The sequence below is a fragment of the Streptomyces sp. A0592 genome (assembly GCF_004795115.1).
GTDB classification, from domain to species: Bacteria; Actinomycetota; Actinomycetes; order Streptomycetales; family Streptomycetaceae; genus Streptomyces; species Streptomyces erythrochromogenes.
In genome coordinates, this window is record NZ_SSBM01000036.1 from 1 (window position 1) to 54,315 (window position 54,315).

General features: G+C 73.0%; 56 protein-coding genes. 22 read left to right on the plus strand and 34 right to left on the minus strand.

The window, feature by feature from the left end; translation table 11 throughout:
• Positions 1-213: 213 nt before the first annotated feature.
• Positions 214-729 (minus strand): rhodanese-like domain-containing protein, encoded by a 516-nt coding sequence (locus tag E6U81_RS32500; protein WP_136233613.1) that lies wholly within the window; start codon positions 727-729, stop codon positions 214-216.
• 94 nt (positions 730-823) lie between these two features.
• On the opposite strand from E6U81_RS32500, the gene E6U81_RS32505 reads away from it, so the two are divergent.
• Positions 824-1,270 carry an Lrp/AsnC family transcriptional regulator gene (locus tag E6U81_RS32505; protein ID WP_136233614.1) on the plus strand — a complete coding sequence of 149 codons (447 nt, stop codon included), beginning with the start codon at positions 824-826 and terminating at the stop codon, positions 1,268-1,270.
• Here the strand turns inward: E6U81_RS32505 and E6U81_RS32510 are convergent.
• From E6U81_RS32510 to E6U81_RS32520, 3 genes are all read right to left on the minus strand, one after another.
• Positions 1,260-4,271, minus strand: coding sequence for an SMC family ATPase (locus tag E6U81_RS32510; protein ID WP_136233615.1), 3,012 nt, complete (start codon positions 4,269-4,271; stop codon positions 1,260-1,262). The two genes, E6U81_RS32505 and E6U81_RS32510, sit on opposite strands and share 11 nt — an antisense overlap.
• Positions 4,268-5,437, minus strand: a complete 1,170-nt coding sequence (locus E6U81_RS32515) for an exonuclease SbcCD subunit D (protein ID WP_136233616.1) — start codon at positions 5,435-5,437, stop codon at positions 4,268-4,270. Before E6U81_RS32515 ends, E6U81_RS32510 begins: the two co-directional genes overlap by 4 nt.
• An 85-nt stretch (positions 5,438-5,522) precedes the next feature.
• Positions 5,523-6,149, minus strand: a complete 627-nt coding sequence (locus E6U81_RS32520) for a YigZ family protein (RefSeq protein WP_136233617.1) — start codon at positions 6,147-6,149, stop codon at positions 5,523-5,525.
• A 191-nt stretch (positions 6,150-6,340) separates the two neighbouring features.
• On the opposite strand from E6U81_RS32520, the gene E6U81_RS32525 reads away from it, so the two are divergent.
• Positions 6,341-6,745, plus strand: a complete 405-nt coding sequence (locus E6U81_RS32525) for a CoA-binding protein (RefSeq protein ID WP_136233618.1) — start codon at positions 6,341-6,343, stop codon at positions 6,743-6,745.
• A 178-nt stretch (positions 6,746-6,923) separates the two neighbouring features.
• Here the strand turns inward: E6U81_RS32525 and E6U81_RS32530 are convergent, their stop codons facing one another.
• Positions 6,924-7,559, minus strand: a complete 636-nt coding sequence (locus tag E6U81_RS32530) for an XRE family transcriptional regulator (RefSeq protein WP_136233662.1) — start codon at positions 7,557-7,559, stop codon at positions 6,924-6,926.
• Positions 7,560-7,665: 106 nt separating this feature from the next.
• On the opposite strand from E6U81_RS32530, the gene E6U81_RS32535 reads away from it, so the two are divergent.
• Positions 7,666-8,532, plus strand: a complete 867-nt coding sequence (locus E6U81_RS32535; protein ID WP_136233619.1) for a DMT family transporter — start codon at positions 7,666-7,668, stop codon at positions 8,530-8,532.
• Between the two features lie 20 nt (positions 8,533-8,552).
• Here E6U81_RS32535 and E6U81_RS32540 read toward each other — a convergent pair whose 3' ends face one another.
• Positions 8,553-9,371, minus strand: a complete 819-nt coding sequence (locus tag E6U81_RS32540; protein ID WP_136233620.1) for an acyltransferase — start codon at positions 9,369-9,371, stop codon at positions 8,553-8,555.
• 153 nt (positions 9,372-9,524) lie between these two features.
• On the opposite strand from E6U81_RS32540, the gene E6U81_RS32545 reads away from it, so the two are divergent.
• Complete coding sequence (locus E6U81_RS32545) at positions 9,525-10,070, plus strand: gamma carbonic anhydrase family protein (protein WP_136233621.1); 546 nt, start codon at positions 9,525-9,527, stop codon at positions 10,068-10,070.
• Positions 10,071-10,166: 96 nt separating this feature from the next.
• On the opposite strand, the gene E6U81_RS32550 is transcribed toward E6U81_RS32545, so the two are convergent.
• The 4 genes from E6U81_RS32550 to E6U81_RS32565 all read right to left on the minus strand — a co-directional run bounded on the left by E6U81_RS32550 (position 10,167) and on the right by E6U81_RS32565 (position 14,322).
• Positions 10,167-10,847, minus strand: coding sequence for a DedA family protein (locus E6U81_RS32550; protein ID WP_136233622.1), 681 nt, complete (start codon positions 10,845-10,847; stop codon positions 10,167-10,169).
• Positions 10,848-10,905: 58 nt separating this feature from the next.
• Positions 10,906-13,443: a glycoside hydrolase family 3 C-terminal domain-containing protein gene (locus E6U81_RS32555; protein ID WP_136233623.1), complete on the minus strand. Its 2,538-nt coding sequence runs from the start codon at positions 13,441-13,443 to the stop codon at positions 10,906-10,908.
• Between the two features lie 116 nt (positions 13,444-13,559).
• Positions 13,560-13,760, minus strand: coding sequence for a type II toxin-antitoxin system VapB family antitoxin (locus E6U81_RS32560; RefSeq protein WP_031149951.1), 201 nt, complete (start codon positions 13,758-13,760; stop codon positions 13,560-13,562).
• 109 nt (positions 13,761-13,869) lie between these two features.
• Positions 13,870-14,322: a DUF4442 domain-containing protein gene (locus E6U81_RS32565; protein WP_173429180.1), complete on the minus strand. Its 453-nt coding sequence runs from the start codon at positions 14,320-14,322 to the stop codon at positions 13,870-13,872.
• Positions 14,323-14,418: 96 nt separating this feature from the next.
• On the opposite strand from E6U81_RS32565, the gene E6U81_RS32570 reads away from it, so the two are divergent.
• Together E6U81_RS32570 and E6U81_RS32575 are read left to right on the plus strand one after the other, a co-directional pair.
• Complete coding sequence (locus E6U81_RS32570) at positions 14,419-15,456, plus strand: hypothetical protein (RefSeq protein WP_136233624.1); 1,038 nt, start codon at positions 14,419-14,421, stop codon at positions 15,454-15,456.
• Positions 15,457-15,536: 80 nt separating this feature from the next.
• Complete coding sequence (locus E6U81_RS32575) at positions 15,537-16,892, plus strand: MFS transporter (protein WP_136233625.1); 1,356 nt, start codon at positions 15,537-15,539, stop codon at positions 16,890-16,892.
• Here the strand turns inward: E6U81_RS32575 and E6U81_RS32580 are convergent.
• The 4 genes from E6U81_RS32580 to E6U81_RS32595 all read right to left on the minus strand — a co-directional run bounded on the left by E6U81_RS32580 (position 16,879) and on the right by E6U81_RS32595 (position 20,905).
• On the minus strand, positions 16,879-17,670 hold the full coding sequence (locus E6U81_RS32580) for a fused MFS/spermidine synthase (protein ID WP_206310076.1): 792 nt from the start codon (positions 17,668-17,670) through the stop codon (positions 16,879-16,881). The two genes, E6U81_RS32575 and E6U81_RS32580, sit on opposite strands and share 14 nt — an antisense overlap.
• 122 nt (positions 17,671-17,792) lie before the next feature.
• Positions 17,793-18,650 (minus strand): patatin-like phospholipase family protein, encoded by an 858-nt coding sequence (locus E6U81_RS32585; RefSeq protein ID WP_136233627.1) that lies wholly within the window; start codon positions 18,648-18,650, stop codon positions 17,793-17,795.
• Between the two features lie 92 nt (positions 18,651-18,742).
• Complete coding sequence (gene tuf, locus E6U81_RS32590; protein WP_136233628.1) at positions 18,743-19,924, minus strand: elongation factor Tu; 1,182 nt, start codon at positions 19,922-19,924, stop codon at positions 18,743-18,745.
• 264 nt (positions 19,925-20,188) lie between these two features.
• Entirely contained in the window at positions 20,189-20,905 is a 717-nt protein-coding gene (locus E6U81_RS32595) for a DNA alkylation repair protein (protein WP_136233629.1), read from the minus strand.
• Positions 20,906-20,954: 49 nt separating this feature from the next.
• Here E6U81_RS32595 and E6U81_RS32600 point away from each other — a divergent pair, with 49 nt between their 5' ends.
• From E6U81_RS32600 to lnt, 5 genes are all read left to right on the plus strand, one after another.
• On the plus strand, positions 20,955-21,683 hold the full coding sequence (locus tag E6U81_RS32600; protein WP_136233630.1) for a VTT domain-containing protein: 729 nt from the start codon (positions 20,955-20,957) through the stop codon (positions 21,681-21,683).
• A 48-nt stretch (positions 21,684-21,731) separates the two neighbouring features.
• Positions 21,732-22,610, plus strand: a complete 879-nt coding sequence (locus E6U81_RS32605; protein ID WP_136233631.1) for an undecaprenyl-diphosphate phosphatase — start codon at positions 21,732-21,734, stop codon at positions 22,608-22,610.
• Between the two features lie 115 nt (positions 22,611-22,725).
• Positions 22,726-22,902, plus strand: coding sequence for a hypothetical protein (locus tag E6U81_RS32610; RefSeq protein WP_106967693.1), 177 nt, complete (start codon positions 22,726-22,728; stop codon positions 22,900-22,902).
• 69 nt (positions 22,903-22,971) lie between these two features.
• Positions 22,972-23,439: a nuclear transport factor 2 family protein gene (locus tag E6U81_RS32615; protein WP_136233632.1), complete on the plus strand. Its 468-nt coding sequence runs from the start codon at positions 22,972-22,974 to the stop codon at positions 23,437-23,439.
• A gap of 79 nt (positions 23,440-23,518) precedes the next feature.
• Positions 23,519-25,093 (plus strand): apolipoprotein N-acyltransferase, encoded by a 1,575-nt coding sequence (gene lnt / locus E6U81_RS32620; RefSeq protein WP_136233633.1) that lies wholly within the window; start codon positions 23,519-23,521, stop codon positions 25,091-25,093.
• On the opposite strand, the gene E6U81_RS32625 is transcribed toward lnt, so the two are convergent.
• Entirely contained in the window at positions 25,029-25,943 is a 915-nt protein-coding gene (locus E6U81_RS32625; protein ID WP_136233663.1) for a Gfo/Idh/MocA family oxidoreductase, read from the minus strand. The genes lnt and E6U81_RS32625 overlap by 65 nt on opposite strands.
• A gap of 84 nt (positions 25,944-26,027) precedes the next feature.
• On the opposite strand from E6U81_RS32625, the gene E6U81_RS32630 reads away from it, so the two are divergent.
• Together E6U81_RS32630 and E6U81_RS41365 are read left to right on the plus strand one after the other, a co-directional pair.
• Positions 26,028-26,552, plus strand: coding sequence for a DinB family protein (locus E6U81_RS32630; RefSeq protein WP_136233634.1), 525 nt, complete (start codon positions 26,028-26,030; stop codon positions 26,550-26,552).
• Between the two features lie 288 nt (positions 26,553-26,840).
• On the plus strand, positions 26,841-27,212 hold the full coding sequence (locus E6U81_RS41365) for a hypothetical protein (RefSeq protein WP_240804144.1): 372 nt from the start codon (positions 26,841-26,843) through the stop codon (positions 27,210-27,212).
• 18 nt (positions 27,213-27,230) lie between these two features.
• Here the strand turns inward: E6U81_RS41365 and E6U81_RS32640 are convergent, their stop codons facing one another.
• From E6U81_RS32640 to E6U81_RS32680, 9 genes are all read right to left on the minus strand, one after another.
• On the minus strand, positions 27,231-27,767 hold the full coding sequence (locus E6U81_RS32640; protein WP_136233664.1) for a hypothetical protein: 537 nt from the start codon (positions 27,765-27,767) through the stop codon (positions 27,231-27,233).
• Between the two features lie 95 nt (positions 27,768-27,862).
• Entirely contained in the window at positions 27,863-28,531 is a 669-nt protein-coding gene (locus E6U81_RS32645; protein WP_031149919.1) for a uracil-DNA glycosylase, read from the minus strand.
• A gap of 111 nt (positions 28,532-28,642) precedes the next feature.
• Positions 28,643-30,226 carry an ABC transporter substrate-binding protein gene (locus tag E6U81_RS32650; protein WP_136233636.1) on the minus strand — a complete coding sequence of 528 codons (1,584 nt, stop codon included), beginning with the start codon at positions 30,224-30,226 and terminating at the stop codon, positions 28,643-28,645.
• 152 nt (positions 30,227-30,378) lie between these two features.
• Positions 30,379-31,140 (minus strand): SDR family oxidoreductase, encoded by a 762-nt coding sequence (locus E6U81_RS32655; RefSeq protein WP_136233637.1) that lies wholly within the window; start codon positions 31,138-31,140, stop codon positions 30,379-30,381.
• A 28-nt stretch (positions 31,141-31,168) separates the two neighbouring features.
• On the minus strand, positions 31,169-31,930 hold the full coding sequence (gene fabG / locus E6U81_RS32660) for a 3-oxoacyl-ACP reductase FabG (RefSeq protein WP_030820472.1): 762 nt from the start codon (positions 31,928-31,930) through the stop codon (positions 31,169-31,171).
• Positions 31,931-32,063: 133 nt separating this feature from the next.
• Positions 32,064-32,447 carry a DUF3037 domain-containing protein gene (locus tag E6U81_RS32665; RefSeq protein ID WP_030658325.1) on the minus strand — a complete coding sequence of 128 codons (384 nt, stop codon included), beginning with the start codon at positions 32,445-32,447 and terminating at the stop codon, positions 32,064-32,066.
• Complete coding sequence (locus E6U81_RS32670; protein WP_206310074.1) at positions 32,444-33,292, minus strand: HipA family kinase; 849 nt, start codon at positions 33,290-33,292, stop codon at positions 32,444-32,446. Before E6U81_RS32670 ends, E6U81_RS32665 begins: the two co-directional genes overlap by 4 nt.
• An 87-nt stretch (positions 33,293-33,379) precedes the next feature.
• A complete protein-coding gene (locus tag E6U81_RS32675) occupies positions 33,380-35,014 on the minus strand; it encodes an MFS transporter (protein ID WP_136233638.1) in 1,635 nt (544 codons plus the stop codon).
• A gap of 52 nt (positions 35,015-35,066) precedes the next feature.
• Positions 35,067-36,050, minus strand: coding sequence for a hypothetical protein (locus E6U81_RS32680; RefSeq protein ID WP_136233639.1), 984 nt, complete (start codon positions 36,048-36,050; stop codon positions 35,067-35,069).
• Positions 36,051-36,307: 257 nt separating this feature from the next.
• Between E6U81_RS32680 and E6U81_RS32685 the strand changes: the two genes are divergently transcribed.
• Positions 36,308-36,646, plus strand: coding sequence for a carboxymuconolactone decarboxylase family protein (locus tag E6U81_RS32685; protein WP_136233640.1), 339 nt, complete (start codon positions 36,308-36,310; stop codon positions 36,644-36,646).
• A gap of 167 nt (positions 36,647-36,813) precedes the next feature.
• Complete coding sequence (locus E6U81_RS32690) at positions 36,814-38,244, plus strand: DUF2252 domain-containing protein (protein WP_136233641.1); 1,431 nt, start codon at positions 36,814-36,816, stop codon at positions 38,242-38,244.
• A 77-nt stretch (positions 38,245-38,321) separates the two neighbouring features.
• On the opposite strand, the gene E6U81_RS32695 is transcribed toward E6U81_RS32690, so the two are convergent.
• Both E6U81_RS32695 and E6U81_RS32700 read right to left on the minus strand, forming a co-directional pair.
• Positions 38,322-38,750, minus strand: coding sequence for a subtilase-type protease inhibitor (locus E6U81_RS32695; RefSeq protein ID WP_240804145.1), 429 nt, complete (start codon positions 38,748-38,750; stop codon positions 38,322-38,324).
• 324 nt (positions 38,751-39,074) lie between these two features.
• Positions 39,075-39,689 carry a cysteine hydrolase gene (locus tag E6U81_RS32700; protein WP_136233642.1) on the minus strand — a complete coding sequence of 205 codons (615 nt, stop codon included), beginning with the start codon at positions 39,687-39,689 and terminating at the stop codon, positions 39,075-39,077.
• 76 nt (positions 39,690-39,765) lie between these two features.
• On the opposite strand from E6U81_RS32700, the gene E6U81_RS32705 reads away from it, so the two are divergent.
• Positions 39,766-40,224 (plus strand): pyridoxamine 5'-phosphate oxidase family protein, encoded by a 459-nt coding sequence (locus tag E6U81_RS32705; protein WP_031149895.1) that lies wholly within the window; start codon positions 39,766-39,768, stop codon positions 40,222-40,224.
• A 345-nt stretch (positions 40,225-40,569) separates the two neighbouring features.
• Here the strand turns inward: E6U81_RS32705 and E6U81_RS32710 are convergent, their stop codons facing one another.
• Positions 40,570-41,478 carry a LysR family transcriptional regulator gene (locus E6U81_RS32710; protein ID WP_136233643.1) on the minus strand — a complete coding sequence of 303 codons (909 nt, stop codon included), beginning with the start codon at positions 41,476-41,478 and terminating at the stop codon, positions 40,570-40,572.
• Positions 41,479-41,552: 74 nt separating this feature from the next.
• Here E6U81_RS32710 and E6U81_RS32715 point away from each other — a divergent pair, with 74 nt between their 5' ends.
• On the plus strand, positions 41,553-42,536 hold the full coding sequence (locus E6U81_RS32715; RefSeq protein WP_206310075.1) for a DMT family transporter: 984 nt from the start codon (positions 41,553-41,555) through the stop codon (positions 42,534-42,536).
• Positions 42,537-42,851: 315 nt separating this feature from the next.
• On the opposite strand, the gene E6U81_RS32720 is transcribed toward E6U81_RS32715, so the two are convergent.
• A complete protein-coding gene (locus E6U81_RS32720) occupies positions 42,852-44,186 on the minus strand; it encodes an aminotransferase class I/II-fold pyridoxal phosphate-dependent enzyme (RefSeq protein WP_136233645.1) in 1,335 nt (444 codons plus the stop codon).
• A 37-nt stretch (positions 44,187-44,223) separates the two neighbouring features.
• Between E6U81_RS32720 and E6U81_RS32725 the strand changes: the two genes are divergently transcribed.
• Entirely contained in the window at positions 44,224-44,922 is a 699-nt protein-coding gene (locus E6U81_RS32725; RefSeq protein ID WP_136233646.1) for a pyridoxamine 5'-phosphate oxidase family protein, read from the plus strand.
• Here E6U81_RS32725 and E6U81_RS32730 read toward each other — a convergent pair.
• Positions 44,904-45,929: an EamA family transporter gene (locus E6U81_RS32730; RefSeq protein ID WP_136233647.1), complete on the minus strand. Its 1,026-nt coding sequence runs from the start codon at positions 45,927-45,929 to the stop codon at positions 44,904-44,906. The two genes, E6U81_RS32725 and E6U81_RS32730, sit on opposite strands and share 19 nt — an antisense overlap.
• A gap of 160 nt (positions 45,930-46,089) precedes the next feature.
• A complete protein-coding gene (locus E6U81_RS32735; protein WP_136233648.1) occupies positions 46,090-47,052 on the minus strand; it encodes an EamA family transporter in 963 nt (320 codons plus the stop codon).
• A 170-nt stretch (positions 47,053-47,222) separates the two neighbouring features.
• Here E6U81_RS32735 and E6U81_RS32740 point away from each other — a divergent pair, with 170 nt between their 5' ends.
• Positions 47,223-47,651 carry an SRPBCC family protein gene (locus tag E6U81_RS32740; protein WP_031149881.1) on the plus strand — a complete coding sequence of 143 codons (429 nt, stop codon included), beginning with the start codon at positions 47,223-47,225 and terminating at the stop codon, positions 47,649-47,651.
• A gap of 92 nt (positions 47,652-47,743) precedes the next feature.
• Here the strand turns inward: E6U81_RS32740 and E6U81_RS32745 are convergent, their stop codons facing one another.
• Positions 47,744-48,367, minus strand: coding sequence for a PadR family transcriptional regulator (locus E6U81_RS32745; protein ID WP_136233649.1), 624 nt, complete (start codon positions 48,365-48,367; stop codon positions 47,744-47,746).
• Positions 48,368-48,548: 181 nt separating this feature from the next.
• On the opposite strand from E6U81_RS32745, the gene E6U81_RS32750 reads away from it, so the two are divergent.
• On the plus strand, positions 48,549-49,370 hold the full coding sequence (locus E6U81_RS32750; RefSeq protein WP_136233650.1) for a PhzF family phenazine biosynthesis isomerase: 822 nt from the start codon (positions 48,549-48,551) through the stop codon (positions 49,368-49,370).
• 57 nt (positions 49,371-49,427) lie between these two features.
• Here the strand turns inward: E6U81_RS32750 and E6U81_RS32755 are convergent, their stop codons facing one another.
• From E6U81_RS32755 to E6U81_RS32765, 3 genes are all read right to left on the minus strand, one after another.
• On the minus strand, positions 49,428-50,144 hold the full coding sequence (locus tag E6U81_RS32755) for a hypothetical protein (RefSeq protein ID WP_136233651.1): 717 nt from the start codon (positions 50,142-50,144) through the stop codon (positions 49,428-49,430).
• 84 nt (positions 50,145-50,228) lie between these two features.
• Entirely contained in the window at positions 50,229-51,029 is an 801-nt protein-coding gene (locus E6U81_RS32760; RefSeq protein ID WP_136233652.1) for a type II CAAX endopeptidase family protein, read from the minus strand.
• 111 nt (positions 51,030-51,140) lie between these two features.
• Positions 51,141-52,673 (minus strand): glutamate-cysteine ligase family protein, encoded by a 1,533-nt coding sequence (locus tag E6U81_RS32765; protein ID WP_136233653.1) that lies wholly within the window; start codon positions 52,671-52,673, stop codon positions 51,141-51,143.
• A gap of 496 nt (positions 52,674-53,169) precedes the next feature.
• Here E6U81_RS32765 and E6U81_RS32770 point away from each other — a divergent pair, with 496 nt between their 5' ends.
• Both E6U81_RS32770 and E6U81_RS32775 read left to right on the plus strand, forming a co-directional pair.
• Positions 53,170-53,790: a hypothetical protein gene (locus E6U81_RS32770; protein ID WP_030842417.1), complete on the plus strand. Its 621-nt coding sequence runs from the start codon at positions 53,170-53,172 to the stop codon at positions 53,788-53,790.
• Between the two features lie 261 nt (positions 53,791-54,051).
• Positions 54,052-54,240, plus strand: coding sequence for a DUF5999 family protein (locus tag E6U81_RS32775; RefSeq protein WP_030009772.1), 189 nt, complete (start codon positions 54,052-54,054; stop codon positions 54,238-54,240).
• The last annotated feature ends 75 nt before the right edge of the window (positions 54,241-54,315 follow it).

Genomic DNA, 54,315 nt, shown 5'->3' on the forward strand with positions numbered 1-54,315 from the left:
GCGATTCCTTCGACCTGAAGGCCTGGCACATGGCGGCGCTGTCGCAGGGTTCGCTGGGGCTGGACGACCTGCTGGACGAGCTCTCGAAGCTCTGACGGCACCGCAGCCGGTCGCCGGACGCCGTACGGGCCGCTCGTCTCCCCCGGGAGCGAGCGGCCCGTACGCGTGGTCCGTACGTCCGTACGCGTGGTCCGGGCGCGTGGTCCGGGCGCGTCAGCAGCCGCAGTCGTCCGAGTCGGTCGGCGCGGTCAGCGGGTCGGCCTCGCCGCGCTGCTGCGTGCCCTGCCAGGTCTCGACCTCGAAGCCCTCGCGGATCCAGTACTCGATGCCGCCGAGCATCTCCTTGACCTGGAAGCCCAGTTCGGCGAGGGCGAGGGCGGAGCGGGTGCCGCCGTTGCAGCCGGGGCCCCAGCAGTACGTCACCACCGGGAGGTCCTTGTCCAGGAGCCGCTCGGCCTGCTCGGGGATCAGGGCGGTGGGCAGGTGGACCGCACCGGGCACGTGCGCCTGGTCCCAGGAGGGCGTGGAGCGGGAGTCGACGAGCTGGAATCCCAGCTCGGCATCCGTCTCGCGGTGGGCCTTGAAGGCCGCAGCGACGTCCGAGACGTCCGCGTGGAAGGCCAGGCTCGCGGCGAAGTATGCGGCGGCCGCGGCCGGGGAGGCCGGGGGCACGCGGAGCACGGGGTTGGTGGCGGCGGGAGCGGAGGAGGTCTTCTGCGTCGTCGTCATGGCCAGAAATCTACGATCTGTCGATCACCCCCGGAAGTCGGTTTCCCCGGCCTTTTCCTTGTCTCACCGGGGAATCCCCTGCTAGACCTGCCTCATGACCGACTATTCCCCTGACGCCACCGACTGGCGGATCCTCGAAGCGCTCCAGCGGGACGGCCGCGCCAGTTTCACCGAGCTCGCCCGCTCCGTGTCCATGTCCGCGAGCGCCGTCACCGAGCGGGTGCGCCGGCTGGAGGAGGCCGGAGTGATCACCGGCTACACGGCCGTGGTGGACCCGGAGAAGCTCGGCAAGTCGATCCTGGCCCTGGTGCGGCTGCGCTATCCGCACGGCAACTACAAGCCGTTCCACGACTTCCTGGAGGCCACACCGGAGATCCTGGAGGCCCATCACGTCACGGGCGACGACTGCTTCGTCCTCAAGGTCGCGACCCGCTCGATGGGGCACCTGGAGGAGGTCACCGGCCGGATCTCGGGACTCGGATCCGTGACGACGAGCGTCGTCTACTCCTCGCCGCTGCCCCGCCGGCCGCTCAGTCCGTGAGGGCCGCCGTGCGGTGGCGCACCACCGAGCCGCCCCGCTGCTTGACGATCTCCAGCTGGGCCTGGACCCGCGTCCGCAGGTCGGCGACGTGGCTGACGATGCCGACGCTGCGGTCCCGCTCGCGCAGCGAGTCCAGCACGTCGAGCACCTCGTCCAGCGCCTGGTCGTCGAGGCTGCCGAAGCCCTCGTCGATGAAGAGGGTGTCGAGGCGCGTACCGCCCGCCTCGTCGGTGACCACGTCGGCGAGGCCCAGCGCGAGGGCGAGCGAGGCGAAGAAGGTCTCGCCGCCGGACAGGGTGGCGGTGTCCCGCTCGCTGCCGGTCCACGCGTCGACCACGTGCAGCCCGAGGCCGGAACGCCCCCGTCCGCCCGCCCGTGCGTCGGAGTGGACCAGGGTGTAGCGGCCGCCGGACATGCGCAGCAGCCGTACCGTCGCGGCGGCGGCCACCTGCTCCAGGCGGGCGGCCAGTACGTAGGCCTCCAGGCGCATCCTGCGCTCGTTGTCGGCGGAGGTACCCGCGGTCAGTCCGGCCAGCCGGGCCACCCGGTCGTAGGCCTCCCGCAGCGGGCCGAGCGCGCGCAGTTCCTGCTCCATCTGCCGGGAGAGCCGGTCCAGCTCGGCGCAGCGGACCCGGGCCGCGTCACAGGCGGAGCCTGCCGTACGAAGCTTCGCCGCGGCCCGGACCGCGTAGGCCTCGGCCGCGTCCGGTGCGGCCGGGGGCAGCGCCGCCGCTTCGGCGGTGCCGCTCTCGCCGAGTCGGTCCGCCAGGAGGGCCTGCTCCGCCTGCCAGACGTCCGACCGGTGCTGGAGCGCGGTGCGTTCGTACTCGGGGAGGACGGCGTCGGCGGCGGCCTCGATCGTGTCGAAGCCGGCCTTGAAGGCGGCGTCGGCGAGCTGGTCGTCGGCCTCCTTCAGCCGGGCGGCGGCCGTCTCGGCCCGGCGCAGGCAGGCCGCGGCCCCGGCGACCATGCGGACCCGGTCCTCCAGGGTCCGGGCACGGGCCGCGACGGTGGGCGCGTCGCGGCGTACGAGGGCGAGTTCGGCCTCCAGCGAGGCCTGCTCCCGGTCCAGGGCCTCGCGGCGGGAGGCTCGGGCGGCGGCCCGGGTCTCGGCGTCGAGCCGGTCGGCACTGCGCGCGGAGTGCTCCCGTTCGGCGCGGGCGAGCTGCTCGCGGGCGGCGTGCAGGCCGGCGGCCGCCGCGTGGGCGGCGGCGTGGCGGGCACTCAGGTCCGCGGTCAGGGCCAGGAGTTCGGCGGTGGTGGCGTCCCCGGCGGCGGACGCCGCCTCCGCTCGGGCCTCCCGGGCGGCGGCGAGGCGGCTCTCGACGGCGGCCCGGGCCTGCTCGGCCTCCTCGAAGGCGGCGTGGGCGGCGTCCTCGGCGGCCCGGTCCACGTGGCCGGGGGCGGGGCGGGCCGGAGCGGGGTGCTCCGCGGACCCGCACACGGTGCAGGCCTCTCCGGCCACCAGGGCCTCGGCGAGCTCGGCGGCGATTCCGCGCAGCCGGGCCTCTTTGAGCTCCAGCCAGCTTTCACGCGCGGCGGCCGACTCCTCGCGCAGGTCGAGCAGTTCGCCCTCGGCGCGTTCGGCGTCGGCGGCGAACTCGTCCCGCCTGCGGGCGGCGTTCAGGTTCATCCGGGCCGGTTCCAGCCGGCCCGCGAGCTGCTCGGCCAGCGTGGCCGCCTGCTGGGCGGCGTCCGCGCGCTCCTGGAGGGCGGTGCGGGTCTCCTCCCAGCGCTCCAGCCACTCGGCGGACTCCTGGTGCTGCTCCTCGGCGGCCCGGGACTCCCGTTCCAGATCGGCCCGTTCGCGGCCGATCCCGGCGCTGCGCTGCTCGGCGCGGTGGGCGGCGGCGAGCGCGCCCAGCTCCTCGCGCAGCCGCTGCTCGACGGCGGCCAGCTGCTCGGCGCCCGCCTCCCGCAGCGGGGGCGGCAGTTGCGCCCGCGCCGCCGTCTCGGCGTGCGCGGCGGCGAGGTGCGCCGAGGAGGCCGCGCCGCGCAGTTCCAGGGCGGGGGCCACCAGGGCGCCCCGCCGGGCTCCGTCCAGCAGGCCGCGCACGCGCTCGCGCTCGGGCTCCGCCTCGGCGAGCAGGGCGGCGCGGCGGGCGGTCTCCGCGTGCCGGCGCTGGAGCCGGTCGAGCTCGCGCGCGTCCTCGGCGGCCCGCCGGGCGGCAGCGTGCCGGCTTTCGACGGCGGCCAGCGCGTATTCGGCGACGTCGAGCCGTTCCCGGGCCGAGCTGCGGGCGACGGCCGCCCAGGCGCGGACCGCCCCGGCCAGCCCGGGGTCTCCCGGCTGGTGTCCGGGCAGCGGCCAGGCCCGCAGGTCGGCGCTGTCCCCGGCGGCCTGGGCGAGCCGCTGGGCGGTGTGGAGGACCTTCTCATCGCCGGCCCGGACGCCGGCCTCGGCGGCGCGGCGCCGCTCCCCGAGCAGGGTTTCGACGGCGGCGAACCGGCGGGTGTCGAAGAGCCGGCCGAGGAGCCGGCCGCGGGCCGCCTCGTCGGCGCGCAGGAACCGCGCGAACTCCCCCTGCGGCAGCAGTACGACCTGGCAGAACTGCTCGCGGCTCATGCCGAGCAGCTGCTCGATCTCCTCGCCGATCTCCTGGTGGGAGCGGCTGAGCGCCTCCCAGCCCTCGCCGGTGTGCTCGCGCAGGAAGCTCTGCGCCTTGTCCTTGGTGGTGCCCGTGCCCCGCTTCTTCGGACGCTCCTGTTCGGGGCGGCGGGTGATCTCCAGGCGGCGGCCGCCCGCGGTGAGTTCGAGGGTGACCTCGGTGGGCGTGCCGGCAGCGGCGTGGTCGCTGCGCAGGCTGGTGCCGGGGGCCTGGCGGGCGCCGGGCACGGAACCGTAGAGGGCGTAGCAGACGGCGTCGAGCACGGAGGTCTTGCCCGCGCCCGTGGGGCCGTGCAGCAGGAAGATGCCGGCGCCGGACAGGGCGTCGAAGTCGATCTCCTGGGGGTCGGCGAAGGGTCCGAAGGCGGTGACGGCGAGCCGGTGCAGCCTCATCGGTGGGTCTCCCGGCGGCTGTCGTCGGCGCGTACGTCGTCGAAGGCGCCCTGGAGGACGGCCCGTTCGGCCTCGTCCGGGTGTCCGCCGCCGCGTACGTGGGCGACGAAGTCCTCGGCGATCTGCTGGTCGGTGCGGCCGCGCAGCCGCTGGGCGTAGGAGGCGCCGGTCTCCTCCTGGCGGCCCTCGGGGTCGAAGGCGAGGGCGAGGGTGTGCGGGAAGCGGGCGGCGAGGCGGGCCATGGGGTCTTCGGGGCGGACCGGGTCGGTGAGGGTGGCCTCCACCCAGGCGTCCTCGTGCACGGCGTGGGCCGGGTCGTCGAGCAGGTCGTCGATCCGTCCGCGCAGCCTCGCGAGGGGGCGCGGCACGGGGGTGTCGATGCGCTCGGCGGCGGCGATCCCCCCTTGCGCGCCGAGCTCGATCAGCCACATGGTCTTGCGGTGGTCCGCCTCGGAGAAGGAGTAGGCGAGCGGGGAACCGGAGTAGCGGACCCGTTCGTTGATCGTCTGGCAGCCGTGGAGGTGGCCGAGGGCGGCGTAGTCCACCCCGTCGAAGACGGAGGCGGGCACGGCTTCGACGCCGCCGACGCTGATGTCGCGCTCGCTGTCGCTGGCCTGCCCGCCGGTGACGAAGGCGTGCGCCAGGACGACGGAGCGGGTGCCGGGCGGGCGGGTGGCGAGGTCGGCCCGGATCCGGTCCATGGCCGCGCCCAGGACCGTCTCGTGGCTGACCTTCCGCGCGGCGAACTCGTCCTTGACCAGGGCCGGCTCCAGGTAGGGCAGCCCGTACAGCGCCACGTCACCGTGCACGTCGGCCAGTACGACGGGGTCGGCGCAGCCGGCCGGGTCGGTCCGCAGGTGGATCCCGGCGCGGCCGATCAGCCCGGCCCCGACCCCGAGCCGGCGCGCGGAGTCGTGGTTGCCGGAGATCATGACGGTGGGCACGCCGAGGTCGGCGAGCCGGTGCAGGGCCCGGTCGTACAGCTCGACGGCGGGCAGCGGGGGCACGGCGCGGTCGTAGACGTCGCCCGCGACGAGGACGGCGTCGACCTCGTGCGTGCGGACCGTCTCGACGAGGTGGTCCACGAAGGCGGCCTGGGCACCGAGCAGGTTCACCCGGTGGAAGGCCCGGCCGAGGTGCCAGTCGGAGGTGTGCAGGAACTTCACTCGCCGGCCCCGCCGCACATGCAGTCTCCCCCTGGTCGTCTCCCGCTCGCTGAACCCCACTACGCTAACCCGTCCCCGGGGGCGCTCAGGGCGCGTACGTCTCCCCGCCGAGGGTGAGGGCGGCCGCACCGGCCGTGCTGTCGGCGAGCCAGGCCTCGAAGGCGGGCAGCTCCGCCTCGGGGAGCGCGACCTCTATCTCCACGGCGGCCCCGTAGCGCAGGTCCACCACGGTCCGGCCGGTGGAGCGCAGGTCGTTCTGGGTCTTGCCGGCCCGCTGGTGGTCGACGGTGACGGTGGCCAGCCGGTAGCGCCGCCGGGTGACGGTGCCGAGCTCGTCGAGTGCCTCGCCGACGACGCCGCCGTAGGCCCGGATCAGCCCGCCGGCGCCGAGCTTCACGCCGCCGTAGTAGCGGGTGACGACGGCGACGGCGTAGCGGACGTCCCGGCGCATGAGCATCTGCAGCATGGGCACCCCGGCGGTACCGCCGGGCTCCCCGTCGTCGCTGGCCTTCTGGACGGCGGCGTCGGCGCCGATGACGTAGGCGTAGCAGTTGTGCGAGGCGGTGGGGTGCTCCTTGCGGATGCGCGCGACGAACTCCTGCGCCTCCTGCTCGGTCGCGGCGGGCGCGAGCGAACACAGGAAGCGCGAGCGGTTGATCTCCGACTCGTGCGCGCCCTCACGGGCCACCGTCACGTACTGGTCTGCCTTCACCGCTCCACCCTAGACCGTGGCCCCTGCGGCCCCGGCGCCCGCTGTGCGCCCGCGACGACGGCCGGCCCACCGGGCGCGGGGCCTGTGCCCAGGGGCCACGGGGAATCGGGCGTGCGGGTTTTCGGTTGATGCGGCTGAGCAGCGCAGCATCAACAGACGACGGCAGACAGCAGCAGCAGGAGGCGGCACGCGTGTACGGCGATCCGGCAACCATTCGCAAGATCCTCACCGAGCTCGGCGACACCTGGGCCGTGGTGGGCCTCTCCAACAACAGGGACCGGGCGGCCTACGCAGTGGCCCGCGTGCTCCAGCAGTACGGCAAGCGCGTGGTCCCGGTCCACCCCAAGGCCGAGACCGTGCACGGCGAGCCCGGTTACGCCTCGCTGGAGGCGATCCCGTTCAAGGTGGACGTGGTGGACGTCTTCGTGAACAGCGAGCTGGCCGGGGCCGTGGCAGACGAGGCGGCCGCCGTCGGCGCCGAGGCCGTCTGGTTCCAGCTCGGCGTGATCGACGAGGCCGCCTTCGACCGGACCCGCGAGGCCGGCCTGACGATGGTGATGGACCGCTGCCCCGCGATCGAGATCCCGGTCCTCTAGTGCTGTGGCCGGAAAGGTTTGCCGGGGCGCGGTGTCCGGTGCGGTGGATCGCAAGGCGGAGGGCCACGGCCCGTACCGGACGTACGTGCGTGGTCCGACAACGCGGCGAGGTCCCGTGCCGGGCGCCGCGACACGGTGAACCCTTCCGGTCACAGCACTAGCCGGACACCCCCTGGTCCTACCGGTCCGCGGCCGTGCCGCCGTGTGCGTGCGCGGTCGGGGTCGCGGTCGCAGGGGCCGGTGCGGACACCGGCGGGACCGACACCGCGAGGGTCATCTCCATCGGCACGGGGCCTTCGTTGCGGTAGGAGTGCGGGAGGTTGGCCTCGAAGGCGGCCGCTGCCCCGGCGGGGACGCGGAACTGCTCCTCGCCGACCACCAGGGTCAGCTCCCCGGCCGTGACGTGCAGCATCTCGATGGTGCCGGAGGGGTGCGGAACGGAGTCCGTGCCCTCCCCCGGCACCAGGTGCCAGGTCCACAGCTCCATGGGGCCGCGCTGGTCGGTGCCGATCAGCATGGTCGTCGAACTGCCCGCCTCGCTCGACCAGATCCGCACCACCTGCTCGGGCGGGACGACCCGGACCTGCGGGCCGCGGTCGTAGTCCAGGAGTGCGGAGATGCTGACGCCCAGCGCGTCGGCCAGCCGGACCGTGGTGCCCACGCTGGGGTTCGTACGGGCCTGCTCGATCTGGATGATCATCCCGCGGCTGACGCCGGCGCGGGCCGCCAGGGAGTCCAGCGTGAAGCCGCGCTCTCCGCGCCACCTCTTGAGGTTCCGGGCGAGCGCCTGGCTGAGCTGTTCGAGATCCGACACCATTCCGTCCAATATCCTGGATGACACAGTCCAACAGACTGCACTACCGTGTTCCGTATTCGATGCTGCACCCCGGCGTTCACTGCACTGTACTGCGAGGCCCCCGATGACCGCCCTCTTCGCCCTTGCCACAGCCGTGCTGTGGGGCCTCGCCGACTTCGGCGGCGGGCTGCTGACCCGCAAGATACCGGCGCTCACGGTGGTCGTCGTCTCGCAGGTCGTCGCCGTCGTCGTGCTCGGCGCCGTGGTCCTCGGCACCGGTGCCTGGCACGAGGCCGACCCCCGGCTGTGGTTCGCCGTCGCCGCCGGCCTGGTCGGACCGGTCGCCATGCTCAGCTTCTACAAGGCGCTGGCCCTCGGCCCGATGGGCGTGGTCTCGCCGCTCGGCTCCCTCGGCGTGGTCGTACCCGTCGCCGCCGGGCTGATGCTGGGCGAGCGGCCCGGCCCAGGCCAGTTCGCCGGCATCGCCGTGGCCGTCGTCGGCATCGTCCTCGCCGGCGGGCCCGAGCTGCGCGGCGCCCCCGTCCAGCGGCAGGCCGTGGTCCTCACCCTGGTGGCGGCCTTCGGCTTCGGCGCGGTGATGGCCCTGATCGCACAGGCCTCCACCACCATCACCGGGCTGTTCCTCGCCCTGTTCGTACAGCGGGTCACCAACGTCGCCGTCGGCGGCGCGGCCCTCTGGGCGCAGTCCCGGCGCGGTGCCCCCGCCCTCCCGGAGGGCACCGGCCCGCGGATCCTGTGGGGGCTGCTGCCCGCGCTGGCCTTCGTCGGCCTGGCGGACGTCGCGGCGAACGGCACGTACTCCGTCGCCGCCCAGAACGGCCCGGTCACCATGGCCGCCGTGCTGTCCTCGCTCTACCCGGTGGTCACCGCGCTCGCCGCCTTCGCCGTCCTGAAGGAGCGGCTGCGCACCGTCCAGGCGGCGGGTGCCGGCCTGGCCCTCGCGGGAACGGTCCTGCTGGCCGCCGGCTGAGCCGCTCCCCCACAGGCGCCCTACTTGTCGGCCTCGGCGAGCTCGGCCCCCGCACGCTCGGCCCCCGCGCGTTCGACCTCCGCACGCTCGACCTCCGCCAGCTCGGCCTCGGTGAGCTCGGCCAGCCCCCGCAGCTGCTGCGACGTCATGCCGTCCGGGATCGGAACGGGCGCCGGGGTCCGCAGCGGCGGCTGCCAGCCCGCCTCCGGCGTCCAGCGCCGTACGATGCGCGCCGGCGCCCCCGCGACCACGGCGTGATCGGGCACCTCGCCCCGTACGACGGCCCCCGCGGCCACGACGACATTGCGGCCCAGTCGCGCGCCCGGCAGGATCACCGAGCCGGTGCCGAGCCAGCAGCCGGGGCCGATCTCCACCGGTGCGCTGCGCGGCCACTGCCGCCCGATGGGCTCGTGCGGATCGTCGTAGCTGTGGTTCGTGGACGTGATGTAGACGCCGGGCCCGCAGAAGGTGTTCGAACCGATCGAGATGGGGGCGTCCGCGATGACGTGACTGTGCCGGCCGATGACCACCCCGTCGCCGAGCACCAGCATCGGTTCCGCGCCCAGGTCGAGGTCCGGCATCATGCCGGCGGTCAGGGTGACCTGCTCGCCGATGATGCAGTGCCCCCCGAGCCTGATCCACCGCTCGCCGAAGACCGTGCCCTGCGGGAACGCCAGCCGGGTGCCGTCCCCGATCGCACCGAACCGCAGCCGGCCCGGAGTCTGCGCGGTCACGGCGCCGGCCTGCTGCATCCAGCGCCAGCCGGTGTGGACCACGCGGCTCGCCAGCCTGCGGCGCAGGGCCGCCACAGATGAGAACGTGTTCTGTTTCTTCGGCACCCGGCCACGGTAATGCGCCGTGCCCCGGTCGTCCGGGCGACGATCCTGTGATCTTCACCCCATCGCGGGCGCGGTGGGCCGTGTGCCCTACCGTGCTGTTGGCGCGGCACCAGGACGACAGACCCCCGACGACGGACGGCAGAGGAAGAGATCATGACGCACCAGGCGGCCCAGGCACTCGTGGCGGGTGTCGGCGGAAAGACCCCGGACATCGACCCCACGGCCTTCACCGCACCCACCTCGGTCGCGGTCGGCGACGTCACCCTCGCCGCCGGGGCGAGCATCTGGTACTCGGCGGTGCTGCGCGCCGACTGCGGCCCGATCACGCTCGGCGCCGACAGCAACGTGCAGGACAACTGCACGCTCCACGTGGACCCGGGCTTCCCCGTGTCGATCGGCGAGCGCGTCTCCATCGGTCACAACGCCGTCGTGCACGGCTGCACCGTCGAGGACGACTGCCTGATCGGCATGGGCGCCACCATCCTGAACGGCGCGGTGATCGGCGCCGGTTCCCTGGTCGCCGCGCAGGCGCTGGTCCCGCAGGGCATGGTCGTCCCGCCCGGCTCGCTCGTCGCGGGTGTCCCCGCGAAGGTGCGGCGCGAGCTGACCGAGGAGGAGCGCGAGCACATCCGCATCAACGCCCTGATGTACGTGGAGCTGGCCAAGCAGCACCGCGCCTCGGTCACCCCGGACGTCTAGTGCTGTGACCGGAAAGGTTCACCGTGTCGCGGCGCCCGGCACGGCACTAGTACGCCCTCCCCGGCGGCCGGTCCGGCCGCGGTGGCTCCGCCGCCGTCACTCGCCGACGGTGGCACGGGCCGCCGGCTGCGCGGGGATCTCCGCACCGGCCGCCCCGGCCGCCTCAGCGGCCTCGGCCGCCTTCTTCATCCGGCTGCGCACCACCAGGGTCACGACGAGCCCGAACGCCACGGCGAGCCCCAGGGCCAGCCACGAGAACCGCTTCAGCCAGGGTTCCGCGACGATACCGACCGAGTAGATGACGGCGGTGGTCCCGCCCGCCCAGAGGATCCCGCCGAGGACGTTGGCGACGAGGAACCGCCAGTACGGCATCTGGAGCACGCCCGCGAGCGGCCCTGCGAAGATCCGCAGCAGCGCCACGAACCGGCCGAAGAAGACGGCCCACATGCCCCACTTCTCGAAGGAGCGTTCCGCCAGGGCCACCTGCTGGGGGCCGAAGTGCTTCGGGAAGCGCCGGCCCAGCCGGTCCAGCAGCGGCTTGCCGCCCCTGCGCCCGATGGCGTAGCCGATCGAGTCGCCCACGATGGCGCCGGTGATCGCGCAGAGCCCCAGTACGACGGGGTCGATCTCCCCGTGCTGCGAGGCCAGCAGTGCCGAGCTGACCAGGACGATCTCGCCGGGCAGCGGGATGCCGAGGCTCTCCAGGCCGATGACCAGACCCACCAGGAGGTAGATGCTGACCGCCGGAATCGTCTCCAGCCATTCCTGGATGTGCACCGGTGCGTCCTCCCGAATCGTCCCCGGCGCGCCCCCTGTGACACGCCGAACGGGCAGCCTATCGGCTCGCCGGCACGACCTTTGACCTCAGAGGCAGTTCCCGCGAGGAACGCCCCGCGAACACCTCGCGGCGGCCGGTGCCCCGCACCCAGGCGTGCTTCTCCGGGTCCCACGACGACAACGTCCGGGCGTCGATGTCGACGGTGACGCGCTGCGCCGCGCCCGGCGCGAGGGTGATCCGCCGGTAGCCGGCGAGTGCGCGCACGGGCTGGTCGAGCCGGAGCTCCTCGGAGGGGCCCACGTACACCTGGGCCACGTCCGTGCCCTTGCGCCGGCCGGTGTTGCGGACCGTGAACTCCACGCGCAGTCCGCCGCGCTGCGGCCGGACCGTGAGCTTCTCGTACTGCCAGGTCGTGTAGGACAGGCCGTGCCCGAAGGGGAAGAGCGGGGTCGCGCGCTTGGTGTCGTACCAGCGGTGGCCCACGTGGACGCCCTCCGCGTACTCCTGCCGGCCGCCCACCCCCGGATAGCGCGCCGGGTCCGAGCCGACCGGGGTCGTCCGCTCGTCGGCCGGGAAGGTCTGGGTGAGGCGGCCCCCGGGGTCCACGTCGCCGAAGAGCACGTCGGCGGTGGCTCCGGCACCCTCCTGCCCCGGGTAGTACATCTGGAGGACCGCTCCGGTACGGGAGAGCCACGGCATGGTCGTGGCGGACGAGGTGTTGAGCACGACCGTCGTACGGGGGTTCGCGGCGGCCACCGCCTCGATCAGCCGCTCCTGCCCGCCGGGGAGCGCCAGTGAGGTGCGGTCCCTGCCCTCGGTGGAGTCCTCGTAGGCGAACAGGACCACGCTGCGTGCCGCCTTCGCGGTCCGCACCGCCTCGGCGAGGTCTGCGGCCCGGATCGCCCCGGTGATGTGGCGCAGGCGCAGCCGCTGGCCCTTGTCCCCGCCGGCGGCGGTCACGGCGAGCCGGTGGGTGCCCGCCTTGAGCGCGAGGGTACGGCGGCGCACGGCCATCCCGTCGGGTGCGGAGCCGAGCAGTCCGCCCGCGTAGTGCTCGGCCATGCCCTGCCGGACGGGGAACAGCTCCTCCCCGTCGAGGCGTACGCCGGGCCGCTTCCCGGTGTAGTGGACCAGCAGGGTCCACTCGTCGTCCGCCGCCAGGCGGAACTCGCCCTCGTACGTCCACACGCGCCCGGGCCCGACCTCGCGTGCCTCCAGGTCAGCGGCCGGGGTCAGCAGCTTCGCCGGGAGCGGCCGCCCGTAGACGTCCTCGCCGACGGCGTGGTGCACGGCCCCGCCGTTCCCGGCGCGCCGCCGGATGGCGTTGAGCGGGGCGGCCGCCCCGTCCGGTACCACGTGCGAGCTGCCCCCGCCGCCGGTGAACGGCACCTGGGCGGTGGGCCCGATCACCGCGATCGAGCGGGCCGCGGCCCCGGTCAGCGGGAGGGTGCCGTGCTCGTTGCGCAGGAGCACCGCCCCGGCGGTGGCCACCTTGCGGGCGACCCGGGCCCCGGCCGCGGCGTCGCGCGGGGGCCGGGCGGGCCGGCGGGCCGCGAGCAGCCCGAAGCGGTCCATGGTGGTCAGGATCCGGTGCACGGCCTGGTCCACGGCGGCCTCGGGCACGGAGCCGCCGCGCACCGCCTCGCGCAGTGGCTCGCCGAAGTGGGTGCCTGCGGGCATCTCCATGTCGAGGCCGGCACGGATGGCGGCGACGGTGCTGTGGGCGGCGCCCCAGTCGGAGACCACCCAGCCGTCGAACCCCCAGCTCCCCCGGAGCAGTTCGTCGAGTAGTGGCCTGCTCTCGCAGGCGTGGACGCCGTTGACCTTGTTGTAGGCGCCCATCACGGCGCCGGCGCCGGCGGCGACGGCGGCCTCGAAGCCCCGCAGCTCGGTCTCGCGCAGTGTCTGCTCGCCGACGGTCACGTCGATGGTGTCGCGGCCCTGTTCCTGGTTGTTGACGGCGAAGTGCTTGACGGCGGCGATGAGTCCCTCGTCCTGGATGCCGCGGACCAGCTCGCCGACCAGGTCGGCGGTCAGGCGCGGGTCCTCGGAGAGGGTCTCGAAGTTCCGGCCGCCGTACGGGGTGCGGATGAGGTTGACCATGGGGGCCAGCACGACGTCCTGGCCGAGGGCCCGGCCCTCGCGGCCGATGACGCGTCCGTACTCCCGGGCCAGTGCGGGATCGAAGGCGGAGGCGAGCAGCACGGGCGCGGGCAGTGCGGTGGCGGGCCGGTCGACCCGTACCCCGGCGGGCCCGTCGGCCAGGCGCAGGGCCGGGATGCCCAACCGCGGTACGCCGGGCACGTATCCGGCCTGGCCCCGGGGGGCGGGGTCGACGGCCCCGTGCAGCAGGGAGGTCTTCTCCTCGAGGGTGAGCCGCTCCAGCAGGGCGTCGATCCGGGCGGCGCCTCCGGTGCCGGTGCCGCTCCCGGCGGCGGGCGCGCCCGGTGCGCCGCTCGCGGACCACCTCGGGACGGCTCCCGGCGGCACGGTGGGGGCGCAGCCGCCGGCCCCCAGGGAGGCACCCACGGCACCCGCAGCGCCCGCCGCCGCGATCAGCCGCATCGCCGAACGTCTGGACACGTCCTCGCTCATGGGTGCTCCCTGCGGCGTGGGTCGGCGGGAGCGGCCCGCGCCGGACCGCTCCCCGTGCCACTGTGCGCCGCGGGCCCGCGGGCCCGGCCGAGACGCGCCACCGGGCGCGCCCAGGTTCAGCCCTCCGGCAGGGGCGGGAGGCTGTCGGTGGTGCGCCGGGGCTCGTCCTGGCGCTGGACGCGGGCCTCGGTGCGGTGTCCGCGCGCGATGTAGTCCCGCACGACGGCCTCCACCGCGTCCTGCGGGGAGCCGACCCCGGCGAGCACCATCACCTCCACCACGAGCTCGGCGTCGAGGCTGATGTTGACCTTGGCCACGGGTACCCCCTCCATCGTCGTGCCGGAACTCCCAGGACTCTATCGCCGGAAGCCGGAAGCAGTACGTGCCCGCCGCCCCATGGGCGGCGGGCACGTACCGGGCCGGGCGTTACGCGTTGGGGCGCAGGGTCCAGACGACGGTCATCTCGCCGGTCACGGCCTCGTCCTCGCGCTGGATGGCGATGGTGACCGGGAACTCGGGGCGGCCGCCCGCGTCGAGCTCGGCCACGACCTCGGCGGCCGGGCGGCCGAGGGTGGCGGTGGCGGTGACGACGCCCTTGGCGAGCTTCTTGTAGCCGATCTCGGCCTTCACGGCGAGGGGGACGGCCCGGGAGAGCTGGTCGCCGAAGGCGGCCAGGACGATGGCCCCGCTCGCGGACTCGGCCAGGGTGAACATGGCGCCGGCGTGCGGGCCGCCGACGTGGTTGTGGTAGTCGGGCTGGTCCGGAAGGCGGACGACCGCACGCTCGGGGGTGGTCTCCAGGAACTCGAGGTTCAGGGTCCGGGCCATCGGCACGGTCGCGGCGAGCAGTTCGCCCACGTTCATCTGGTCTGCGCTCATGGAACGCTATGTTACCCGCGAGTAGACAGGATTGGCCAGAGCTCTTCAGGGGGCGGCCGTGGCTCCCCGGCACCGCTCCCACTATCGTTACCGGCCATGTGGCCAGGACAGCAGCAGCCGCCCGGGGGCGAGCAGAACCCCCAGGACGCGCATCAGAACCCGTACGCGCAGCCGCCGGGACAGCCGGCGCAGCCGAACCCGTACCAGCAGCAGCCGGGTTACGGATACCCGCAGCAGCCCGGCTACCCGCAGCAACCGGGCTACCAGCAGCCCCCGACCGTCCCCGGCCAGCACTGGGGCCAGCCCCAGCCGCCCCAGCCGCCCCAGCCCTCCGGCGGGAGCCCGTACTCGACGAAGACCGTGGCCATCGTCGCGGCCGCCGCGGTGGTCGTCGCGGCAGCTGCGACCGGCGCCTACGTCCTGACGCGGGACGACAAGAACACCGAGGCCGACAACAAGCCGGTCGCGAGCTCCTCGGCACCGGTGGAGGCGCCCGCTCCGGCCGGCAGCAGCGCCAATCCGCGGGCCGGCGGCGCCATGCAGCCCGTCATCCCGGGCTGGAAGGTCGTCACCAACACGAAGTACAACGTCGCCTACGACGTTCCCCCGGAGTGGAACGTCAACGACCCCGGCGTCTCCCTCTTCTACGAGGACGATGTCAAGAACGACGGCAAGCCGGTCATCACCATGTCCGGCACCGCCACCCTCAAGCAGGAGTGGTGCACCGTCGACAAGGACGCCGACGGCAACCTCGAGAAGTTCTCGATCGCGGACGCCGGCGTCAAGGGCGCCCAGGGAGCCAAGGACACCGCCCAGGCCGCGACCGACAACACCGGCACGTGGGTGTGGGCGGGCTTCGCCCAGAAGGAGCCCAAGGGAACGGTCAAGGTGACCGACCCCAAGGAGTTCACGACCGCCTCCGGCATCAAGGGCCACATGGTCGTCGCGACCGCGCCGAACGTGAAGAAGGAGCACAAGTGCTCCACCGACGGCAAGGCGGTCGGCTTCGCCTTCCGGAACGCCGCCGGTGACTTCGCCAGCTTCGCCCTGGTCACCGCGGCCGGTGTGAAGGAAGAGGTCCCGACTGACATCTCCGACAAGATCCTCAGCTCCATCCGGTTCAGCACCGGATGATCTCCGGCTGAACCCGCTCGCCCCGCCCCGGGCCGGATATCCATTTGGATTTCCCGGCCCGGGGCGGGGATAGTCCGGGGGTGAGCTCTCCCCCCGACGCACCGCACCGCACCCCCACGCCCCGCCGCAGCCGGCCGGAGTGGGCCGGCCGCAACTACACCCTGCTCACGGGTGCGGCGGTGGTCACGAACCTCGGCAGTCACGGGGCGCTCATCGCCTCCGCCTTCGCCGTCCTGGAAGCCGGCGGCTCCGGCGGCGACGTGGGCCTGGTCGCGGCCGCCCGCACGCTGCCGCTCGTCCTCTTCCTCCTCATCGGCGGAGCCGTGGCCGACCGGCTGCCGCGCCACCGCGTGATGGTCGCCGCCAACGCCCTGAACTGCGTCTCGCAAGGCCTCTTCGCGGTGCTCGTCCTCACCGGCGACCCGCAGCTGTGGCAGATGATGCTGCTGACGGCCCTGTGCGGCACCGGTACGGCCTTCTTCAACCCGGCGGCCGAGGGCATGCTGCTCTCCACGGTCTCCGGCGAACACGCCAACCGCGCCTTCGCCCTCTTCCGCATGGCCATGAACGGCGCCGGCATCGGCGGTGCGGCCCTCGGCGGGGCGATGATCGCCGCAATGGGCCCGGGCTGGGTGCTGGCGGTGGACGCCGCCGCGTTCGCGATCGCCGGGGCGCTGCGCGCCTTCCTCGACGTCAGCCATACGTCCGACCGGGCCCCGGGCGGCGGTCTCCTGGCCGACCTGAGGGAGGGCTGGGTGGAGTTCCGCACCCGGCCCTGGCTGTGGAGCATCGTGCTCCAGTTCTCCGTCGTCGTCGCGGTCGTCGGCGCCGCGGAGGCGGTCTACGGTCCGCTGGTCGCCCGGGACCAACTGGGCGGGCCGGCGCCCTGGGGCCTGGCCCTGGCACTGTTCGGCGTCGGCACCATCGCCGGAGCGGTCCTGATGGTCGTGTGGAAGCCGCGGCGGCTGCTGCTGGTCGGGACGCTGTGCGTGTTCCCGCTGGCGCTGCCGTCGGCCGGACTGGCCGTGCCGCTGCCGGTGTGGGGGCTGTGCGCGGTGATGTTCGTCAGCGGAGCCGCGATCGAGGTCTTCGGCGTGAACTGGATGACGACGATGCACCAGGAGATCCCGGAGGAGAAGTTCTCCCGGGTGTCCGCCTACGACTGGTTCGGGTCGGTCTCGATGCTCCCGCTGGCCACGGCCCTGGCCGGGCCGGTCGAATCGGCCTTCGGCCGCACCGAGGCCCTGTGGGGCTGCGCGACCCTGGTCGTCCTGGTCACCGCTCTGGTCCTGCTGGTCCCGGACGTGCGCCGCATGACGCGCAAGCCGTCCGTCCACAAGACCGGCGGCCCCGTCCCCTCCGACCCCGCCGCTGCCCCGAAGCCATCGCCGTCCTCGTCCGCCCCGTCCGACTCGACGAGCCTCACCCCAGGCTGAAGGCGCCCTCCGGCGGAGCCGGCGAGGGGGCCGCGTCCGCGTCGGAGACGGTGGCCGCACCCCTGACGAAGCGGGCCAGTCCGGCGCCGTACTCGACCCGGGCGGGAAAGGCGTCGGACGCGCACCGCCGGGCCAGCGCCCCCACGTCCAGCGGCGCGTCGGAGGCCAGCAGCACGGCGTTCCCGAAGCGCCGGCCCCTCAGCACGGACGGCTCGGCGACGAGCGCGAGCTCCGCGAAGGCGGCGGCGAAGTTCGCCAGTTGCGTCCGCAGGAAGTCGAAGGGCGCACCGTCCGCCAGGTTCGCCGCGTACAGCCCGCCGGGCCGCAGCACCCGCGCGGCCTCCCGCGCGTACTCCAGCGAGGTCAGCTGGGCCGGCACCCGCGAACCGCCGAACACATCGGCCACCACCACGTCCGCGCTGCCCGCGGGCGCCGCCTCCAGCCAGGCCCGGGCGTCGGCGGTGTGCACGGTGATCCCGGCCCCTTCCGGCAGCGGCAGGTGCTCGGCGACCAGCTCGACCAGGCCCGCGTCGAACTCGACCACCGACTGCCGGGATCCGGCCCTCGTGGCCGCGGCGTAGCGGGGCAGGGTGAGCGCGCCGCCGCCCAGGTGCAGCAGGTCCAGCGGGCGCCCCGGCTCCGCCGCGCAGTCCAGGACGTGCGCGAGGCGGCGTACGTACTCGAATTCCAGGTGCTGCGGATCGTCCAGGTCCACATAGGACTGCGGGGCCCCGTCGACCGTCAGCAGCCAGGCCCGCTCCCCGTCGACGTCCGGCATCAGCTTGGCGGTGCCCTGGCCCACGTCCCGTATCACCGGGATCCGTTCGTCGCTCACCGCTCCATTGTCCGGCAGGCCCGCAATACCGGGGCGTGGGCCTCAGGCCGTCCGGCCGGCGGGCCTCAGTGCGTCCCGCCCGACCAGACGGCAGCCGCCTCGGCGACGTGCGCCGCGGCCTGCGCCAGGCCGGCGCGGGCCGCCGGGTCCCTCCGGGCCGGGTCCAGGACGTTGCGCCCGAAGGCCTTGCGGGCCGTGGCCGACGGGGTGATGAGCAGGACCTTCGCCCCCGCCTCGCGCAGCCGGGCCGCCTGCGCGGCCGGTGCGGGGACGAGCCCGGAGCCGAGTGCGATCGGGGCGAGGATCACCACGCGCGCGTAGTCGGCGGCCAGGTCGGCGTTGGTGGCGGAGCGGATGCCCCCGTCGATGAAGCGGCGCTCGCCGACCGTTACCGGGGGCCACACCCCGGGGACCGCGCAGCTGGCCGCGACGGCGTCGACGAGCCCGCTGCCGCTGTCCCGGTCGAAGGCCTTGAGCTCGCCGGTGAGCGCGTCGACCGCGGTGACCACGAGCCGCCGCTCGGGCCACTCGTGCGAGACCAGGCGGGCGGCCAACACCTTGCGGCGCTCGGCCTCGGGGCCGGTGTCCGCGGCCAGCGCCATGGCACCGACCCGCCGGCGGTAGCCTGCCGCGTCGCTGCGGGAGCGCGCCATCGCCAGTGCGTACCGGGCGATGACGCCCGCGCCCAGCCTGGCGACGGTCTCCCCGGCGGCGTCGCCGAGCTGGCGCTCGTACAGCTCCTGCGCGCCGAGTCGCCCGGAGGTGAGCTGGGCGCCGACCACCGAGCCGGCCGAGGTGCCCACCACCAGGTCCGCGGTGGTGAGGTCCACGCCCGCGCGGGCGAGCCCGTAGAGGATTCCGCACTCCCAGCCGATGCCGGTCAGTCCGCCGCCGCCGAGCACCAGTGCCGTGCCGCCGCCCATCCCGCCGCCCCCTCGCCGTGCGCATGCCTGTGGTGGCGGCAGTCTGGCGCAGCCCTACTGCCGCCACCACAGCGGGGTCCCGGTCGGACCGGTCAGTCCAGGACGGCCGTCACCGTCCCGGCGCCGACGGTCCGTCCGCCCTCACGGATCGCGAATCCGAGCCCCGACTCCAGCGGGACGTCCCGTCCGAGCTCGACGGTCATCGCGACCGTCTCGCCGGGCCAGGCGACGCCCGCGAGGCCGAGGTCCACGTCCCCCACCACGTCGGCGGTGCGGATGTAGAACTGCGGCCGGTAGCCGCTGGCGACCGGCGTCGTACGGCCGCCCTCGCGCCCGGATAGCACATACACCTGCGCGGTGAAGCGCCGCTTCGGCGTCACGCTGCCGGGGGCGGCCACCACGTACCCGCGGCGCACGCCGTCGCGCGGCACCCCGCGCAGCAGCAGCGCGACGTTGTCCCCGGCCTCGGCGGACTCCATCGGCTTGCCGAAGGTCTCCAGCCCGGTGACGACCGTCTCGTGCGGCTCGCCGTCGCCGCCCAGGAGGGCGACGCGGTCGCCGAGGCGTATGCTGCCCCGCTCGACGGCGCCGGTCACGACCGTCCCGCGCCCGGTGATGGTCAGCACGTTCTCGACGGGCAGCAGGAACGGCGCCTCGGTGTAGCGCACGGGCGTGGGCACGTACGTGTCCACGGCGTCCAGCAGGGCTTCGATCGCCCCGGTCCAGCGGGGGTCGCCCTCCAGCGCCCCGAGCCCGGAGACCCGTACGACGGGTGCGCCGTCACCGCCGTACCCGTGCGCGGTGAGCAGTTCGCGGACCTCCAGCTCGACCAGGTCGGTCAGCTCGGGGTCCCCGGCGTCGGCCTTGTTGAGCGCGACGACGATGTGGTCGACGCCGACTTGGCGGGCGAGGAGCACGTGCTCGGCGGTCTGCGGCATGACCCCGTCGAGCGCGGAGACGACGAGGATCGCGCCGTCGAGCTGCGCCGCTCCCGTGACCATGTTCTTGATGTAGTCCGCGTGACCGGGCATGTCGACGTGGGCGTAGTGGCGGGTGTCGGTCTCGTACTCGACGTGCGTGAGGTTGATGGTGATGCCCCGCCGGGCCTCCTCGGGAGCCCGGTCGATGCGGTCGAAGGGCACGAAGGACGCGCCCCCGCGCTCGGCGAGGACCTTGGTGATGGCGGCGGTGAGGGTGGTCTTGCCGTGGTCGACGTGACCCATGGTGCCGATGTTGAGGTGCGGCTTGGTCCGCACGAAGGCCGTCTTGGCCATGATCTCTTCCCGTTGCTCGAAGCGTGGACGGGACCCCTGAACCGAGCCGACCCTCCCCCTGCGGGGTCCGCCGGACGATCCGGGAAGGGTCAGCTTCGTGCGCCGTCGAATGCGGCGAAGACGGGTGCGTCCGCGAATTCGGCAGCCTTCGGCGCGTCCGCGACTGCGGACGGCGCTGCGGGGAAGGCGTACCGGGACATGTCCCCGATCCTGCCGGACCGTCCCGCGTCCGTCGAATGATTTACCGGGCGAACCGGCGGACGCTCAGAGGTTCTTGAGCGCTTCGCGTACGGACAGCGGGGACAGGGCGCCGCGTTCGGCGTCGACGAAGGCGCGCACCGCGTCGGGGTCGGTCTTCGCGTACTCGCGCAGGGCCCAGCCGATGGCCTTGCGGAGGAAGAAGTCGGGGTGGCCGGCCTGGCGGCGGCAGTGGGCGAAGAGCCGGCAGCTGTCGGTGGCGTCCTTGTAACGGAGCTGGTGGAGGAGGGCGGTGCGGGCGAGCCACAGGTCCTCGCCGCCGATCCACTCGTCCATCACGAGGGCGAGGTCGGGGTCCGCGGCCACCAGCGGGCCGACCGTGTGCGCGGCGAGCAGGTCGACGGTGTCCCACCAGGGGACGGTGGTGATCAGGTACCGGGCGACCGGGAGGAGCCCGGAGGAGCACGTGCCGACGTGGCGGCGCAGGTAGTCGACCGCGAAGTAGTGGTACTCCCGCTGGGGAAGCCGCCAGCAGCGCAGCGCGACCGCCGCGACGTCCGCCTCGGACGGGCGGGGAGTGTTCTTGGTCACTGTCTTCGACAGTTCGCGGCGCAGCGGTGTGGGGATCCCGAGGAAGGGTGCGACGTGCCTCATGTACGCGGTCATGGCCTCGGCCCGCACGGGATCGGCCGCGGGCGCGTATGTTGCGGTCAGCCGCTCCAGCAGGGTGTCCGCGAGGGCGCTGCGGGGAACCCTGGGGGGCCGCCCGTCGTTCGACAGCATGAGGCCCAGATTACGGCGCGATGCCGCATAGCTGGGCTAGTCTCCCGGGATGTCCCTCCTCCTCGCGCCGTGGACCCGGCTGGCGCTGCTCGTCGTGCTGCTCGCCGCGGCCGGCGTGTGCGTGCTGGTCTACGAACCCCAGCGGATCCTCGCGGAGGGCTGGCCCCCGGGTCTCCCGGTGGGCACGGCCGTCCTGTTGTTCGCAGCCGTGTACGGCGTGTGCTCGACGGCGTTCGTGCCGCGCCCCCTGCTGAACCTTGCCGCGGGAGCCGTCTTCGGTACGCAGTTCGGCCTCGTCGCGGCGGTCGGGGGCACCGTGCTGGGTGCCGGGATCGCCTTCGGGCTCGGCCGGCTGATGGGTCAGGAGGCTTTGCGTCCGTTGCTGCGCGGGCGCTGGCTGGAAGCGGCCGACGGGCAGCTCAGCCGGCACGGTTTCCGCTCGATGCTGGCGGTGCGGCTCTTCCCCGGGGTGCCCTTCGTGGTGGCCAACTACTGCGCGGCGGTGTCCCGCTGCGGCTGGACCTCGTTCCTTCTCGCGACGGCGCTCGGCGTGGTCCCGAACACCACCGCGTACGTGATCGCGGGGGCCAGCGCGTCCTCCCCCGGATCCCCCGCGTTCCTCATCTCGTTCGGCTTCATCGTGGTCTCCGTGGTGGCCGCGGGGGTCGTCGGCTGGCGCAAAAGGCACCGCCTGGCACCCCCTCGTACCGGCGGTCCGGCGTATGAACTGACCCCACAGCACCCCCCAGTGGTCAGCGGCGCTTCGCACGGGCCCTAGCATCGGACCCGAACTGCCCGACGATCACAAGGACGAGCGCACCCCGACATGAGCTGGTTCGAATCCCTAATCCTCGGTCTCGTCCAGGGGCTTACGGAGTTCCTCCCGATCTCCTCCAGCGCCCACCTGCGGCTGACCGCGGCATTCGCCGGCTGGCACGACCCAGGAGCGGCCTTCACGGCCATCACCCAGATCGGCACCGAGGCCGCCGTTCTGATCTACTTCCGCAAGGACATCGCGCGGATCATCTCCACCTGGTTCCGGTCCCTGTACACGAAGGCCCTGCGCTCCGAACAGGACGCCAAGATGGGCTGGCTGGTGATCGTCGGCTCGCTCCCGATCGGCATCCTCGGCCTCGTCTTCAAGGATGCGATCGTCGGACCGGCCCGCGACCTGCGGCTGACGGCCACGACCCTGATCGTGATGGGCATCGTGCTCGGCATCGCCGACCGGCTTGCCGCCCGTGACGAGGAGGGCGGCCGGCACCGGGCGATCCGCGAGCGCAAGACGCTCCAGCAGCTCGGCGTCAAGGACGGCCTGATCTTCGGCTTCTGCCAGGCGATGGCCCTGATCCCGGGTGTCTCCCGCTCCGGTGCGACGATCTCCGGCGGTCTGCTGCTGGGCTTCACCCGCGAGGCCGCCGCCCGCTACTCCTTCCTCCTCGCCATCCCGGCCGTACTGGCCTCGGGCGCCTTCGAGATCAAGGACGTGATGGAGGACCCTGGCCACATCTCCTGGGGTCCGACGGTCTTCGCGACGGTCATCGCCTTCTTCGTGGGCTACGCCGTGATCGCGTGGTTCATGAAGTTCATCACCACCAAGAGCTTCATGCCCTTCGTGATCTACCGGATCCTGCTCGGCATCGTGCTGTTCGTGCTGATCAGCATGGGAGTGCTGAGCCCGCACGCCGGTGAGTCCGGCTCGTAGCGGCGCCGGAATCCACCACTTCGCGTGAATCTTCAGGCCGCCCGGGAACGTTCCCGGGCGGCCTTCGCGTCGTTGGTTACAAAGAGAGCGGAAGGCAAGCAGCAGGGGGTGTCCCATGGGACGAGTGGTACTGGAGCGTTTTCCGGCCGGAAGTCCGCGGGGGAGCTGGCCCGCCGAGGAGTACGCGGCGCAGCGGATGCGCGAGGGCGTACCGGCCGAGGTGGTCATGGATCTCGCGAGCGACGCGTTCCTCGTCGTGGTCCGGCAGCGGGAGGCACGTTCCGGTCACTGACGGGCCGCGCGGGGATCCGGTCGGCGCACGCCCCTTGGCCTCGTGCCCGTGCAGCCCCACACTGACCCGATGACGCAGCGTGTGGATCTCGCGACGGTAATGGACCGGCTGGCGATCGACGACGTGGTCACGGGGTACGCGGTGGCCGTCGACGATGGCGACTGGACCGCCTACCGGGCCCTGTTCACCGCCGGCGGGCGGGCCGACTACAGCTCGGCGGGCGGGATCGAGGGGCCGGTGGCGCAGGTCGCGGAGTGGCTCGCGCAGGCCATGGCGCTCTTCCCCGTCCGTCAGCACCTGATCGTCAACCGCCTGATCCGGCTGGAGGACGTCGCCGGCTCGCCCGGTGACAGCGCCGAGGTCCGGGCGGACTTCCTCAACCCGATGCGGCTGGAGGGGCCGGAGGCCGACGGCACGGTCACCTCCCCGAATTTCGTGGCCGCCGGCCGCTACACCTTCGCGCTGGCCCGTACCCGGGACGGCTGGCGGCTCACCCGCGTCACCGTGCACGAGAAGTGGCGGCACATGACCGCGTGAGCGCGTCCCCCGGACCCCGTTCGCGCGGCCCGGAGGGCGGTTCTGCCCTGCACTGCCACACTGGAAGCGGAGGCGCGCCATGATCCCGAAGCACCACGGGTGGTCCCGCCGCTGGCGCGCGCCCGCCGCGGTCGCCGCAGGGGCGCTGCCCGCCCTCGCGTTCCCCGCCCCGGCGCTGTGGTGGTTCGCCTACGTGGCCCTCGTGCCCTGGATGCTGCTGCTGAGGTCGGCCCCCGGCGGGCGGAGGGCGGCCCTGGAGGGCTGGCTAGGCGGCGCCGGGTTCATCCTGGCGGTGCACCACTGGCTGCTGCCGAGCCTGCACGTGTTCCTGATCCCGGTGGCCGCCCTGCTGGGGGTGCTGTGGATCCCCTGGGCGCTGCTGGTGCGGGAGCTGCTCGGCGGCCGCCCCTCGGCGGGCCGGGCGGCCTGCGCGTTGGTCCTCGTACCGGCGGGGTGGCTGCTGTCGGAGCTGGTCCGCTCCTGGCAGGGGTTGGGCGGGCCGTGGGGGCTGCTGGGGGCCAGTCAGTGGCAGGTCCCGCCGGCGCTCCGGCTGGCGTCGGTGGGCGGGGTGTGGCTGATCGGTCTGGTGCTGGTGGCGGTGAACTGCGCCGTGGTGCTCCTGGTGGCCGTGCCCGGGGCACGGGTACCGGCGGTGGCCGGGCTCACGGGCTGCGCGCTGCTGACCGGCGCGGTGTGGGTGTGGGCGGTCCGGCCCGCGGAGTCCGGCGGGCTGCGGGTGGCGGTCGTACAGCCGGGGCCGGTGCCCGACGGCCCCGACAGTGCGGAGCGGCGGTTCACGGCCGGCGAGCGGCTGACCCGGCCCTTGGCCGGGCAGCGGGTCGACCTGGTGGTGTGGGGCGAGAGCAGTGTGGGCGAGGACCTGTCGGCCCGCCCGGACCTGGCCCGCCGGCTGGCTGCGCTGTCCGCGGAGGTCGGGGCTCCGCTGCTGGTGAACGTGGACGCGCGGCGGGCGGACCGCCCTGGGATCTACAAGAGCGCGGTGCTCGTCGGGCCGGGCGGACCGACGGGCGACCGGTACGACAAGATGCGGCTGGTCCCCTTCGGGGAGTACGTGCCGGCCCGGGCGCTGCTGGGCTGGGCCACCTCGGTCGGCAGGGCGGCCGGCGAGGACCGGATGCAGGGGGACGCCCCGGTGGTGATGGACCTGCCGGGACAGCACGAAGGGGGCACGGCCGTCCGTATCGGCCCGCTGGTCTGCTTCGAGTCCGCGTTCCCCGACATGAGCAGGCGCCTCACCCGCGACGGAGCCTCCCTCCTGATCGCCCAGTCGGCGACCTCCACCTTCCAGGACAGCTGGGCACCGGCCCAGCACGCCTCCCTGGCGGCCCTGCGCGCGGCCGAGAACGGCCGCCCGATGGTCCACGCGACCCTGACCGGGGTCAGCGTCGTCAACGGCCCGTCGGGCGAGCGCATCGGCTCCGCACTGCCCACCTCGGCGCGGACCGCCGAGGTGTACGAGGTGCCGCTCGCCAGGGGCCAGACCCTCTACGTCCGGTTCGGGGACTGGCCGGTGACCGCGGCCCTGGCCGCCCTCGCCCTCTACTGCGGTGCGGCGGGCGCCCGTTCGCTCAGGAGGCCTTCGCCGCCTGTTCCAGAGCCGAGTTCACCACCAGCTCGCACAGCTCGTGGGTGAGCAGCGCGTCGCGTGCGCTGAGGGTCCGGCCCTCTGCGACCGCCTGCAGGAAGTGGTCCACGACCTGCTCGATGCCGCGCTGGCGGGCGACGGACACCCAGTCCCCGCGGCGGCGCACGGTGGGCTGGCCCTTGTGGTCGATGACCTCGGCGAGGTTGACGACCTGCCGCTTGGTGTCGGTCCCGGAGACCTCCAGGACCTCCTCGTTGGATCCGGACAGGCGGTTCATGATGCCGAGCGCGCTGAATCCGGCGCCGGAGAGGTGCAGCACCACCTGGCACATCAGTCCGTCGCGCATCACCGCCCGTACGTCGGTGTGCTCGACCTCGCCGGGGAGCAGGAAGCGCAGGGTGTCGATGACGTGGATGAAGTCGTCGAGCACCAGGGTGCGCGGGTCCTCGGGCAGGCCGACCCGGTTCTTCTGCATGACGATCAGGTCGCGCGGGTGGTCGGCACACTGCGCGTACCCGGGCGCGAAGCGGCGGTTGAAGCCGACGGCGAGCGCGACCCCGCGCTCCTCGGCAAGCTCCACGAGCCGCCGGGACGCCGCCAACTCGTAGGCGAGCGGCTTGTCCACGTACGTCGGCACACCGGCCTCCAGCAGCCGGGAGACGATCTCGGGGTGGGCACCGGTCGGTGCGTGCACGAAGGCCGCGTCGAGCCCCTCGGCGAGGAGGGCGTCGAGATCGGTGTGCCGGTGCGCGGCGGGGACCCGGTGGATCGCACCGACCCGTTCCAGCGTCTCGGGAGTGCGGGTCTGCAGGTGCAGTTCGATGTCCGCGCGGGTGGTGAGGACGGGCAGGTACGCCTTCTGCGCGATGTCGCCGAGTCCGATGCAGCCGACCTTCACCGGGGCCTCCAAGTTCGGTCCTTGTGGGATCTTGGCAGCTTAATCCCTGGTGGCCGCAGGCCCTGTTCGCTCAGGATGGGCTCCATGACAACCAGTTCAGGATCACACCGCGCCGAACCCTCCACCACCGCCGCCGAACGGGAGATGCTCGACGGCTGGCTCGACTACCACCGCGCCACCCTCCTGTGGAAGTGCGAGGGACTGCAGGACGAAGAGCTGCGCAGGACCCCGCTCGCGCCTTCCGAGTTGAGCCTCCTGGGGCTCGTACGGCACATGGCGGAGGTGGAGCGGTACTGGTTCCGGGAGATCATGCTGGGCGAGGAGGTGCCGGAGCTGTACGTCACGGACGAGGACCGGGACGGAGACTTCCACTTCACCGAGGCGGCCACCTGGGCCGAGGCCGAGCAGGTGTGGCGGACGGAGGTCGAGCGGGCTCGGCAGGCCGCCGCGGGCCGGTCGCTGGACCTGGTGTCCAAGGCCGAGAGCCACCACCGCGGCGAGGTGTTCAGCCTGCGCTGGGTCTACACCCACATGATCGAGGAGTACGCGCGCCACAACGGCCACGCGGACCTGCTGCGCGAGCAGATAGACGGCGCCACCGGCGAATGAACCGGGGGCGGCCCGGGGCGGCCGGCGATCCGCCGGTCACCCGGCCGCCCGTCACCCGTGCGGGGTGAATATGGGCTCCTGGTTTTCGCAACGGGGTCCTCACACAGCAGAGTTGCGCGGGTGCATCCCACGCGAACCACGACAAAGCTGCTGCTCGGAGTCGCCTGCGCCGTTTCGGCGGTCTCCGGCTGTGTCCATGTGAGCCCCGGACCCGTGCAGCCCGCGGCGGCCCCCGCCGCCGGGGTCCCGCCCCGGCACGAGCCGCGCGGCGGTCCGGGGGCCGCCCCCGTGGCTGTCCGGGCACCCGCCCTGGAGGCCCTGGAGGCGGTCGAGGCGGCCCCGGAGGAGCCCGCGCGACCGGCGGCCGGGCTACCCGCCGTACGGGCGGCCGAGCGCCCCGCCCAAGGCGCCCGCGGCGGGCCGGTACCGGGCGCTCCGCCGGTCCCCGACATCCCGGAGCCCCGGCGGGCCGCCGAGCCCGCCCAGGGGCCTCCTGACGGCCCCCGGCGGCGTGCCCGGCCCGACGCCGAGGCGGAGCGTGAGCTGATGCGGAAGCTGCCGGTGCGGCCGGCCGACGTCTGCGCGCTGGGCCGGCGCCACGGCCGCTGGCACCCCGACAGCCCGGAGGCCCGGATCTGCGCGGGCGTCCACGGCGGCTGAGGTGCTGCTGGACACGCCTTACGACTGTTCGGGGAAGGGCCTGGGGCGCTCTGCACCGGGTTCTGCGGCGAGGCGGCGCTCCAGCCGGGCGATGGCCGCCCGTACGCCGTTGCCGTAACCGTCGTCGGACAGGGCGCCGGCAGCCGCGCGGGCCCGCGCCAGGTGGACCCGGGCGGCCTCCGGCCGCTGGAGCTTCAGGTAGTCGGCGGCCAGGCTCAGGTGCAGGGACGGGTAGAAGCCGCGCATCGCGGGAAGCGGTTCCCGCTGCGCCCGGCGCCCGTCCCCGCGCCCGTTCCCGGGCCCCTCGCCCAGGGCGTCGGCGGCGGTCAGAGCCCGCAGGTCCCAGGCCAGCTCGTCGGCGGGATCGTCCTGGGCGTCGGCCATGTAGTGGGCGAGGGTGCACCGGTGCAGGGAGTCCCCCTCCTCGCCGATCTCCTGCCAGATCTCGCCGAGCCGGTTGCGGGCCTCCTCCCGGTCCCCGGCGTGCAGCAGGATGACCGCCTGGCCGATCCTCGTCATGACGGCGTCCTCCGACGCCTCCTGCTGCTCGGTCACGGCGGCCTCCGGCTCGCTCTGCCGGACCTGCTCCGGTCCGGTCGTCACGAAGCTAGCCGGAGGCACCGGCTCTGGCGCCGAGGCGCGGTGGGGCGTCAGCCGAGGTCCGGGATCCGCCAGTCGATCGGCTCATGCCCCTGGGCGGCGATGGCCTCGTTGATCTGCGTGAAGGGCCGGGAGCCGAAGAACTTCTTGGCCGACAGCGGGGAGGGGTGGGCGCCCTTGACGATCACGTGCCGCTCCTCGTCGATGAGCGGGATCTTCTTCTGGGCGTAGGCGCCCCACAGGACGAAGACGGCCGGGTCGGGCCGCTCGGACACCGCGCGGATCACGGCGTCGGTGAACTTCTCCCAGCCCTTGCCCTTGTGCGAGTTGGGCTCGGCCTCCCGGACGGTGAGCACCGCGTTGAGCAGCAGGACGCCCTGCTGGGCCCACGGCATCAGGTACCCGTTGTCGGGGACGGGAAGGCCGAGCTCCTCCTTCATCTCCTTGTAGATGTTGCGCAGCGAGGGCGGGGTCTTGACCCCGGGCTGCACGGAGAAGCACAGGCCGTGCCCCTGGCCGGCGCCGTGGTAGGGGTCCTGGCCGAGGACGAGGACCTTCACCTGCTCGAAGGGCGTGGCGTCCAGCGCCGCGAACACCTGCTCGCGGGGCGGGTAGACCGGCCCGTTCGCCCGCTCCTTCTCGACGAACTCGGTGAGCTCTTTGAAGTAGGGCTGGTCCAGCTCCCCGCCGAGGACGGGGAGCCAGGACTCGGGCAGCATCTGGGTCACGGCGACAACCTCCGGTACATGTTCGTGCAACTGCTCCAGAACCTACCGGGGGCCTCTGACAACGCGTCGGCCGCCCGGGAGATCTCCCGGGCGGGACCGCGGCTACCAGCTGGTCTTGCGGTACAGCTCCCACATCTGCATGGCGGTCTGCGGGTCGAGGGCCCGCTCGGCGCCCGCGATGTCCTCGCGTGCGGCGACGTAGAGCTTGCCCTGCCACAGGGGCAGCAGCCGGACGTCCTCGGCGAAGATCTGCTGGGCCTTCTCGAACTCCTGGACCCCGGAGGAGCGGTCGCTGTCGCGGCGGGACTTGGGCAGCAGGTCGGTCAGGATCTCGTTCTGCTCGTACGGGGTGCCGACCGCGTTCTCCTTGCCGACGAACGGCGCGATGAAGTTGTCCGGGTCCGGGAAGTCGGGGAACCAGCCTCGGCCGAAGACCGGGTACTCCTGGCCCTTGTAGCCCTCCTGGAAGGCCTTCCAGGGCTGGCTGCGCAGGGTGATCCGGAAGAGGTCGCTCTCGTCGAGCTGCCGCTTGATCTCGGTGAACTCCTCGGCGGTGGAGGAGCCGTAGCGGTCGGTGGTGTACCAGAAGGTCAGGTCGACCGGCTGGTTGATCCCGGCCTCCTTGAGGATCTTCTTGGCCTTGCCGACGTCCGCCGCGCCGTACTTGTCGTAGAACGGCGTCTTGTGGCCGACGACGCCCTTGGGAACCATCGAGTACAGCGGCTCCGCGGTGCCCTGGTAGACCTTGGAGACGAGCGTGCCGCGGTCGATGACCTGGGCGATGGCCTGGCGGACCGCGAGCTTGTTGACCGCCTGGTCCTTCGGGTTGAAGACCAGGTAGCGGATCTCGGCGCCGACGTTCTCGACGACCTGGACGCCCAGCGCGTGGGCGGCGGGGCTCTGGAGGTCGGTGACCTGCGGGGCCGACAGGCCTCGGTAGGTGGCGTCCAGCTCCTTGGCCTTGAGGTCCGCGACCATCTTCTGGGAGTCCGCGTAGTAGCGGATGGTCACGGCCTTGTTCTGGCGGTTCGCGAAGCCGGTGTAGCCCTTGTTCTCGGAGAGGACGGCCTCGTCGCCGTCCTTGTACGAGTCCAGCAGGTAGGGGCCCGAGCCGGTGATCTTGCCGTCCTCCCGGACCTTGTCCGCGGGGTAGTCCTTGGGCGCGACCAGCGAGGCCGCCGGCGAGCCGAGGACGTACGGGAAGGTGGCGTCCGAGGTCTTCAGGTGGAAGACGACGGTCAGCGCGTCCGGGGTCTCGATCTTGTCCAGGCTGCCGAAGAGGTCCTTCGGGCCGACCTTGGAGCCGATCGTCCTGATCCGGTCGAGGGAGTGCTTGACGGCCTTGGAGTCGAGGGGCTCGCCGTTGGAGAACTTCAGGCCCTTGCGCAGGGTGCAGCGGTAGGCCTGGCTCGCGCCGTCCGTGAACTCGCAGTTCTGGGCGGCGTCCGGCTGGGGCTTGGTGGAGCCCGTGGGGAAGGCCAGCAGGGTCTGGTAGACGTTCCGGTACAGCTCCCAGGAACCGTCCCACGCCGCGGCGGGGTCGAGGGTGCTCGGCGCGCTCGTGGTACCGACGACGATCCGCTTCGCTTCGTCGCCGTCGTCATCCGACAGCAGGCCGCAACCGGCGAGCAGGGATATGGACGCAAGGGCCGCAGTGATCTGCAGGCATCTGGTCCGGTTGAACACGTGCACGCTCCTCGATCAGCCAGGGGTGCGGCAGACCCTACCGCAGTGCCCCACGAATCCAATGGGTTGGTTTCGTGAGGCACTTGACCGGTTCCGTGCATATTCGATACACATTTACCTCCCTTTCGGAGGCAAATACGTCCGATTATCGGTCAGTGCACCCCGGCATTGAGGAACATCCCACCGTCGACGACCAGAGTTTGCCCCGTGATCCATTCCGCTTGTGCAGATGTAAGAAACGCCGCGGCCCCTCCGATGTCCTCCGGGAGCCCGAGCCGGCCGAGCGGATAGGCCGCCGCGGCCTCCTGTTCGCGGCCCTCGTAGAGCGCCTGGGCGAACTTCGTCTTGACCACCGCCGGGGCGATCGCGTTGACCCGGACCCCCGGTGCCATCTCGTGGGCGAGCTGGAGGGTGAGGTTGACCATGGCGGCCTTGCTCATCCCGTACGCCCCGATGAAGGGCGAGGCGGAGACGCCCGCGATCGACGCGATGTTCACGATCGCGCCGCCGTTCTCCTTCTGCCACGCGTGCCAGGTCCGCTGCGCGAAGCCGAGCGCCGAGATCACGTTGGTCTCGAAGACCTTCCGCGCGACCCCGAGGTCCAGGTCCGCGATCGGACCGAAGACCGGATTGGTGCCCGCGTTGTTCACCAGGAAGTCGACCCGGCCGAAGGCCTCCATCGTGCGCTCGACCGCGTGGGCCTGGTGGGCCTCGTCGTGCGCCTTCCCGGCCACCCCGATCACCCGGTCCGCGCCGAGGCGCTCGACGGCCTCCTTGAGGGCCTCCTCGTTGCGCCCGGTGATGCAGAGCCGGTCGCCCCGGGCGACCAGCGCCTCGGCGATGCCGTAGCCGATGCCCCGGCTCGCCCCGGTGATCAGCGCGACGTTGCCGCTGTCGGTACCGCTGTACTTCATGACGTACGCCCTGCCTCTCGTCGTCGTGTCAGTTGAGGGGGCCGCCGGCCACGTACATGACCTGGCCGGAGACGAAGCCGGCGGCCTCGCCGGTGAAGAAGGCGATGGCGTTGGCGATGTCGTCCGGACGGCCCACGCGCTGGACGGGGATCTGGGTGGCCGCGGCCGCCTGGAAGTCCTCGAAGCCCATGCCGACGCGGGCGGCCGTCTGGGCGGTCATCTCGGTGACGATGAAGCCGGGGGCGACCGCGTTGGCGGTGACGCCGAACTTGCCGAGCTCGATGGCCAGGGTCTTGGTGAAGCCCTGCAGACCGGCCTTGGCCGCCGAGTAGTTGACCTGGCCGCGGTTGCCGAGCGCCGAGCTGCTGGAGAGGTTCACGATGCGGCCGAACTTGGCCTCCACCATGTACTTCTGACACGCCTTCGACATCAGGAAGGCGCCGCGCAGGTGCACGTTCATGACCGTGTCCCAGTCGGTCTCGCTCATCTTGAAGAGCAGGTTGTCGCGCAGCACACCCGCGTTGTTGACCAGGATGGTGGGGGCGCCGAGTTCGGCGGCGACGCGCTCGACGGCCGCCTCCACCTGGGCTCCGTCCGAGACGTCGCAGCCGACCGCCAGGGCCCGGCCGCCGGCCGCCGTGATGGCCTCGACGGTGTCCTTGCAGGCCGCCTCGTCGAGATCGAGTACGGCGACGGCCCGGCCCTCGGCGGCCAGGCGCACGGCGGTGGCCGCGCCGATGCCCCGGGCCGCCCCGGTCACGATCGCGACGCGCTGCTCGGTGGTGGACATGCTGTTCTCCTCGCCCTTGAGAAGCGGTCGCCCAGAGGTGAGCAACCGCTTAGTAGCTTCAGCTGAGGAGACGCTAGGAGCCATGGCACCCCGTGTCAACGGCCGCCGGTTCGACACCGGCCGCGGACACCCGCTAGCGGACGAGGAGGTCCAACAGCCGTTCCACCTCCGCCGCGGGGTCGGCCGTCAGGCCGGTGTGCACCGGCCCCGGCTGCACCACCGTGCTGCGCGGGGCGATCAGCCAGCGGAACCGGCGTCCCGCGTCGTCGCCCGCCGCCTGCCCCGCCGCCTCGCCGCCGCCGCACACGCCCTCGACCCCGCGCAGGGCGGCCCGTACCCCGGCCACGTCGGCCGCCGGGTCCAGCGCGAGGAGCTTCGCCTCGTCGAGGTGGGTGCGCGCGGCGACGTAGGAATGCGCCCGGCAGTAGACGATCACACCGGCGTTGAAACACTCTCCGCGTTCCATCCGGGGCACCACGCGCACCAGCGCGTACTCGAACACGTCCCGCTTGGTCACTCGTCGCCGCTCTTCTTCTTGTGGGTCTTGTGGGGCCATTCCGGCAGGTGGTCGGTGAGCCAGCCGGGAGGCCCGGCCGGCGCCTTCACCTCGGCCTCCAGCGAGATCCTCTCGTGGATCGTGGCCGCGCGCGGCAGCAGCGCCTCCACGTAGGCCCGGCGCAGCGCGTCCGTGGAGTCGAAGCCCGGCTCGTCGACGAGCCACTCGTCCGGCACCTCGGCGGTGACCTCGGTGAGCAGTTCCTCGGTGACCAGGGGGGCGAGCGCGGCGGCCGCGGCCTCGATGTCCGGGCCCACGGGGGCCAGTACGTGGTCGGAGGCGTTGTAGGGCTTGGCGGCGGCGGCCTGGGCCGTGGGCCAGTTGTGGTGCCAGATCATGGTGGCGCCGTGGTCGATGAGCCACAGGTCCCCGTGCCAGACCAGCATGTTCGGGTTGCGCCACGACCGGTCGACGTTGTTGATCAGGGCGTCGAACCAGATCACGCGCCCCGCCTCGGCCGCATCCACCCGGTACGCGAGCGGGTCGAAGCCGATGGAGCCCGGCAGGTAGTCCATGCCGAGGTTGAGGCCGCCGCTGGCCTTGAGCAGCTCCTGGACCTCCTGATCGGGCTCGGCGAGCCCGATCACGGGGTCGAGCTGCATCTGCACCAGCGTGGGGACCCTCAGGCCCAGCCGCTGGGCGAGGCGGCCACAGACGACCTCGGCGACCAGGGTCTTGCGGCCCTGGCCGGCGCCGGTGAACTTCATGACGTAGGTACCGAGGTCGTCGGCCTCGACGATCCCGGGAAGCGAGCCGCCCTCACGCAGGGGCGTCACATAGCGGGTCGCGATCACTTCTGTGAGCATTTTCCCAGGCTATCGGGCGAACAAGGTGCACGATCAAAGGATTTTCCCGCCCTGGGCGGAATCCGGCGGATCCGGCCGTTCCGGCGCTCACGCCGGCGCGTCCTCCGCCTCCGCCGAGGAGGGCTGGGCGGTCGGGATGCGCTGGGTGAAGAAGAGCGCGAGGAGCGCGGCGAAGGACAGGATGGCAAGGGCCGCCCGCAGCCCGTCCAGCCTCGCCTCCTCGTTGGCCCCCAGCGCGGCCTCGGTCACCTCCGGGCTGACGCCGGCTTCGGCGAGCGCGCTCTCCAGCTGGGCGTCCGAGAGGAAGGGCGCACCGCTCGCGAGCTGCACGGTGGCCTGGCTCTTGACGCTGCTCGGGACGGCCGGGTTCGCCTGGACGCTCGTCAGGAAGGAGGACGTGAGCGCCGCGATCATGATCGATCCGGCGAGTGCCGTGCCGATGGAGGAGCCGAGGTTGGTGACGGCGTTCTGGACGCCGCCCACCTCCGCGGACTGCGACTGCGGCACCGCGGAGACGGTGACCGCTCCGAGCTGGGACGCCAGCGCGCCCATCCCGAGCCCGATCAGCAGCAGGGGGACGGTGACCACCTCCGCCCCGGCGTCCGCGTCGAGCGCCGCCATGAGGATCACCGCTCCCACGAGCAGGGCCAGGGTCCCGAGCCGCACCACACGGCGCGGCGACACGTCGGGGAGGAACCGCGGGATCAGGACGGCGGCGGCCAGCAGGGTCACCGACAGGGGCAGCAGCCGGGCTCCGGTGGCCAGTGCCGACAGTCCGAGGGCCACCGACAGGTAGAGCGGGACGACGAAGAAGATGCCCATCATCACGAGGTACTGGAAGAAGAACATGGTCAGCCCGCCGGTGAGCTGCTTGTTCTCCAGCATGGCCGGGTCGACGAGGGGTTCCCGGCCCCGCCTCACGAGACGGTGCTCCCAGCGGAGGAAGAGCCAGACCAGGAAGATCCCGAGGAGCATGAGCCAGATGGTCAGGGAGACCCCGAACCAGGCGGGCCCGCCCGTCTTCGGCCTGAACCAGCCCCACTCGTCGGAGCGGAGCACGCCGTAGACGAAGATCCCGAGCCCGAGCGCCGAGAGGACGACGCCGACGAGGTCGATGCGCGGACGTTCCTCGCTCACGGCGTCCGCGATGGGGCGGGCGAGCAGGAGGATGCCGGCCACCACCAGCACCTCTCCGGCGAAGACCCACCGCCAGGAGAAGTAGGTCGTGGCGATCCCGCCGATGAGGGGCCCGAGCGCGATGGCGATCGCGCCGGCCGCCGCGACGAGACCGTAGGCGGCGGGCCGGCGTTCGACGGGGAAGTTGCCGGCGACGAGCGCGACGATCGCGGGCAGGATGAGTGCCGCCCCGACTCCTTCCAGGAAGGACCAGCCGATCAGCAGCACCGTCAGGTTGGGTGCGAGCGAGGTGACGAGGGAGCCGCAGCCGTAGATGACGCAGCCGATGAGGAAGGCGCGTTTGCGGCCGATCAGCACCCCGACCTTGCCGCCGGGGATCATGAGCATGGCCATCACGAGGGTGTAGGCCGTGATGGCGCCCTGGATCCCGGTGACGGTCGTGCCGATGTCGTCGGCGACCGTCGCGATGGAGACGTTCATGACGGAGCTGTCGAGCGCCATCAGGAACTGGCCCGCCGCGAGAGTCATCAGGACGAGTCGTGCCTTCGCCGGGTTCCCGGTCGCGGTCCCTGCCCTGGATGCCATGGGGGCATGCTTCCAGCCGGCTGCGGGAGCGGCCGGACGACCCGCCCGGGAGTCAGCCGGACGGGCAGTCGGCCACCGGGTCGTCGTGGACGAGGGCGCAGACCATCTGGGCGCCGCGCCCGCGCTCGGGATGGGCGGAGAGGAGTTCGTCCTTGAAGGCGTTCCACTGGCGGGTGATCTCGGCGGTGGCCCCCGCGGTGGCGCGGCGGAAGTTGTCGCCCGTCGCGGCCCGGGCTGACGCGGGGGTGTCCTTGTTCAGGTCGCGGTTGTGGGCGACGCGCCCTTCGCAGTCGGCGGGTTTGACCCCGGTGGAGTCGAAGTCCGGGTAGCAGCCGGTCGCGAGGTCCTCGGGGACGAGGGCCCGGACCTCCCGGTTCCAGTCGGCGTCCGCCATCCCGCTGTAGCGGCGGATGTCGAAGAACGGTGCGACGCCGGTACGGCCCAGCCCCGGCGGGTTGACGACCCCGACCGGGCCGGGGGCCGCTTCGTCGGCCCAGTTGGAGTGCGAGTAGAAGTCCTCGAGCTGGTGCCAGCCGCGGCCGAGCTGTTCGAGGACGTCGCACTTGGCCGGTCCCGGCCGCTCGTCCCAGGTGCAGGGCGCGGACAGGTCGCTCTGGTCCGCGCGGACCCTGCCGTCGGCGTCGACGAGCCCGTCGGCCGCCCGCACGGCATTGCGGAAGCGCGCCACGGACGTGCCGACGCAGGCGATGAGCTCGGTGGTGGCCTCGTCCCTGGTGCGGGGGTAGTGGGGGTCGTGGCGCGGCGCCAGGTAGTCGGCGTTGTCGCAGTGCAGGGGGCCGAGGTCGAAGTACGGACGCTTGTCGTTGGCGTTGATCGCCCCGTCCCGGGCGTCGGCCATCTGCGCGAGGGTGACGGGCTGCCAGGGCAGAGCGCCACGGGTGATCTCCTCGTGGTTGTCGCCGGTGAACGCGTGGGCGGGGCCGCCCGACAGCGCGACGAGGGCGGTGAGAGCGGCCGCCAGGAGGGCCGCGGCGGCGCGGGCCTGCGGGGCGGGGCTCGGGCTCGTTCTCTTCACGGGGCGCTCCGGGCGCGGGGTCGTCGGACGGGGTGCTTCCATGCTGCGCACCGCCCCGCGTCCCCGCACCCGCGGCCCCGCGGCAGGTGCCCCTGCGTACCGCACCCGACCCGTACGGTGACCGCTCCGCGCCCTCGCGCGCCCCGCGGACGGCAGACCTAGAGTTGAGGGCGAGGCTGCGTGCCGGGACTCGGGGCGGCCGCTCCCTCGGCCCAGTCCCCGCGCTCGGCGCACCACACCCCAGGAGGGCATGCGACATGTCCACTGCATCTGAAACCCCGGTTCTGGACACCCTCGCCGCCATGACGGACGATTCGCTGGAGCGCTGCGGGATGGACCCGAACACGCTGCTCCTGATCCGCATCGCGGCCCTCGCCGCCTCGGACGCTCCCCCGATCTCCTACGTCGCGCACATCGACCCCGCCCTCAAGGCCGGGCTGACGGCGGAGCAGTTGCAGGACGTACTGGTCGCCATCGCCCCCATCGTCGGCACCGCCCGCGTGATGACGGCGGCGGGCAACATCACCCGGGCGCTCGGCGTGGCCATAGCCGTCGCCGAGGCGGAGGCCGAGGCACAGATGGAAGCCATGGGCTGAGGTGGAGCGACCGCCCGCAGGACACCCGGGACCCGGCGCGGCCGCCGCTTTTCCCGGGGTGCGTACGTCGTGCGTCACGAGTCGGCGGCACCGGCAGGCAGGTCGGTCACGCGCGGGCACGCAGGCAGGCACGCAGATCAGTCACGCCAGGCAGTCAGGAGGGCTCCATGTCCCGGAGTGCGATCACCGCGATGCGCGCGGTGCCCGATGCCACCCCCGAGGAGCGCATGGCGATGGGCAGGGAAGCCCGACGCCGCTGCCCCCGGTCGGGGCACGCCGTGTACCAGCCGTCTCCCGACCGGCCGGACCCCCTGGCGATCCTGGAGGCGCAGTCCGCGACACGGGTGTCCGAGCTCGTCCCGATCCGCTACGCCCGGATGACGGAGTCCCCCTTCCGCTTCTACCGGGGCGCCGCCGCGATCATGGCGTCCGACCTGGCCGGCAGCCCGGACTCGGGCATCGCGGTACAGCTCTGCGGTGACGCGCATCTGCTGAACTTCCGCCTGCTGGCCTCGCCGGAGCGGCGGCTGATGTTCGACATCAACGACTTCGACGAGACGCTGCCGGGTCCCTGGGAGTGGGACGTCAAGCGGCTGTCCGCGAGTCTCGTCATCGCCGCCCGGGCGAACGGCTTCGACGAGGGCGAGCGCGCCCGCATCGTGAACTCCGCGGTGCGCGCGTACCGCGAAGCGATGTTCGGCTTCGCCGGGATGGGCAATCTCGACGTCTGGTACGCGAAGATCGACGCAGAGGGCCTGAAGGCCCTCGTCACCGAACAGCTCGACAAGCGCGGCCGCAAGAAGCTGGCCACGGCGATGGCGAAGGCCCGGTCCCGGGACAGCCTGCAGGTCTTCGACAAGCTCACCGAGGTGGTCGACGGCCGGCCGAGGATCGCGGCGGACCCGCCTCTGCTGGTCCCGCTCGCCGACCTGCTGCCGGATTCCGAGCGCGACGAACTCGTGGACCGGCTGGGCGCGCTGGTCGGCCACTACGGCCACACGCTGGAGAGCAACCGGCGGGCGCTGCTGGAGGACTACCGGCTGGTGGACGTGGCCCGCAAGGTGGTCGGCGTCGGCAGTGTCGGCACCCGGTGCTGGATCCTGCTCCTGCTCGGCAGGGACGGCCGCGACCCGCTCTTCCTCCAGGCCAAGGAGGCCGACACCTCCGTGCTCGCCGACCACGTCGGCGCCAGCCTGTACCGGAACCAGGGTGAACGCGTGGTCTCGGGGCAGCGGTTGATGCAGGCGGCGAGCGACATCTTCCTCGGCTGGGAGCGGGTGGACGGGATCGACGGCAGGAAGCGGGACTTCTACATCCGGCAGCTGCGCGACTGGAAGGGCATCGCGATGCCGGAGACGATGCCGCCCGCGCAGCTGGAGACGTTCGGCAACGCCTGCGGGATGACCCTGGCCCGCGCGCACGCACGGTCGGGCGACCGGGTGGCGATCGCCGCGTACCTCGGCCGGGGCGACGTCTTCGACCGGGCCCTCGCCGAGTTCGCCGAGGCGTACGCCGACCAGAACGAGCGCGATCACCAGGCCCTGGTCGACGCGGTGCGGGCGGGCCGGCTGCCCGCCGAAGAACTCCCGGCGGCCTGACCGCGGCGGCCCGGACGCGGCCGGACGGCGCCCCCTCCCCCGCGGCGCCGTCCGGCGGGGTGCGCCGGATCCCCGGATCAGAACGCGAAGACCGCGTTGCCGTTCAGGGTCGCGCCCATGGTGCAGGAGTTGGAGAAGGTGTGGTTCCAGGCCACGTGGCGGCCCTCCCACACACCGACCGCGGAGACGGTGACGGGGTCGTAGTGCATCGGGCACGCCCGGTCCGGGTTCGGCGTGGACAGCAGCCGGTCGAAGGTGCCGCCGGTGGACTTGAGGGCCGCGCAGGCGGCCTTGGGGTCGGGGTGCGTCCCCTGGGCACCGGGCGCGCAGCTGACCGTGGTGGCGCGCAGGACGGTGGGCGCGGTCACATCGTCGCCCTGGGCGACGCTGAAGACCATGGCCGAGGGCGCGTACAGGCTCTCGGGCTCGGCCTGCGCGATGCCGGTGGCACCGGCCAGACAGAGGAGCGCGGCGGCGGAGACGGCGGCTGAGCGACGGTAACGCACGGGAAAACTCACTTTCGATTCAATGGTTTAGCGCGATCATTACTTTCGGTATCGCGCTCTGTTGCACCAAAGCCTCGCCGAGTCGAAGGGGCATTGCACGTCGACGACCGATTTACGGACACTCTGTTCGCATAGCGGAGATCGAGTGGTCATTCGAGCAGCTCAGACAGGGTGCGACGGCATCGTCACTCCGTGCAACCGGCGCGAGTCGGGGGCGGTGACGTGCGACGTTGCGGACGCCGCACCGCCCGCGGGCGCCGCGGGTTCACCGGACGGCTACCCAGCTTGTCCGGAAGTGCACGCTCCGAGCCAGCCCGACCGCGGTCAGCCCGCGGGGGCCCACTCGTCGAGCAGTGCCTGCGCCGTGGTGACGGCCGCCACCAGCGCGAGCGAGTTGCGGATCACCTCGGCGGTGCAGGAGGCGGGCACTCCGGCGATGGCGTCGGCCGGGACCACGACCCGGTAGCCGAGGTTCACGGCGTCGAAGACGGTGTTCGGGATGGCGATGTTGGAGGAGACCCCGGTGACGACGAGGGTCCGGATCCCGAGATTGCGCAGGAGCGCGTCCAGGTCGGTGCCGGCCATGGGCGAGAGACCGTGCAGCCGGCGTACGACCAGGTCCCGCTCGGCCACGGTGATGGGCGCGGCCACCTCCACCGCGCGGCTCCCGGCCAGCTGCCGCACGGGCAGCTTCCCGGCGGCCCGGAAGAGCCGCGCGTTGGTGTTGGCCCCGAGCCCGTCGGGCCGCCGCTCGGCGACCGCGTGCAGCACCTGCACACCGGCCCCGCGCGCGGCGTCGACCAGCGCGGCCACCCGCCCCAGCATCCCGGAGTCCCGCGCCTCCTTGGCGAGTTCGGGCAGCGCGCTCTCCTCGCCCACGACGCCGTTCTGGCACTCGACGGTGAGCAGCGCGGTCGTGGCGGGATCGAGATCCGGCATGACTCCCCCTGGCGTGGCGTCGGCAGAGCCCTCATGATTCCTGACACATAGTCAGATGTGAAGGGGCGCGGGACCGATGGACGAGACTCAGCGGCGGGGCCGCCGCATCATGATGAGCGGGGCGGAAGTGGACGCGTTCCTGCGGGAGCAGCGGACCTGCCGGGTGGCGACGGTCTCGCCCGACGGGCGCCCGCACGTGGGCGCCCTGTGGTTCGCGTGGGACGGCAGCTCGCTGTGGCTGTACTCGATCACCCGCAGCCGGCGCTGGGCGGACCTGCGCAAGGACCCGCGGATCTCGGTGGTCGTGGACGCCGGCGAATCCTACGACGAGCTGCGCGGCGTGGAACTGTCCGGCAGCGCGGTCTTCGTGGGCGAGGCCCCGCGCACGGGCGAGCCCTGCCCCGAACTGGCCGAGGCGGAGCGGATCTTCCCGGTCAAGAACTTCGGGATCGAGGAGATGCCGCACGACGGCCGGCACGCCTGGATCCGCCTCACTCCGGACACGGTCGTCTCCTGGGACTTCCGCAAGATCTGACGACCTGCGGGACCGAGACGGCCCAGTGCTGTGGCCGGAAAGGTCTGCCGGGTCGCGGTGTCCGGTGCGGTGGATCGCAAGGCGGAGGGCCACGGCCCGTACCGGACGTACTCGCGTGGTCCGACAACGCGGCGAGGTCCCGTGCCGGGCGCCGCGACACGGTGAACCTTTCCGGTCACAGCACTAGGTCGTTTCTTTCGGATCTTGTCGGTCGGCCCGCGTCATCCGGTGCCGTGGCCGGCAAGGCGGAGGGGCGCCCGTGTACTGGACGTACTCGGGCGCCTCGACAACGCGGCCGGGTGCGGTGCCGGCAGCGCGGGCCCGGCAAGATCCGGAAGAGACGGCCTAGGCGTGCTGGAGCTCGGTGGACGTCGTCCGGAGGGCGTCGACCGCGGCCCGGATGGAGGGCCGGCGGTCGGCGTCCGCGCGCCATACGGCGTACACGTGGCGGCGTACGGCGTCGCAGACGGGCAGCAGCCGTACCCCCGGCGGCACCGGGCCGCGGCCCAGCTTCGGCGCGACGCACACCCCGAGCCCCGCCTCGACGAAGGCGAGCTGGGTGTGGTGCTCCTCGGCGATGTGCGCGATGCGCGGCTCGATCCCCGTACCGCGCAGGGTGAAGACCAGCCACTCGTGACAGAACTGGCCCTCGTTCCAGGAGATCCATTCGTCGTCCGCGAACTCGGCGAGGGAGATCGCGGCCCGGTCCGCCAGCCGGTGACCGGCCGGGACCGCGATGTCGACGGAGTCGTCCAGCAGGTGGGTCCGGGTGAGTTCCGCGGGCACCGGCATCCGCTTGTTGTGCCAGTCGATCGCGAGGGCCATGTCGAGGTCGCCGCGCACGACGGCCGCCATGCTCTCCTCGGGTTCCTGCTCGCGCACCCGGACCCGCAGATCCGGGTGGCCGATGCGGAGCGCGGTCAGGGCCTGGGGCAGCAGTCCGCGCATGGCGGTGGGGAAGGCGCCGATGCGCAGTTCGCCGACGGCGCACCCGCGCTGGGCCTCGACGTCGGCCTGGGCCTGCTCCACCTGGGAGATGATCCGGGCCGCGTGGTCGGCCAGCAGCCGTCCGGCGTCGGTGAGGCGGACCCCGCGGCCGTTCTTCGCCAGCAGCGGCTGGCCGACCTCGCGCTCCAGCTTGGCCATTTGCTGGGACACGGCTGAGGTGGTCACGTGGAGCCCGTCGGCCGCGCCGCTGACCGAGCCGTGACGGGCGAGGGCGTCGAGGGTGCGCAGGCGCTCCAGGTTCAACATGTAAGCGATGCTACGCCGTCACCATGAGGAACTCTCGCTTGTCCTACGAAGTTGATACGAGCACAGTAAGGGGCATGAGCGCACCCGCAGCCCCCCGACCGACCCTTGGGCCACCTTCCCCGACCTCCGCCACGGCCGCCCCGGCCGCCGCCACTGCGGCCCGTCGGCGCGGCCTGCTCGACTGGCGCGTGCGGTTCGCGATCCTCTCGGTGGTCTGGGGCTTCAGCTTCCTGCTGATCAAGGTCGGTACCGAGGCGTACGCCCCGTTCCAGGTGGCCCTGGGCCGGGTCCTGTTCGGGGCGCTCGCCCTCATGGCCGTGCTGCTGGTCCGCCGCGAGCCGCTCCCCCGGGGCCTGCGCACCTGGGGCCACCTCACCGTGGCGGCGCTCCTACTCAACACCGCGCCGTTCTCGCTCTTCGCGTACGCGGAGTTGAGCATCCCCTCCAGCCTGGCCGGCATCTGCAACGCCACGTCCCCGCTGTGGGGCATGGCGCTGTCGCTGGTCGCCCTCTCCGAGGACCGCCCGACGCGCCGCCGGTTCGCCGGCCTGGGCCTGGGCTTCCTCGGCGTGCTCACCGTGCTCGGCGCCTGGCACGGCTTCTCCGGCGTCGATGCCAAGGGCACCGCCTTCGCCCTGCTGGCCTCGCTCTGCTACCCCATCGGCTGGATCTACGTCCGCCGCACGCTGGCCGGCACCCCCGGCTCCCCGGTGGCCCTGACCGGCGGGCAGCTCATGGTCTCCACCCTCCAGCTCGCGCTCGTCAGCGCCCTGTTCACCTCGGCCCCGACCTCGTTCCCGCTCTGGCCGACCCTGTCGGTGATCGCGCTGGGCGCCCTCGGCACCGGCATGGCCCTGCAGATGCAGTACGGCCTGGTGACGGAGGTCGGCCCGACGACCGCCCAGATGGTCACGTACTTCATCCCTGTCATCGCCACGACGGCCGGCGTGCTGGTCCTCGGCGAGCAGCTGCACTGGAACACCCCGGTCGGGGCCGCGATCGTCCTGGCGGGTGCCGCCCTCACCCAGACCCGAGCCGCCCCCCGCAAGCCGGCCTGACCGGCGCCTGTTGGCCTCCGGGCCATCTGTACACCTCCCGGAGGCACCACTTGAGCCTGGCCGTCGCCCTGCTGTCCGTCGGACCCGTCGCTGTCGTCGCGGGCAGCTGGGTGTCCTTCAACGTGCGCGGCGCCGCCGGCGCGCCGGCGGCCCGGTCGGCCGCCGACACCGAGCTCGCGATGCACGCGAGGGGCGACCTCGGCCCGGCGCCCCGGGTCGCGTCCACGACGTTCTACCGCTTCGTGGCCTCGGTGATCTCCCTGTGCGGACTCGTCTTCACCCTGGGCGGCCTGCTCGAGTCCCTCCGACCGGCGGTCAGTCGTTGCGCCCGCCCGGCACGCCGGGCCGGACCGCCGCGGCCACGGCGTCGGCCAGCGCAGGCACCTCCGCCATCGCCAGCTGGGACACCGTCAGCCGCACCCCCGGTCCCGCCTCGACGCGGAAGATGGCTCCGGGAGCCACCCCCCACCCCGCGGCGAGCAGCCGCGTGACCACCACCGTCTCGTCGGCCACGGGAACCCATACGTTCAGCCCGGTCCGCCCGTGCGCCCGTACTCCCCGCTCCCGCAGGGCCTCGACCAGGGCGTCCCGCCGCTCCCCGTAGGCCCGGGCGACCGCCGTCCGGTCGACGGCCTGCGAGGTCCACAGCTCCACCACCGTGTGCTGGAGCAGCCGGCTCACCCACCCCGGGCCCAGCCGCTGGCGCCCCCGCACCCGGTCCAGGGTCACCTCGTCACCCGTCAGCACGGCGAGCCGCAGGTCGGGCCCGTACGCCTTGGCCGTGGACCGGATCATCACCCAGTGCCGGGTCACCCCACCCAGCGGATGGACCGGCAGGTCGACGATCCCGTGCCCGTGGTCGTCCTCGATCAGCAGCACGCCCGGATGGCGCGCAAGCAGCTCCCGCAGCTCCCCCGCCCGCTGCCCGCCCACCGCCGCGCCGGTCGGGTTCTGCGCCCGGGAGGTCACCACCAGCGCCCGCGCCCCGGCCGCGAGGGCCCGCGCCAGCGCGTCGGCCTGCGGCCCGTCGTCGTCCACCGCCACCGGCAGGACCCGCAGCCCGAGGGCGGGAACCAGGTCGAGCGAGCCGCCCCACCCCGGGTCCTCCACCGCCACCGCGTCGCCGGGCCGCAGGTGGGCGGACAGGACCCGTTCGATGGCGTCCAGCGCACCCGAGGTCACCGCGACCGGCCCGGGCGGCACCCCGTCCGCGTCGAAGTCGGTTCGGGCGATCCGCGCCAGGTCGGGCGCGACCGGCTCCGCGCCGTAGAGGGTCGGCGTCCGCCCGTGGCGGCGGGCGGCGGCGGCCAGCGCCCCGTCCAGCGCGGGGAGCAGCGACACGTCCGGATTGCCCTCCGCGATGTCCCGCACGCCCGGCGGCACGACCATCCGCAGCGCGTCCCGCGGGGTGCTCGACGGGCGGGCGCGCACGCGGCTGCCGCGCCGGCCGTCCGTTTCGATGACCCCGCGCTCGCGCAGGGTCCTGTAGGCGGCTGCCACGGTGTTGGGATTGACGCCCAGCACCCCCGCCAGCTCCCGCATCGGCGGCAGCAGCGATCCGGGCGGCAGCGCGCCCGATGCCACGCCCGCCTCGACACTGGCCGCGATTTCAGATGTGCGACGCCCTGCGATCCGATACTCTCCTAGCACAAACAACATTATGCACTAGTGCAATGGAGTTCGCACCATGACCGCCACGCCTGCCACGGAGACGACGGCCAGCACCGGGACGACCGGTGCGTACGGGCCCACCGGCCGCACGGTCCCCACCCGCTCGCGAGACCGGGCGCGCTACGACCGCGAGACGGTGCACTCGATACTCGACGAGGCCTACGTCTGCCACCTCGGCTACGTCCGCGACGGCGCGCCGGTGGTCCTGCCGACGCTGTTCGCCCGGGTCGGGGAGGCGCTCTACATGCACGGCTCCACCGGATCCCGCCCGCTGCTCGCGGCCGGCCGCACCGACCCGGGCCTGCCCGTGTGCGTCACCGTCACCCACGTCGACGGCCTGGTGCTGGCCCGCTCGGCCTTCCACCACTCGCTCAACTACCGCTCCGTGGTCGTCCACGGCACCGCCTACCAGGTGACCGACGAGGAGGAGTGCCGGACGGCCCTGGACGCCATGATCGACGCCGTCGCCCCGGGCCGTTCCGACGACGTGCGGCCGGCCAACGCCAAGGAGCTCGCCGCCACCGCGGTGATCCGGGTGGACCTGGACGAGGTGTCCGCGAAGCTCCGTACGGGGCCGTCGAACGACGACGCCGAGGACCTGGGCCTGCCGCACTGGGCGGGCGTGGTCCCGGTCGGCAGGACGTACGGGACCCCCGTGCCCGCCGCCGACCTGGACCCCGGCATCGCCCTCCCGGCCTACCTCGCCGCGCTCTGAGGAGCCGGCCGTACGCCGCCGGATCCGGCGGGCTCGGCGGGCTCCGCGGGCCCGGCGGGTCCGCCCGCCGGACCGCGGGACTCCGCGACGATCAGCGCACCGACCGCCGTCAGGAGCAGTACGGTGCCCAGCACGACGGCGCCGGTCAGCCGCTCCCCGAGGACGAGGACGGCGATCGCCGCCGCGCTCACCGGCTCGATCAGCATGATCACCGAGACGGTCGCGGCGCGCACGGCAGCGGCGCCCGTGAAGTAGAGCGCGTACGCCAGCGCCGTCGGCACGGTGGCGACGTACAGCAGCAGCCACAGCACCCGCCCCAGGTCCGCGGTGTGCGGCAGCAGCCCCTCCGCCGCGGCGAGCGGCAGCAGGCACACCGCGCCCACCGCGACGGACCAGGTGGTGGTCACCAGCGGGTCCCCGGCCGCCCCGCGCTGTCCGAGCCGGCGGGCCCGCAGGGTCATCGCGGCGTACCCGGCCGCCGACAGCAGCGCCCAGCCGACGCCGAGCGGGCGCACCTCGGCGCCGCCGCTGCCCAGGACCAGGACGGCGAGTCCGGCGAGCGCCCCCACGACGGCGACCGCGCCGCCGCGGCCGAGGCGTTCGCCCATCCAGGACCGGGCGCCGAGCGCGATGAGCACGGGCCCGGCACCGAGGGTGACCACGGTGCCGACGGCCAGCCCGGTCTCGCGGACGGCGGCGAAGTAGGCGGCCTGGAAGAGGGTGAACAGCAGCCCGGTGACGATCAGCGAGCCCGCCGAGGGCGAACCCGCCCGGGACGCACGCGCAGCGGGCCGGGCCCGCCCCCGCCCGGCGTGGGCCCGCCGTACGGCGAGCACCCCGAGCAGCACGACGAGCCCGCCCGCGCACCGCCAGAACGACAGGGCGAGCGGGCCGAGGTCACTGGCCAGGAAGAGGAGGGAGGCGGCCGCCCCGGCGGTGCCCCAGGCGGCTCCGGCGACGACGAGGTACAGCAGGCTGCGCCCGACGGCGGGCGAGTGGTTCGACACGTGTGTTCTCCGTGCGTGCGTGAAGGATGAGTGGATCGGGTCATCGCTTCGCGGGCAGCACCGACCCGCCCGGGTACTCCCCGGGCCGGATCGTCATCGTGGGGGCGCCGCCCGCTAGGACGCGGGAGGCGGAAGCACGGTCGAAGGCATGCTCGCCACCCTACAGGGGGGCTTGCGCGGGTTCGCGGTCCACCGGGACCGGTTCGGCCGCGGGCTGCGGGGCCGGCCGCGAAGACTGTGCGATGAAGGCACCGCCCAGCACCAGGCCCCCGCCGACGATCTGCCAGGTCGAGAGGTACTCGCCGAGCAGGATCCAGGCCAGCACGGTGGCCACGACGGCCTCCAGGAAGGCCACCACGCCCGCGACCTGGGGCGAGAGCCTGCGCACCGAGACCACGCCGGTCACGTAGGCGAAGACGGTCGCGACGAGCACGACCCAGCCGAGCAGCACCGGCGCGGGCACCATCGTGCCGCCGACGGACGCGTCCCCTCCCAGTACCTTCCAGTCGATCTCCCACGGCCGGGCGATGACCGTCATCACCAGCGCGCCGATGAGCATCCCGTAGGAGATCACCCCGAGCGGGTCGGGGGCGTCCTCGCCGTCCGCGCCCTGGTCGGCGAAGACGAAGTAGCAGGCCTGGCAGCAGGCCGCGGCGAGACCGAAGAGCACACCGAGCAGGTCCAGGCTCAGTCCGGCCCAGATCTCGACCACGCAGGCCAGGCCGACGACGGCCACGGCCGCACCGGCGGCGGCCCCGCGCGTCACCGGCTTGCGCTGCACGAAGCGGATGTAGCCGAGCAGCAGCGCGGGGCCCAGGTACTCCAGCAGCAGGGCCACGCCGACCGGGATCCGGGACAGGGAGGCGAAGTAGAAGGCCTGCACGCCCGCGACGGCGACCAGGCCGAAGCCTGCGAGCAGCGCGGGCCTGCGCAGGAGGAGGTCGCGGTGGCGCCAGGCCAGCGGGGACAGCACGAGTGCCGCGCCGGCCACCCTGAGCCAGACCATGTGGAGGGGGTCCAGACCCGCCTCGATCAGCGGCTTCGCAGCCACTCCGGAACCACCGAACGCGAACGCAGAGACGAGGGCGAGGCCCAGTCCGGCGTTTTTCCCTGACGCTTGCATCCGGCCATCATGACAGGGGCGGTCAGGAGCGTCACTGCGGTGACACCTGTTGAGACAGAGCTGAGATCACGCCCGTCCACCGCCACGGGATCTGACAGGTCGTCAGTATTGAATGTTTCTGCCGCCGGGGCTACCTTCCGCGCACGTACCCGACGAGAAGGGGTGGTCGCATGGCTGAAGTCACCGCGGAATCACGCATCGAGGCGTCCGCCGCGCAGCTCTGGTCCCAGCTGACGGACTGGGACGCGTACGGGCAGTGGAGCATGACCCACACGAACTTCCCGCAGGGCGGTCCGCAGACCCTGGCGGTCGGATCGACCTTCGCCGAGAACATGAAGATGATGGGCTTCCCGGCCGAGGTCGTCTGGACCGTCTCGGAGCTGGAGGACGAACGCCTCTTCGCCATCACCGGCAAGGGCCCGATGGGTGTCGCCGTCCTCACCCGCTACACCCTGACGCCGGACGGCGGGGCCACCACCGTCCGCATCGACGGCGAGTTCACCGGGGCCGCCGTGTCCCTGATGGCGGGCAAGCTGAAGGACTCGGCCACCGCCGCCCTGAACGAGTCGCTGCGCAAGCTCGCCGGCCTGGTCGCCTGACCCGGTCCGCAGCCACCGGCGCACACAAGGGCCCGCGTGCCCCGCGACATCTCGCCGCGGGGCACGCCGCCGTACGTACGGGCCGTCCGCGCTCAGTGCTCGTCGGCCAGGATCAGGTAGAGCTTCTTGCGGGCGTCGCCCAGGACCGCGAGCGCCTTCTCCCGCTGCTCGGGCGAGCCGGTTCGGAAGACCTGCCCGAAGGCCTCCATCAGGCCGGCATTGGCCTGCCGGGCCTCGTGCATCGCCTCGAAGTCGAAGCCCCGCCCGGCGTCCTCCCAGGGGGCGTCCGGCCCCGATTCGGCCTCGGCGCGGCCGGCCTCGGTGAGCGTGAACAGCTTCTTGCCGCCCTCGCTCTCGCTGCTGATGAGCCCCTCGTCCTCCAGCAGGCTCAGGGTCGGGTAGACCGAGCCCGGGCTGGGCTTCCAGGCCCCGCCGCTGCGCTCGCCGATCTCCTGGATCATCTCGTAGCCGTGCATCGGCCGGTCGGCGAGCAGCGCCAGGATCGAGGCGCGCACGTCACCGCGCCGGGCCCGGCCCCGCGGTCCCCCGCGGCCGCCGCGGCCGCCGAAGGGCCCTGCGCCGAAGGGCGGTCCGAACGGACCGAAGGCCGCGCGGAACCCCTGGAATCCCTCCCGACGGTCCGGCCCGCAGTGGCCGTGGCCCCGTCCGTGCTCATGCCCGTGGCCGTGCTGTCCGTGCTGTCCGTGTGAACGCATGTCTGCGCTCCTTCCGTCACTTCGTGTCCGTTTCATCGGTTCTCCGATGCATCCACTATCGATGAGCCATCGCGATCCGTCAACGATATATCGGAAACTATTCACCGAACAGCCCGGGAGGAGGCCAGTCACCCCGGATTGGCCTTTGTCGACGTTCCAGGAACCGTCCTACCGTCGCTTCATGCGCATCCGAATCGTCGACGCCTTCACCGACCGCCCCTTCCGCGGAAACCCCGCCGGAGTGCTGCTCCTCGAGGGCGGCTTCCCCCCTGACGCCTGGCTGCAGCAGGTGGCGTCCGAGGTGAACCTCTCCGAGACCGCCTTCGCGCACCCCCTGCCGCCCGGCGGGGACGCCGACTGGGCGCTGCGCTGGTTCACCCCGGCCGCCGAGGTCGACATGTGCGGCCACGCCACCCTCGCCACGGCGCACGTACTGGCCACCGCCGGCCTCGCCGAGGGGCTGATCCGCTTCTCCGCCCGCTGCGGCCTCCTCACGGCCGAGACCGCCGCGGACGGCACGATCACGATGGACTTCCCGACGTCCACGCTGACCGCGGTCCCGGCGCCGCCCGCCGTGGACCACGCGCTCGGCGGGGCGCCGATCCTCTCCGTCCACGACACCGCCGCGCACATCGGCGACCTCGTCATCGAACTCGCCGACGAGAAGACCGTCCGCGAGCTGGAGCCGGACCACGCCGCCCTGCGCGCCTTCGCCAAGCGGGGGGTGATCGTCACCGCGCCCGCCGAGGACCCCTCCCGCGGGTACGACTTCGTCTCCCGGGGCTTCTTCCCGGCCTTCGGGATCGACGAGGACCCGGTCACCGGCAGCGCCCACACCGCACTCGCCCCGTTCTGGGCGCAGCGCCTGGGCCGCACCGAGCTGACCGGCCTCCAGGGCGGCGCCCGGCAGGGGCTCGTACGGGTGACCCTGGCGGGCGACCGCACCCTGCTGACCGGGCACGCCGTCACCGTCGTCGACGGGGAGCTCCTCACCGCCCCGTGACCGGACGTCAGGGGTGAGCAGGCGGTGCCGGGACGGGGCGCGGGCGGCGGAGCCGGATCAACCCGCCGGCCCGTCCCGCTCCCCGCGGGCCGCCTTGGCCCCCTCCTTCGCCGCCGCCCTCGCGCGCGCCGCAGCACGCCGCTTGCGCTCGCTCTCCTCCCAGGCGTCCGAGTCGATGCGCTTGCGGTAGACCTGTCCCGGTTCGGCCGCGCCCAGACGCACGGTCCACAGCCACAGGACGGCCGAGATCACGAAGAAGGTGACCGCCGCCCCCAGGTAGGAGCCGATCTCCTCGGACTCCGGGACGCCCTCGTCGTGCATGAAGCCCGGTACCCCCGAGACGAGGGCGTTCACCCACCACGCGAGCGCCAGGTTGAACAGGGCGAGGGAGATCCAGTAGGCGACCCGCACGCTCCTCGCCGGGCCCGCCACCTCGCCCAGCAGCAGCAGGCGCCGCAGCGAGACGGGACCCGTCCGCTGGTGGCCCCCCGCGTCGTCCTGGGCCCGGCGCACCGACGCGTAGCAGTCGTCCAACCAGCGCCCCGGCGCCGGATCGGGGTCCGGGCCGTCGGCCGGAACCAGTTCCTTGGCCTGGATCCAGCCGGTGATGAACTGGACCTCCAGCTGGGCCTTCTCCAGCCGTTTGCGGTACTTGTGGTCGGCGCTGCGCGCCTCTCGGCGGTCCCGGAGGAGGAGGCTGGCCCCGCCCACCAGGCCGCTGATCACGGGCACGAAGAACGGGGCGAACGACACCAGGGAGTCCATGACAGCCACCGCGCGCGCCTCCTCACTCCCCCAGCGTCGCACCGCAGCGGCCCACGGCCCCGCCCTGCGGGGCCGATCGGGTGCGCCGCCGCGTCACGGCGTCGGCAGCCAGCCCACCTTGCCCGCGAGCAGGGCGTACCCGCCGAAGGCCACGATGTCGAGCAGCGCGTGGGCCACCACGAGCGGTCCGACCCGTCCCCAGCGGCGGTAGGCGAGCACGAAGACGACGCCCATCACCATGTTGCCGATGAAGCCGCCGATGCCCTGGTAGAGGTGGTAGGAGCCGCGCAGCACCGCACTGGCCGCCAGCGCCGCCATCGGCGACCAGCCGAGCTGGTCGAGCCTGCGCAGGAGGTAGGCCAGGACGATGACCTCCTCCACCACGGAGTTCTGGATCGCGGAGAGGATCAGCACGGGGAACTTCCACCACACGTCGGGCAGGGCCTCCGGCACCACCGTGAGGTTGAAGCCGGCGGCCCGTGACCCCAGGTAGAAGGCCAGCCCGGCGCTCCCGATCCCGGCCGCGACGAGGACGCCCCGGCCCAGGTCCTGCAGCGGCCGGGTGAGGTCGAAGCCCAGCACCCGCAGCCCGGGCGCGCCCTCGCGGGTCAGGAAGTGCGCCACCAGCAGTACGGGGACGAGCGCGCTCGCGATGCCGAACAGCTGCCAGGCCAGGTCCAGCCAGGGCCGGCCGGGGGCGTAGGAGCCGTTGAGCGTGGCGGCCTGGTCCTTCAGACCTCCCGGTTTGGTCAGCGAGCCGATGAAGCTGATCAGTGCCGAGACCCCGCTCGCGCCCAGCGACAAGGCCAGGACGAGCAGGGTCTCGGTGCGCAGGAGGTCCCGCCGCCCGTCCTCGCCCAGCTCCACGAACACCGGCTCCGGCTCAGCCCGCACGCCCGACTCCCGTCCTGCCATCCCGTTGCGACCACCCCATACTGCCTCGTCGGCCGGGCGGGGGATCACCGAGGGAGGGTCGCAGGAAGGGGCCGGGCGCGGCGGGGCAGCTCAGCGCACGACCGGAATCGCCGCGGCCACCTCCTCCGTCAGCCCCACGGGCCAGGTGTGCACGGGGTCTCCCTTGTGCATGAGCTCGCTGTAGCGGCGGGTGGTCGCGGCCAGCGCCTCGTCCCGCTCCAGCCCCGCTGCGAGGGCCCGGTGGTAGGTGTCCACCTGCCATGTCGCACCGTTGACCCGCCGCCGGCAGCGCTCCTCGATGATGCCGAGGTAGTGGTCCCGGTCCGCGGGCTCGATGCCCCAGGCGTCCAGGCCCGCCGCCGCCATCGGCAGCAGCTCGTCCAGGACCAGCCGTACGGCGGGCACGCTGACCAGGCCGCCGGCCCGGCCCCGGCGCGGCCACCGCAGCCGGGCGTCGATCCCGTACCGGCAGGCCGCGTCGAAGTTCGCCTCCGCCTCGGCGAAGGGCAGCCGGGTCCACACCGGGCGCGGGTCGTCCGCGAGGGTGCGTACGAGTCCGTAATAGAAGGCGGCGTTGGCGACGACGTCGGTGACCGTCGGCCCGGCCGGCAGCACCCGGTTCTCCACCCTCAGGTGCGGCACCCCGTCCGCCACCCCGTACACGGGCCGGTTCCAGCGGTAGACGGTGCCGTTGTGCAGGACCAGCTCCTGCAGGCTCGGCACCCCGCCCTCGGCCAGCACCCGCAGGGGCTCCTCCTCGTCGCATATCGGCAGCAGGGAGGGGAAGTAGCGGACGTTCTCGGCAAAGAGCTCGTACGCCGAGTCCACCCACCGCTCGCCGAACCAGGTGCGCGGCCGCACGCCCTGCGCCTGGAGCTCGGGCGGGCGGGTGTCGGTGGCCTGCGTGAACAGCGGCGGCCGCGACTCCCGCCACAGCTCCCGCCCGAACAGGAAGGGCGAGTTGGCGCCGACGGCTATCTGCGCCGCGGTCGCCGCCTGCGCCGCGTTCCACACGGCCGAGAACCGGGCCGGCGTCACCTGGAGGTGCAGCTGTACAGAGGTGCAGGCGGCCTCGGGCACGATGGACCCGGAGGTCCAGATCAGCCGCTCGACGCCGTCGATGTCGAGGGTGAAGTCCTCCCCGCGCATCATCAGGATCTGCTCGTTCAGCAGGGAGTAGCGGTCCACCGCCGAGAGGTTCGCGGTGACCAGGTCCGTGCGGGAGATCGTCGGCAGGATGCCGATCATCACCACTCCGGCGTCGATCTCCGCGGCCTGCCGGTGGGCGTATCCCAGCCCTGCGCTGAGTTCCTCGGCGAGCTGGTCGAATACCCGGCCGCCGAGCCGGTGCGGCAGAACGTTCACCTCCAGATTGAACATTCCCAGTTCGGTCTGGAAATCGGGGCTGGCAATCCGCTCCAGCACCTGGGCATTCACCATTCGCGGCAAACCGTCGGTTCCCGCGAGATTCAACTCGATCTCCAGCCCCATCATGTTCTTTGGGCGGTCGAACCTCTTCTCCGCCAGAAGTCGCTCCAGTCCCTCCAGACACTCGTGGAGTTTCCTTCGATACCGCTGCCGATCGGACAGGTCGAATCCGCCCGCCACGACCTTCTCCCCCATCGAAGCGTCCCTCCTCGAGTGGGCCTGGCCCGGGGCACCCAGGCGCGCGTTACGGTCGATGATGCCCCGGCATCGTGATCCATAACGCGGAGGAGGCGTGCGTGGCGCGGAGCGCGCGCCGGGTTGGCCGAAGGGCGCTTCGGCACATTCACCTGGCAAGTCGCCTCATGCAAATTCATCTTGACATTTGCCCGCCCCTGAAAACAGGTGCTTTCCAGCCGAGCCCCCTTCCGGTAACCTCCGAGGTCAGCGCGGCACGTTCGCGCACATCCGGCATGAATGCCATGTCAGCGGGACCGGTAAGCGCCTTGTCGGCAATAGGCGGGACAGCTAGCCGAAACACTGCGTGAACACATGTCGTATAAACTCCGCAAACGAGGCAGAGAGTTGGCGCGCGGCCATTGCCCCTCGGCCCCCCTCTGGCCCCAGAATGCGACAGCGCCGTCCCGCACCTGCCCCCCGTCCCACAGGTCTCCCAAGTGAGAGGCGACCCACCATGCCGCTGCATGTCCCCCCGGCTCCCGCACCCGCCCTGCGCAGCGTCCTCGCGGCACTCGGTTCCCCCACCGCCGTCCACGAGGCGCACACTCCGGCCCTGCGCGCCATCCAGGGGCCGCTGACCGCCGAACTCCCCCTTCCGGTGCACGTCCTGGACCGGCTGAACCTCTCGGACCTCGCGTCCGCCGGCCGGCCGCCCCGCACCCGGCTCGTCGGCTGGCGGTTCCTGATCCGCAGCGGGGACCGCCACGTCGCGGCGGCCGACACGCGGCTGACGCCCGACGGCTGGGCCTTCTCGCACTTCTTCGAGGGCCCCTACGTCGCCGCCACCGAGCGCGCCCTGCGCCAGGCCGAGCTGCTCGCCACCGGCTACCAGCCCCGGCTGCTCTCCGTACCGGAGCTCTACATGCTGACGCTGTGGCTGCACGGGGCCGTGGGCGCGGACGCCGCCGCCGGACTGCCCGCCGGCGAGGACCTGCTGGTGCCGCTGGCCCCGGCCCCGCCCGGCATCGCCGCGTACCGGCCGCATCCGGTCTCGGAACTCCTGCCCGTGCTGACCCACCGGCTCACGCCCGCGACGGCGCCGGTCCCGCCGTCGCTGGCCGCGCCGGCCGCCTGACCCGATTCGCCCATTCGGCCTAGTCCGCCCGGGCCACTCGCGAACCATCCGAAATGACAGGGGAGTTGGCCTGAACCGCCCGCACGAGTGATGCGTCATCAATCCATGAGGACAGCTGCCGGGAAATCCCTGCGAAGCGGCTGTCGTGGGGGAACACTGATGGCAAGCGCCCCGCTGCTGCGGGGATGACCCAGGGGGACGGCCATGAACCCGGTACCGAGCCGTAGCACACAGACCACACCGCAGCGAAAGAACGCATCCATGTGCCAGCACCAGCCAGCCTGCCCGTCTGCCGAATCCGCCGACCGGGAGGCCGCTCGCCCGGTGGCCAACCACCCGGAACAGGGCTGGAGCCTGCTGTGCAACGGCGTCCTGCTCTTCGAGGACACCGGTGAGCTGCTGCCGGACGGGCAGATCATCGCCCCGCACCGCCCGCTCGCGGCGGCGTAGACGACGTAGGACGACGAAGGGGCCGGCCGGGGAGAGTCTCCCGGGCCGGCCCCTTCGTCATGTCACTCGGCGGGC

What these genes read in the sequence shown, in the direction of transcription:
- E6U81_RS32500 (WP_136233613.1), bottom strand. Translation starts at nt 729, where the DNA reads ATGACGACGACGCAGAAGACCTCCTCCGCTCCCGCCGCCACCAACCCC.
- E6U81_RS32610 (WP_106967693.1), top strand. Translation starts at nt 22,726, where the DNA reads ATGGGACGAGTGGTACTGGAGCGTTTTCCGGCCGGAAGTCCGCGGGGG.
- E6U81_RS32700 (WP_136233642.1), bottom strand. Translation starts at nt 39,689, where the DNA reads ATGCCGGATCTCGATCCCGCCACGACCGCGCTGCTCACCGTCGAGTGC.
- E6U81_RS32770 (WP_030842417.1), top strand. Translation starts at nt 53,170, where the DNA reads ATGCCGCTGCATGTCCCCCCGGCTCCCGCACCCGCCCTGCGCAGCGTC.
- E6U81_RS32745 (WP_136233649.1), bottom strand. Translation starts at nt 48,367, where the DNA reads ATGCGTTCACACGGACAGCACGGACAGCACGGCCACGGGCATGAGCAC.
- E6U81_RS32545 (WP_136233621.1), top strand. Translation starts at nt 9,525, where the DNA reads ATGACGCACCAGGCGGCCCAGGCACTCGTGGCGGGTGTCGGCGGAAAG.
- E6U81_RS32615 (WP_136233632.1), top strand. Translation starts at nt 22,972, where the DNA reads ATGACGCAGCGTGTGGATCTCGCGACGGTAATGGACCGGCTGGCGATC.
- lnt (WP_136233633.1), top strand. Translation starts at nt 23,519, where the DNA reads ATGATCCCGAAGCACCACGGGTGGTCCCGCCGCTGGCGCGCGCCCGCC.
- E6U81_RS32690 (WP_136233641.1), top strand. Translation starts at nt 36,814, where the DNA reads ATGTCCCGGAGTGCGATCACCGCGATGCGCGCGGTGCCCGATGCCACC.
- E6U81_RS32605 (WP_136233631.1), top strand. Translation starts at nt 21,732, where the DNA reads ATGAGCTGGTTCGAATCCCTAATCCTCGGTCTCGTCCAGGGGCTTACG.
- E6U81_RS32775 (WP_030009772.1), top strand. Translation starts at nt 54,052, where the DNA reads ATGTGCCAGCACCAGCCAGCCTGCCCGTCTGCCGAATCCGCCGACCGG.
- E6U81_RS32675 (WP_136233638.1), bottom strand. Translation starts at nt 35,014, where the DNA reads ATGGCATCCAGGGCAGGGACCGCGACCGGGAACCCGGCGAAGGCACGA.
- E6U81_RS32570 (WP_136233624.1), top strand. Translation starts at nt 14,419, where the DNA reads ATGTGGCCAGGACAGCAGCAGCCGCCCGGGGGCGAGCAGAACCCCCAG.
- E6U81_RS32710 (WP_136233643.1), bottom strand. Translation starts at nt 41,478, where the DNA reads ATGTTGAACCTGGAGCGCCTGCGCACCCTCGACGCCCTCGCCCGTCAC.
- E6U81_RS32715 (WP_206310075.1), top strand. Translation starts at nt 41,553, where the DNA reads ATGAGCGCACCCGCAGCCCCCCGACCGACCCTTGGGCCACCTTCCCCG.
- E6U81_RS32685 (WP_136233640.1), top strand. Translation starts at nt 36,308, where the DNA reads ATGTCCACTGCATCTGAAACCCCGGTTCTGGACACCCTCGCCGCCATG.
- tuf (WP_136233628.1), bottom strand. Translation starts at nt 19,924, where the DNA reads ATGGCCAAGACGGCCTTCGTGCGGACCAAGCCGCACCTCAACATCGGC.
- E6U81_RS32670 (WP_206310074.1), bottom strand. Translation starts at nt 33,292, where the DNA reads ATGCTCACAGAAGTGATCGCGACCCGCTATGTGACGCCCCTGCGTGAG.
- E6U81_RS32585 (WP_136233627.1), bottom strand. Translation starts at nt 18,650, where the DNA reads ATGGGCGGCGGCACGGCACTGGTGCTCGGCGGCGGCGGACTGACCGGC.
- E6U81_RS32600 (WP_136233630.1), top strand. Translation starts at nt 20,955, where the DNA reads ATGTCCCTCCTCCTCGCGCCGTGGACCCGGCTGGCGCTGCTCGTCGTG.
- E6U81_RS32565 (WP_173429180.1), bottom strand. Translation starts at nt 14,322, where the DNA reads ATGAGCGCAGACCAGATGAACGTGGGCGAACTGCTCGCCGCGACCGTG.
- E6U81_RS32735 (WP_136233648.1), bottom strand. Translation starts at nt 47,052, where the DNA reads ATGCAAGCGTCAGGGAAAAACGCCGGACTGGGCCTCGCCCTCGTCTCT.
- E6U81_RS32765 (WP_136233653.1), bottom strand. Translation starts at nt 52,673, where the DNA reads ATGGGGGAGAAGGTCGTGGCGGGCGGATTCGACCTGTCCGATCGGCAG.
- E6U81_RS32630 (WP_136233634.1), top strand. Translation starts at nt 26,028, where the DNA reads ATGACAACCAGTTCAGGATCACACCGCGCCGAACCCTCCACCACCGCC.
- E6U81_RS32655 (WP_136233637.1), bottom strand. Translation starts at nt 31,140, where the DNA reads ATGAAGTACAGCGGTACCGACAGCGGCAACGTCGCGCTGATCACCGGG.
- E6U81_RS32750 (WP_136233650.1), top strand. Translation starts at nt 48,549, where the DNA reads ATGCGCATCCGAATCGTCGACGCCTTCACCGACCGCCCCTTCCGCGGA.
- E6U81_RS32595 (WP_136233629.1), bottom strand. Translation starts at nt 20,905, where the DNA reads ATGCTGTCGAACGACGGGCGGCCCCCCAGGGTTCCCCGCAGCGCCCTC.
- E6U81_RS32510 (WP_136233615.1), bottom strand. Translation starts at nt 4,271, where the DNA reads ATGAGGCTGCACCGGCTCGCCGTCACCGCCTTCGGACCCTTCGCCGAC.
- E6U81_RS32535 (WP_136233619.1), top strand. Translation starts at nt 7,666, where the DNA reads ATGACCGCCCTCTTCGCCCTTGCCACAGCCGTGCTGTGGGGCCTCGCC.
- E6U81_RS32705 (WP_031149895.1), top strand. Translation starts at nt 39,766, where the DNA reads ATGGACGAGACTCAGCGGCGGGGCCGCCGCATCATGATGAGCGGGGCG.
- E6U81_RS32580 (WP_206310076.1), bottom strand. Translation starts at nt 17,670, where the DNA reads ATGCCGGACGTCGACGGGGAGCGGGCCTGGCTGCTGACGGTCGACGGG.
- E6U81_RS32725 (WP_136233646.1), top strand. Translation starts at nt 44,224, where the DNA reads ATGACCGCCACGCCTGCCACGGAGACGACGGCCAGCACCGGGACGACC.
- E6U81_RS32740 (WP_031149881.1), top strand. Translation starts at nt 47,223, where the DNA reads ATGGCTGAAGTCACCGCGGAATCACGCATCGAGGCGTCCGCCGCGCAG.
- E6U81_RS32505 (WP_136233614.1), top strand. Translation starts at nt 824, where the DNA reads ATGACCGACTATTCCCCTGACGCCACCGACTGGCGGATCCTCGAAGCG.
- E6U81_RS32645 (WP_031149919.1), bottom strand. Translation starts at nt 28,531, where the DNA reads ATGCTGCCCGAGTCCTGGCTCCCCGTCCTCGGCGGGGAGCTGGACCAG.
- fabG (WP_030820472.1), bottom strand. Translation starts at nt 31,930, where the DNA reads ATGTCCACCACCGAGCAGCGCGTCGCGATCGTGACCGGGGCGGCCCGG.
- E6U81_RS32555 (WP_136233623.1), bottom strand. Translation starts at nt 13,443, where the DNA reads ATGAGCGAGGACGTGTCCAGACGTTCGGCGATGCGGCTGATCGCGGCG.